The sequence below is a fragment of the Terriglobia bacterium genome, from assembly GCA_020073185.1.
GTDB lineage: Bacteria > Acidobacteriota > Terriglobia > Terriglobales > Acidobacteriaceae > JAIQGF01.
In genome coordinates this window covers 1-57,671 of record JAIQFT010000043.1, presented here as the reverse complement: position 1 = coordinate 57,671, position 57,671 = coordinate 1, and the positions used below count along the sequence as shown (strand labels likewise).

Below are 57,671 nucleotides of genomic sequence, written 5' to 3'. Positions count from 1 at the left end.
GGTAATAAGAGATGTTCTTGTTCAGTTGGGACACTCGAGCGTCGTCCCAGATATCGGTCATGCCGATTTCCAAAAATCGGCCATTGGTTGCCATGACGGAGAAGCTTTTCTCAATGAACTCGCCCGCCAGAGAATTCAGTACGAGATCCACCCCTTTTCCCTGCGTGAGCTGCATGATCTCGGAGGCGAAGTCCAGGGTCCGCGAGTCCATGACGTGAGCGACACCCAGGGATTTGAGGTAGGCTCGCTTCTGCGGACTCCCTGCGGTGGCAAAAACCTCTGCGCCTGCCCGTTGCGCCAGTTGCACCGCCGCCAACCCCACCCCTCCGGCAGCGGCGTGAATCAGTACCCGATCACCTGCGGCGATCTTGCCCAAGTTAGAGAGGGCATAATGCGCCGTAAGGAAAGCACTGGGAATGGTTGCGGCCTCATAGTCACTCAGAGAATTCGGGACCGGCATGACATGGTCAACCGGGAGAGTCATGTGAGAAGCGAAGCTTCCCGGTCCCATCACGAGCACTCTTTGTCCCAATTGGAAATGGCGTACTCCTGCACCCAGAGCCGCAATCTTTCCGGCGCATTCGTATCCAAAAACATCGGAGCCGCCCGGATACCGTCCCAGGGCCATCAGAACGTCTCGAAAATTCAAACCCGTCGCGAGGACTGCGACCTCCACTTCGCCCGCCCCGGGATGCCGGCGCGGCAAAGGTTGCAGCGCGAGACGGTCCAGCATACCGGGCGCGGAAGTCTGCAATTGATACGCCGGCAGGCTGCCGGGCGCTAGACTCTTGTCCGCAGGTGGCGAATCCGACACCCGACTCAGCCGGGCCACATGGCGACGTCCCTGGCGGAAAGCAAGCAGGGTTTCCTCCTCGTTGGACTGGACCTCTTGCAGTAAGTCGTCTGCTTCGCCCGGTGCCCCCGCGGGATCCAAGTCAATCCTGGCACAGCGGAGTTCGGGATACTCCAGCCCAATGGTACTTCCCATGGCTGAGACTGGAGCCTGCGACAAGGCAACCCGTTCCGCGGAAGAGTTCACGGATTGTGCTCCCCGGGTAACGATCCATAGGCTGTCCGCCTTGGAGTTGCCTTCTGAAACCAGTGCCTTGACCAAGTGGAGCAAACTTTCACATCCCCATTGAATCTTCCCGTTCAGGTCTTCCCAGGACGTAATCTCGGGGTTGGGAGTATCCAGAGGCCAGAGATACACCACTCCTTTGAGGGGAGATTCATTGGAGCCTCCCGCTGCTCGGAGCAATTCTTGGAAATCATCGGGGTTGTCGGCGTTAATTTGGTAACTGGCCTCGCCCAGGGTTTCATACTGACTTCCCGGGATGACTGTGCAGCAGCTCCCGGCTGCCGGCTTCAGCAACGCGCACAGGCTCTCTCCGAGACCGCTGCGATCGGAAAAAATCATCCAGCGTCCGCTCATCTCCGGGGCGGAGGTGGATGGCTTGGTCTCTTCGCCCGCAGGGCGGGGACCGCGGGCTAGGATTAAAGACTGATTGGCGAGAACACCGTCCGGTTCGACTTCTGGGCTGATAACCACATCGGTGAATCCACAGCTCGCAAGGAGCGCCTGCCATTTCCGATCTGAAATCAAGGCGTGGAAAGGACGCAGCTCTGTGTCCTTAAACCTCCACCAACCCTCCGTCAGACCTACGATGAGGTCGCCGAAACGAAGCGGCCGCGTCCCTTCTAGTAGCAGGAGCAGGCCTTGCGAAGCCAACAGCGTCTGGACGTTCTTGAGGGTCTGTTGCAGATCCTGTGTGGCATGCAGGACGTTGGCCGCAATCACGATGTCGTACGAGTGAGCGTCAAAGCCCTGGGCCAAAGGATCTTTCTCGATGTCCAGAACTCGATATTTCACGAATGGGAAGTTGCTGAACTTTTCCCGGGCCTTTGAAGTAAAGAGCGGGGTAACGTCGGTGCAAACATATTGCGTCTGCTGTGCCGGAAGTTTGGGCAGCACAGACGCGGTGGTACTCCCGGTCCCGGCGCCGATCTCGAGAACCCGGAGCGGCCGGTCCGAAGGCAAGCGTGTGACAAGAGCCTCAACCGCCTCTTCAATCATTCCATTGTAAAAACGAGAGAACGGTGAATCGCGGTAGAGTTTTTCGATGTCCTCCATGGAACCATCCGGGAAGAGCAGGTCCAGGGGTTCACAGTCGCCTTTCATCGCTTCGGCCAAGTGCTCGCCGCACCGGACCGTCATTCTCAATTCAGCCGAGCAATCAGGGTATTGTTCCAAGAGCCGGTCAGCCGACATCTCAGGTTCTAGCGCTGGAGGCAACTGGTTAACCTCCCACACCCCGTCCACTCGCTTGAGAATTCCATCCTGTTGCAGCATCTCCAGCATTCTTCCCAACAGCCGGAAATACTTTTCAGGCAATTGCAGTTCAGTTGCTTTCGATTCAGTGGTGAAACGTTCATGCTTCTGTATTGTCCAACCTAACTGACTCAGAGCCCGATAAACATAGTGCGTGCTTAAGGTTTCCAGGCGGGGAAAGAGGGACGCAAACTCCGCCAGCCCGGGCTCCGATCGGTGCCGATTGGTGTAAAGGCGGAGCTCCTCGATAATCTGAGGGGGACTGGGAATGCAAACAGAGGCCGTCCTGCCCATCTCATTCGGCAAGGGCGCCTCTTTCCAGCTCAATTGATAAAGCCAGTCCTGGAGAGGTTTTTCCTGGGACTTTGCGAGTGCCTTACGATCCACTCGCCGGAGCGAGAGTCCTCTCACTTCAGCTACCAAGGCTCCAGCGCAATCGAACACGAAAACGTCAAAATGGAGGGTGTTCTTCACTTCATTCTGATGCTTGCCTTGCGCGGCAACGACGTGGCTCCACAAGCCTTCACCGGGCTCTCGATAGACCCTGTAACTGTCCACCCCAACCGGCATGTAGATCACGCCACCCGACGCCAGATCCTCGGGACTCAATGCTGCAGCGGCGAAGGGTTGCAGGCAGGGATCAAGCATCCCGGGATGAATCTGATAAAGCGGCGCTTCCGAGGCGATCTCTGGCACAAGGCGCACTTGACCCAGGACTTCATTCTTGCCGCTCCAAAGCCTCTCCAATCCCTTGAAGCTGGGGCCTAGGTACATCCCCAGAGCCGCGAACTGTTGATGGTAGGGTTCCACGGGAATCTCTTGCTGACATCGCGATCTCGCCTCTTCCAACGAGGGCAATGCTGGGGCTTGAGAATCCGCCTCGGGTTCTTCAATCCGAATCTTTCCCGCCGCATGAACCTTCCATTTCGCTTCGGCGTTCGACTCGCTGGCAATGAGGCTGGCAAGCTGAAAAGACGCCTCCGGTCCCTCTGGAGGTGTTATCGCAATCTGAACCCTCCGGACCTCTCCCTCCTCAATGATCATTGCTTCCCGAATATCCATTTCCTTGATCGTGGGAATCCCGGGTCCAAAGGCCTCCTTTGCGGATGCCAAAATCATTTCCAGGTAGCCGGTGGCGGGGAACACGGCCAATCCGAAAGCCTGGTGATCCTTAAGCCAGGGGAGAGTGGCCGAGGAAATGTACGACTCAATCAAGACATCTTTGATGAAGGGCGAATCCAGGCGGTGGCTGAGCAGTGGATGTCCTAGGGTCTTGCGTGGGATGTTTCCATCCTTCTTTCCTGCGGCCCGGCCTTCGGGCACTTCAAACCAATACCGTTTCCGCTGGAAGGGATAGGTGGGAAGCACAACGCGACGTCGCTGGTAGTCGCCATCAAACCCCCTCCAATCCACCTCCGCCCCCTGAACGTACAGGGCCACCAGGCTCTCCAGCATCTGTTGCCACTCCTCGCGCCCCTTTCTCAACGACGGGAGCCAGGTCCCGAAACCCTCGGGCAAACACTTACTGGCCATTCCCAACAAAGTGGGATTCGGTCCCAGCTCCAGAAAAACCTGGTAACCCTTATCCTGGACCGTCTGCACGGAAGCGGAAAAATTCACCGCCTCACGGACCTGTCGTACCCAATAGTCTTTTGAGATTTCCTCCGGCGACACCATTTGTCCTGTGAGATTGGAAATAAGGGCGAGGCGGGGCGGGTAATGTTTCACCTTCGCCGCGACCTTTTCGAAAGCCTCCAGCATCGGCTCCATCAACGGAGAATGGAAGGCATGGGAAACCGTCAGCGGGGTGGCCTTCATGCCTGCCTCGACGAACTTCTTGATGAGCTCTTGCACCGTTTCGCGTCGTCCCGAAATCACCGTGTTCCCGGGACCGTTCAGTGCCGCGATGGCGACGTGGTTCCCATAGCCTTCAAGTTCTTTGGCCACGCGGGGTTCATCACCGGAAACTGCAGCCATCAGGCCACTTTCACACTTCTGTTGCATCAGCCGGCCGCGCGCTGCAATCAGCTTCAAGCCGTCTTCGAGACTGAAGACACCCGCCACGCAGGCCGCCACATATTCCCCCACGCTGTGGCCCATCACCACGGCCGGGAGGATTCCCCAGGAGCGCCACAACTGTGCCAGCGCATACTCCAGGCTGAACAAAGCCGGCTGCGTGTATGCCGTTTCATCGAGCGGGGAGCTCTGGCCAGGTTCTGGGTACAGGACTGAAAGCAAGGGTGGGTCAAGTTCGTCCTGGAGGATCTGGCTGCATTGATCAAGGACTCTCCTGAATGTCGGCTGGGTCTCATACAGCTCCCGCCCCATGCCCACATACTGGGATCCTTGGCCCGTGAAGAGGAACGCTACCTTCAATCCTTCTGAGGTTTTCGCTTGTCCCTTGAACACGCCGGCGGGCAGCGCGGCGGAAGTGAGTTTGCCGAGCTTTTCGCACATCTGCGCCGAGGAGTCGGCGAAGATGGCCATGCGGTGCGGCCAATGAGCCCGGCCTGAATTTGCCGTGTAACAAATGTTCTCGATCCCCTCGTCCGGATGGGTTGACAAATGCTGGTGGAACCTTCCCGCCAGTGCCGCCAGGGCCTCCTCGCTCATCGCCGAGAGAGCCAGCAGATGCCGTGGCCGTTCCACTTCGGCCCGCACGAGTTCTGGCGTGGGGGCTTCCTCAACCACGATGTGAGCATTGGTTCCGCTGAATCCAAAGGAGCTCAGGCCCGCCATACGGGTCTTGCCGGAAGGCTCCCAGGGGGTAAGTCGGGTCGTGACTTTGACGGACAACTCCTCCCAGGGGATAAAAGGATTGGGCTTTTTCACGTGCAGGCTGGGCGGGATCTCGCCGTGCTGCATCGCCATCACCAGCTTAATCAGGCCGGCAACGCCGGCTGCCCCTTCCAGATGGCCGATGTTACTCTTGACGGCGCCGATTAGTAGAGGGTGATCGGGCGGACGGCTTTCACAATAGGCGGCCCCCAGCGCCTGCACCTCGATAGGATCTCCCAGAGAAGTCCCGGTGCCATGCGTTTCTACATAGGTTACCTCCTCCGGCCGGACGCCCCCGTTCGCTAGCGCATCGCGGATCACCGACGTTTGAGAAGGTCCGTTGGGCGCCGTCAGCCCGCTGCTTGGTCCATCCTGGTTGATGGCGCTGCCCCGGACGAGTGCCAGGATCTGATCGCCCTCCGCACGGGCATCGGAGAGGCGTTTGAGCACGACCACGCCACAACCCTCTCCGCGTGCATACCCGTCAGCCGAAGCATCGAAGGTCTTGCATCGCCCGTCGGGAGCCAACATCGAAGCTTTGGACAATGCAATGAACATGTCGGGAGAAAGAATGACACCCACTCCCCCGGCCAGGGCCAGGTTGCACTCTCGCCCTCTCAAACTCTGGCAAGCCAGATGCACCGCCACCAGCGAGGAGGAACAGGCCGTGTCCAGGGTGACGCATGGACCTTGCAGGCCCAGCACATAGGAGAGTCTTCCCGAGGCGATGCTGTGGGCGATGCCGGAGGCATGGTAGGCATCGAGTTTCGTGACGTCGAGCGAGCGAAGCTGGAGGCCCGCGTAGTCACTGGTGCACAGGCCAACAAAAACACCCGTGCGGCTGCCCGATAACTTGTCGGGGTATAAGCCCGAACGCTCCAGGGCCTCCCATGTCACCTCCAGAAGCAGCCTTTGCTGCGGGTCCATCCCAATGGCTTCCCGGGGTGCTATGCCGAAGAACTGCGGGTCGAACAGGTCTACCCGGTCCAGAAAAGCGCCGCTGCGTGTGTACATTTTCCCGGCCGTTCCGGGATTAGGATCGTAGTAGGCTTCAATGTCCCATCGATCGGCAGGGATCTCGCGGACCGCGTCCTGACCCTCCCGCAGAAACCGCCAAAACGCCTCCGGATCGTGGCTCCCCCCAGGAAAACGGCAGGCGATTCCGACAATGGCAATAGGCTCTCGCTTCGCCTGCTCAACGGCATCGAGCCTGGACTGCAGTTCCTCCAGTTTGAGATAGGCTTGTTTCACTGGAGAAAGCGGATTCTTTCCTTTGGCTTCGCCGTTCACTGAAAATCTCCTCTTACCGGAAACTTGACATTCGTATACCGCCCAGCCCGCTGCGAGGTGGTTCCGGCCTACATCGTTTCCAGCTTCTTAAGCAGCATCTTTTCCACTTCGTCGTCTGACAAATCCTCGATGCTCAACGCCGCCGCCCTAGTCTCCGCGACGCTATCGATCCCCGCTTCCTGGCTAGGCCCGGGATGACTTCCTGAAGCCACCTGATCAAGAGTCAGAACCCGGGACGCCAGATACTCCGCAATGGCTTCCACGTTGGGATAGTCGAAGATGAGGGTGGCGGGAAGCGCGCGAGGCAAACCCAGGTCCGCGCTCAAGCTGTTTCTCAGTTCGACCGCCATAAGAGAATCAATGCCCAGATCCATCAGGCGGTGGCGACGATCGATGGGGTCAGAACGATCTCGCCGCAGCACCTTCATCGTGCGGCTCCGCACAAATTCCACCAGTTGTTCGTGCTGTTCACTGGGAGGAGATTGCCGGAGTGTGTCCAGGAAATCCTGCACGCGCCCTTTCGAAACCTCGGCACTGTCGGTTTCGATCAAAGCCGTTGAAGACTGCTCGCTCAAATCCTCCATCCACGCATCGCGTCCCTCGCTTTGGATGGAGTATGTGAACGACGGGGCCCGGGCAACCATGCAATGTTCTCCCAAGATTTCGGCGGGTGATCCGGACTCGGGAAAGGCCACAACCTCTTCGAAACCGTGTGAACGAAGCAACGTCGCCCACTGTTCCCGGGAAAGCAGGGGACTATCCTGGCGCAACCCGTCGTTAAAACGATGCCAATCTTCAATGAGGCCGTAGGAGAATTCGATCCACGACGGTGCATTGGTCACTTCACACAGGACTAACAGGCCTCCCGGACTCAGCAGGCTTAAAACATTCTCAATCGTTTCATCCAGGTTGCGGGTGGCATGCAGGACGTTGGCAGCCACCACGGCGTCGAAGGTATGTTCTCCAAAGCCCTGCTCCGCCGGTTTTTTCTCTATATCCAGCAGCCCGAAACGAAGAAACGGGTATTCCTTGTACTTGTCACGCGCACGATCAAAGAAGAACTTGGATACGTCCGTGAAGCAGTAAAGAGTGCGACCGGGCGGCAGCACCGGCAGCATCGCCGAAGTTGAACCCCCCGTGCCCGCGCCGATCTCCGCAATCCGCAGTTGCCGGCCCAGCGGCAGGGTTCTTACCAGCGATTCCAAGACCGATCTGGCGACACCGCTGAAATAGCGCGAGAGGGCCCAGTGTTCATAGATATCTTCCGCCAATGCGAGCGAGCCTCCCGGGAAAAGCGTATCGAGGGGTGAGACTTCGCCCGTCAGAATGGCAGGCGCCATTTCGCCACAACGGCGCATGTACTCCAGCACAAATGGAATGTCTGCCAGCTCCTTGCCAGCGAGGCTACTGTCGAGTTTGAGAAGGTCCTCGGGAAGGGACGCTGGATTGCTATATGCGTCCCCCACTTGCTGGAGCACTCCTTCGGCGGCCAGTTTGTTCAGCCAACGCGCAATGAGGATTCGGTAGGTAGGCAGGATTTTGAGCTCTTGAAGCAATGAATCGAGCGAGTATGTTTGATTCGGAGTTCGGAAGGCCCCCAGCTCGAAGAGCGTGTGAGACATATAGGCCGTGGCCATTCGGTCGAGGGTCTTCCACTTGGCTGGATAGCTGTCGAGGGACAGATCCATGGGAACCTGGCGACATTGCGCGAGTGCTGAGGTCACGACATTGTGCCATCGGGAGGTTTCCTGGGAGCTGGTTCCGCGTCGCCGTGCCTTGGCTGCCTCCGCCAAGAACTGCTTACGCTTCCAAGGGTACGTCGGCAGCATGACCTTCCTGCGACCGCGACCCCGGTCGAACTCTTTCCAGTCGATGTTCACGCCGTTCACGTACAGCGTGCCAAGATCTTCCAGCATTTGCTCCCAATCCCCGCGGTCCCGGCGGAGGGATGGCAACCAGACGCCCTGGCCTTGCGGTACGCACTGGCTGCCCATGCCGACCAGAATGGGGGAAGGACCGATTTCCAGGAACACGCGGTAGCCTTGCTCGTAGAGCGCGCCCATGGCCTGGGAAAAGCGCACCGTGTTCCGCAGGTTGTAGCGCCAGTAGGCGGCATCCAATAAGTTCTGTTCGCCCACCCACTGCAAGCGCATGCTGGAGAACTGGGCCACCTGCGGCGGGCGGTAAGTAGCCTGGGCCGCCGAATGTTCAAACTCTTCCAGCACCGGCTCCACCAGCGGAGAGTGGAAGGAGTTGGAGACCTTCAAAGGCTTGGTCTTGATTCCCTGCGCCTCCAAGCGGCGCAGGATTTCCTGCACGGCCGTGCGCTCCCCCGAAATCACAGTGCTCTCCGGCCCGTTCACCGCCGCGATCGCCACCCTGTCCCGATAAGGTTCCAGGACCGCGGCCACCTGCGCTTCTCCCGCCAGCAGCGAAGCCATCAGACCGGTGGGAGGAAGACTGTGCATCAAGCGGCCGCGCTCTCGCATGATCATCAACCCGTCCTCCAGGCTCATCATGCCGGCCACCGTGGCTGCCACGATTTCGCCCACGCTGTGGCCCATCACCGCCCCCGGCTCCACTCCCCAGGACCGCCACAACTGGGCCAGTCCGTATTGCACCGCAAACATCGCTACATGCGTGTACTGGGTTTGGTCCAGCGGCGTCGCCTCGCCCCCTGCCGGATACATCACCGAGCGCAACGGCTTCTCCAGATGCGGTCGCACCAACTCATCGCAGCGGTCCACCACCTCCCGGAAAACGGGCTCGCTGCCATACAACGCCCGTCCCATGTTGACGTATTGCCCGCCCTGCCCGGTGAAGAGGAACACGACTTCCGGTCGCTGGGTCAAGTCGACGTGACCCTGGAGCACTCCCACGGACTCCTGCCCGTCGGCACAAGCCAGGAGGCTTTGGCGCAGTTGCTCGCTGGAGGCGGCGACCGCCGCGAGACGATGCTCGAAATGCGATCGTCCGGCATTGGCGGTGTGACACACATCAGCCAGGGGGATCTCAGGATGCTCTCCGAGGTGTCGCGCGTACCGGCCCACCAGTTCCTTCAGCGACCCGGCACCCTTTGCTGAAAGAGTCAGAAGATGGCGAGATCGATCCGGATCCGCAGCAGCTGGTTTCGGCTCTGGCGCCTCGGCAACGATGATGTGAGTGTTGGTGCCGCTGAATCCAAAAGAGCTAACCGCAGCGATGCGTCGCGTGGAGTTCGATGGCCAAGGCGTGCGGGTCGAGGGCACTGTAATCGCGACTTCATTCCAGGGGATGTGCGGATTGGGCTCCTTGAAGTGCAGGTGAGGAGGGATTTCCCCGTGCATGAGAATGAGCACGACTTTGATAAGCCCGGCCACGCCCGCCGCTGTCTCCAGGTGTCCGACGTTCGTTTTGATCGATCCGAGGGCAAGAGAATGCTGCTTGGATCGACCTACTCCGTATACCGCATTCAGGGCATGAACCTCGATGGGGTCGCCTAGGGAAGTTCCCGTCCCGTGGGCTTCGACATATCCCACCTCGGATGGCTCCACGCCGGCATTCCTCAAGGCCTTCCGAATGACTTCCTGCTGGGAAGAGCCATTCGGGACAGTGAGACCGCTGCTGCGTCCATCCTGATTGATGGCAGTGCCCCGAATCACAGCCAGGATGTTGTCTCCGTCTGTGACCGCGTCGGCGAGACGTTTCAGCACCACCACCCCACATCCTTCACCACGCACAAACCCATCGGCCGAGGCATCAAAGGTCTTACAGCGGCCATCTGCGGCCATCATGTGGGACTTGGAGAAATTGATTAGAAGCTCTGGCGCCAAGATCACGTTCACGCCCCCGGCCAGGGCCATTCGGCAGTCCCCCAGGCGAAGACCCTGACACGCCAGATGCACCGCAACGAGCGAAGAAGAGCAAGCCGTGTCAAGAGCGATGGCGGAGCCCTGAAGGCCGAGGGTGTACGACAGCCGACCCGAGGCAACGCTGTGACACGTGCCGGTGGCCAAGTAGGCGTCGATCTGGGCGGGGTCTCCAAACTGCATTTGAAGCTGGGCGTAGTCGTTACTGGCAATTCCCAAAAACACGCTGGTGGAACTGCCCAACAGCTTTTCCGGGGACTGGCCGGCGTTTTCCAGAGCCTCCCAGCCAACCTCCAGAAACAGCCGCTGCTGCGGATCCAGGGTCACGGCTTCGCGCGGTGAGACGCCAAAGAAATCGGCGTCAAATTTGTCGACCTCGTCCAGAAATCCTGCCCAACGGGTCGACATCTTCCCGGGTGCATCGGGGTTCGGATCGAAGAACTCGTTGATGTCCCAACGGTCCGCCGGCACTTCGCGGATGGCATCGGTCCCATCGCACAACAGCCGCCAGAGTGAATCCGGATCGTCCGCTCCGCCGGGAAAGCGGCATCCCATTCCGATCACTGCGATGGGCTCGTCTCGAACGCGCTCAGCCTCTTTGAGTTTGGCTCGCAACATCCGAAGTTCCGCAATCGCTCGTTTCACCGGCGAGAGTTGATCCGCGCCTTGAGAGTAATCGTCCATTTGTTGTTCTCTACTCTTTGTCTGCCATGGCAAGCTTTCTTGGCTTGCCTCAAGAATGAACTCACCGGTCGTCCACCCATGGGCAATGCATACCCATGCGCGAGATCAGGGAGTACCGGACAATTCTTTGGCCAGTATTGCCTCTGCCTCCTCATCCGAAAGCTGCTTCAGTTCGGTCAGGGTCCTGGCTTCTTCATCATGGGCTTTCGCTGTCCTGCCTGCCTCTTTTGAATTTTCCCCAGCCATCAAAACATTCTGCTCAAGGTGCTCAGCCAGCGCCGCCACGGTGGGGTGATCAAACACGATCGTCGAGGATAATGGTTTTCCAACGCTGGCCTGGAGGCGGTTCTTCAACTCGATCGTCATCAGAGAGTCCATCCCGAACGTTGCCAGACCCTGATTCACGTCGAGCTTGAACGAAGGGTTGAGCCCAAGAACCTTGATGGCCAGTTCGCGAATATGCGCCTCGAGCAGCGGGCGACGCTTGTTCGGAGGCGCTTGCCTGAGTTGCTCCAGCAAGGCTGGTGGTTGTGGGGCTTTCCGTGGTTCGACCAGCGGATGGACGTCCGCCTTGGATAGCACTCTTGAAAACAGCATGGACTGGCACCCCGGAGGAAGCGAATCGACATACTGCCGCCAATCGACCGACATCACTCCGACCTGGGCCCGGTCCTGCCAGAGCAGGTGTTCAAAAACGCGCAGCCCTTGCTGCGGTTCAATTAGGTGAAACCCTTTCATTCGGAGGCGGTGGCTCACCCCGCCCTGGGTCGCAGCTCCAATCTCACCCCAGGGTCCCCAGTTGATACTCAGGGCGGGTAATCCGAGATCGTGCCGGTGATGTGCAAGCGCATCCTCAAAGGCGCAGGCGGCCACATGGTTCCCTTGACCCGCCGATCCCAGCATCGAGACTGCTGAGGAAAAGAGGACGAAGAAATCGAGGGGCCGATCCTGCGAAAGAGTATGTAGATGCCATGCCCCGTCCACCTTCGGCGCCATTACTCTCTCGAAGCGCTCCCAGGTCTGTTGGGCGAGGACTCCATCGTCGAGGGTTCCCGCCGAGTGGACAATCCCTCGCAAGGGCGGCAGCGAATGGCCAAACCTTGAGAACAGTTCCACCAAGAGGGCGCGGTCCGATACATCACCCTGGGCCACCACGACGCGGGTGCCTTTCTCCTCCATTGCGCGGATCGCGCTAACCGCTGACTCGGAAGCTCCACTGCGGCCAGTCAATACCAGATGCGTTGCACCCTGTTCCGACATCCACCCGGCCACCAGCAGCCCAAGTCCTCCTAGGCCCCCGGTGATCAGATAGCTCCCCTCGGGTTTCAGCGTTCTCTCTCGGCCGGGCTCCACACGGGCGGAACCCTCTCGCTGTCCGCGGAAACTCGGGTGAGACAACACCACCTTGCCGATGTGCCTGGCCTGCGCCATAAACCGGAAGGCAGGGATCAATTCATCAAGGGGGAATATCTTGAGCGGCAACGGCTTCAACTGGCCCGTCCTGAAATCCGGGATCAGTTCATCGAACAGGCTCCGAACCAGTTCAGGGCTCTTTTCGAAGGTCGAAGCCAGGTCGATGGGGAAGTACGAAAGATTCCTGTTCAATTGGGCCACTTGGGCCTGGTCCCAAATCCCGGTCCTGCCGATTTCTAAGAACCGTCCGTTGGTCGCTGTGATGGAAAAGCTCTTGGGAATGAATTCGCCGGCCAGGGAATTGAGTACGAGGTCCACACCGTGTCCGCCCGTGATTTCCATGATCTCGCCGGCGAAATCGAGAGATCGCGAGTCCATGACATGAGGTACCCCCAACGACTTCAAATAGGCCCGCTTCTCCGCACTCCCGGCCGTGGCAAAAATCTCTGCTCCGGCCCGCTGAGCCAGTTGCACCGCCGCCAGTCCTACCCCTCCCGCCGCCGCGTGAATCAGTACCTTTTCTCCGGCTGAGATCTTGCCCAGGCGACAGAGAGCATACTGCGCTGTCAAGAACGCACTCGGGAGAGTCGCGGCTTCATCTTCCTGGAGAGGCTCCGGGATAGCGACGATCCGGTCCGCCGAAATCGTCAGGAAGGCAGAAAAACTGCCCGGTCCCACCGCCATCACCCTTTGCCCCACGCGGAACTGCTCGACCCCTTCTCCCACGCTCACGATTTTTCCGGCGCATTCGTATCCGAAAACATGGGAGGTCCCGGGATATCGCCCCAACGCCATCAAAACGTCCCTGAAACCCATACCCGTAGCGTGGACCTCAATCTCTACTTCGCCTTGGCCCGGCGACCGGCGTTCCACGGGACACAGAGACAGATTGTCCAGGATGCCGGTTGAAGAGATCCTTAGCTGGTAGGGTTGGTTGATATCTGCCTTGGGGCTCTTATGCGCTGCGGGAGAATCGACTCTGCTTTGGACCAGTCGCGCCACCAAGCGACGCCCGTGACGAAAGACCACCAAGTTCTCGTCCTTCTCGTTCCTGACCTCTTCAAAAAGTGCCTCCACTTCGTCGGGGGAAGCAACGGGATCCAGATCAACCCTTCCACAGTGGAGTTCCGGGTACTCGAGGCCTATGGTGCTTCCCAAGGCTGCGGTCGGAGACTGCGACAACGATCTCAAAGCTGTTTCAGAATCCACGGATTGGGCCCCACGGGTCACAATCCACAGATTGTTGGTCAGGGAACTCCCGCCGGAAACAAGGGCCTTCACCAGGTGGAGCAAACTCCCACATCCCTTTTGAATTTCCCCTTTCAAAGTTTCCCAGTCCTGGAATGCACTGGAAGAATCGTTCAGTGGCCAGAGATATACAACTCCGTTCAGGGTGGACCCATTTGAGCATCCGGCCTCCTGTAAGAGCCTTTGGAAATCTTCCGGGCTGCTGGCATCGACCTGGAAGTGTCCTCGACCCCGGTTTTCGAATTTCTTTCCCGCGGAAACAAAGACGCAGCCTTCCCCGTGAGATTTCAGGGTCGTCTCCAGGCCTATTCCCATGGCGCCGTGATCGGCCAATATCAGCCAACTCCCCTTCCGCGCCGGGACACCCATTACCTGCCCCAGTTTCTTCGCCTCCTCTGCCGTGCGCGGGCCGCGAGCCAGGACCAAGGACTGATTGGATAGAACGCTGTCCCGCTCCTGTTCGGGGGACGTTGCCACCTCGGTGAATCCACTCCCGATGAGCAACTTCCGCCATTGGTCTTGAGAAAGCAGTGCGTGTGAGGGCCGGAGCTCCGTATCGGTAAACCTCCACCAACCCTCCGTCAGGCCCACGATGATGTCCGCGAATCGGAGTGGCCGAGTCGCTTCCAGCAGCACGAGCAAGCCTTCCGACGACAAGAGTGTTTGAATCTGTTGGAGGGTCTGACGCAAATCCGCCGTGGCATGCAGGACATTGGCCGCGATGATCAGGTCGAACGAATGACTACTGAAGCCCTGCTCCAATGGGTTCTTCTCGATATCGAGAACCCGATAACTTACGAAGGGGTAGGCGGCAAAGGTTTCCCGGGCCTTGGAGGTAAAAAGACTCGAGACGTCTGTGAATACATACTCCGTCCGTTGGGCCGAAAGTTTGGGCAACAGATAGGACGTGGTGCTTCCGGTTCCCGCGCCGATCTCCAGGATCCTTAAGGGTCGATCCTGGGGCGCTCCGCCAACCACCTCCATAACAGCCTGCTGAATGAGCCCGTTGTAGAAACGAAAGTACGGAGAGTCTCTGTAGAGTCTTTCCACGTCTCCTAAAGACCCATTGGGAAATAACAGCTCCAGCGGCTCGGATTCACCTCTCATGGCTCGGGCGAAGTGCTGACCGCACCGCCCGACCAGGATCAACTCCGCGGAAGAGGCTGGGTATTCCTTCAAAAGGGTCGATAGCTCCTCCTCGGGATTTTGCTCGGGAGGAACGCGGGAGACTTTCCACTCTTGGCCGTCTCGCAAGAGGCAGCCGTCCTGTTGCAACATCTCGAACATTCTGCCCAGGAGACGATGGTACCGTTCCGGGACGCGCAGTTCGCGCGCTTTCGACTCGGTGGTGAAGGTGTGATGTTCCTGAATCCTCCAGCCCAATTCCCGGAGCGCCTGCCATACATATTGAGTGCTCAACCCCTCCAGCCTTGGCAGCAGGGAGGCAAACTCCTCTAACCCTGGCTCCGAGCGGCTTCGCCGCGCATATGGCAGGAGTGCTTGCGCAATACGCAGGGGGGCGGGAATGAAGGCGGAACTCTCAGGCCTCTCGATTTGTCGCGGCTTTTCTTCCCATTTGAACTCATACAACCATTGGCTGAAATCCTCTTGCTCGAAGGGGATGATTGCCTCTCGTCCCGCCCGTCTAAGAACCAAACCCCGAACTTCGAAAACCCTTTGTCCCGCGGGATCAAAAACCTCGATGTCCGCAGTAATCTCGGTGCTGTCGATGGCGACACCTTTGCCAAGAGTGACATGACTCCATACTTGATCGCCAGGACGGCGGTACACCGTGAAGCTTTCCAGTCGCTGCGGCAAGTAAGTCTGCGTTTCAGCATTGGAAGTGGCAGGCGCCGACAACGCCGCGACGACGGGCTGCAAGCAAGCGTCCATGAAAGCCGGGTGAATGTGATACCGCTCTGTTTCGGCGGATAAGGAGGCAGGGAGCTTGATCAAACCAATGGCCTCTCCCTCATGTCTCCATAACCCTTCTATTCCTTTGAAGTCGGGTCCAAACTCCAGCCCTCGCGACCGCAGCGACTCATAGTGGGATTCGACCTCCACCTTGGTCTGGCAACGCCTTTGAATGTCGGTGAGGTTAACGAGTTCCTGCGACCCATCGCGGCTGCCCTCTTCTTCCGCGGATATATCGCCGGTGGTATGAAGCATCCATGCGGGGCTTCTCTTTTCTCCCTTTGGATCGAGGCTGAAGACTTTAAAAGTGGCGGAACCCGGCTCCGTCTCTGTCACCATCACCTGAATCGTTCTTTCTTCTTCGTCCGGGAGCAGGAGGGCCTGAGTAAGAACCACGTTTCTTACGGTGGTCTGCTTGCCTGCAAAAGTCTCGCCTGCTGCGGCCTGCACCAACTCCAGATAGGCGGTGGCTGGAAGAACTGCTTTGCCAAAAACGCAATGGTCTTTGAGAAAGGGAAGACGAGTAACACTGAGTTGCTGTTCGAAGAGGGGGATTGCGGAACGCAATCGACTACCCAGCAATGGATGGCTTGTACCAGAAGCCTTCGCGGCAAGGCCGGCTATGGGCTGCTCGGCGCGGGATGGGGAATCCACCCAGTACCGCTCGCGTTGGAAGGGATAGGTGGGCAGGGCGATCTTGCGGCCTCGACGATCCTGGTAGAACCCATCCCAGTTCACATCGACGCCATTCACGTAGAGCTGCCCCAGGCTTTCCAGTAATTGTTGCCAATCGTCCCGATCTTCCCGCAGCGAAGGCAGCCAGACCCCTTCACCGATCGGCACGCATTGGCTACCCATGCTGACCAGAATGGGAGTTGGCCCAATCTCCACAAACAAGCGATAGCCTTGTTCATAAAGCTTCTGCATGGCCTCGGAAAAACGCACCGTGTTCCGAAGATTCTGCCGCCAGTACGTCGCATCCAGCAGATTCTGTTCTCCCACCATTTCCAGGCGCATGCTGGAAAACAAAGCAACCTGCGGAGCGGCGTAATTCAGTTCTTTCGCAGTCTGTTCGAATTCCGCCAACACGGGCTCCACCAGCGGCGAATGAAAGGCATTGGACACCTTTAGTAATTTGACCTTGGTGCCCTCCCTCTCCAACTGCTTCACAATCGCCTGCACCGCCGCCTTTTCTCCGGAAATCACTGTGCTCTCCGGCCCGTTGACGGCGGCAATAGCCACTCGATCCCGGTAGGGGGCCAGGGCAGCGGCGGCCCGCTTTTCGTCGGCGAGCAGGGATGCCATCATCCCGGCGGCCGGAAGGCTTTGCATGAGACGTCCCCGCTCACGCATCAGTTTGAGTCCGTCCTCAAAGCTCATCTGCCCGGCCACCGTAGCGGCTACGATCTCCCCGACGCTGTGGCCCATGATCAGCGCGGGCTCTACCCCCCAGGAACGCCACAACGCGGCCAGCCCGTACTGGACTGCAAACATCGCCACGTGCGTGTACTGGGTCTCATCCAAGGGCGTGCTCGCCCCCGGCTGCGGGTACAACACCGACCGCAAGGACATTGGCAGATGCGGGCGCAGGCATTCATCACAGCGATCGACGACGCTTCGGAAGATCGGCTCGCCCTCGTACAGCCGGCGCCCCATATTCAAGTACTGCCCCCCCTGTCCCGTGAACAGGAAAACAACCTTGGGTGCCTGGATACCCGGAACCTCTCTGCACGACAGTCCTGCAGCCTCGTGGCCCGCTCTGTAATCAAGCAGCCGTTCCCGCAACTCCTCTGAAGTTGAGCTGACGACGGAGAGTCGATGATTGAAATGCGACCGTCCTGCATCGACCGTGTAACACACGTCAGCCAGTGATGCCGCCGCTGGGGTCGCGAGATAGCCTTCGTAGCGACCCGCCAGTTCATTCAAGGCGACTGGATTCTTTGCGGACAGACAGAACAAGTGTGAGGTTCGGGAGTTATCCTCAGGGGCAGAATGAAGTTCCGGGGCCTCCTCCACGATCATGTGGGCAACGGTCCCGCTTCCACCGAAAAAGCTCAGGCCAGCCACGTGCGCCTTGTCTCGGCTGGGCCAGGGCATTGCCTGGACGGGGATGAGTGCAGGAATATCGTCAAGCGTGATCGCGGGATTGAGCTTCTTGAAATGCAAGTGAGCTGGAATGGTGCGGTGCTGCAGCGAAAGGACCACTTTGATCAACCCGGCTACACCCGCGGCCGATTCCAAGTGGCCCACATTGGTCTTCACGGTCCCGATAATCAGCGGATGATTTGCAGATCGTCCCCGGCTGTAGACCGAGGCTAAACCCCGCACCTCAATCGGATCTCCTAAAGGGGTTCCAGTCCCGTGGGTCTCTACAAAATCCACCTGATCCGGTTCTAGCCCAGCTCTCTCCAGCGCCTGGCGCATCACTTCGGCCTGGGCCAGCTTGTTGGGAACCGTAATTCCACTGCTGGCGCCATCTTGATTCACCGCCGAGCCGCGAATGACGGCACGGATATTATCGCCGTCGGCCAGAGCGTCGGATAAGCGCTTCAGCACAACAACGCCACAACCTTCACCCCGAACATAACCGTTGGCCCTGGAGTCGAAAGTCCTGCAGTAGCCGTCGGGAGAAAGGGTCCTTGCCTTGGTCGAGGTAATGCTGATTTCAGGCGACAGGATCAGGTTGACTCCGCCCGCCAGGGCCAGGTTGCATTCCCGGTTGCGGAGGCTTTGGCAGGCAAGATGGATTGTGACCCCGGAGGTTGAGCAGGCTGTATCCACCGCCATCGCGGGTCCCTGCAATCCAAAAGAATACGAAATTCGCCCGGCCGCAAAGTTGAGGCAATTCCCGGTGAGGTGGTAGGCGTCAATGAACTCCAGGCCCGCGCGCTCTACAATCCGGGCATAATCGTAGTTTGTGATACCAATAAAAACGCCGGTCTGACTCCCCAGCAGGCTCTTGGGAGCAATGGCGGCGTCCTCCAGCGCCTCCCAGCTCACTTCCAGCACCAATCGCTGTTGGGGATCCGTCTTCCGAGTCTCGCGGGGAGAAATCCCGAAAAAATACGCGTCAAACTTGTCGACCTCGTCCAGGAATCCGCCCATCCGCGTGTACATCTTGCCCGGACAATCGGGATCGGGATCATAAAAAGCGTCGATGTCCCAGCGATCCGCAGGAACTTCGCGAATGGCATCCACCCCGTCGCGCAACAGATTCCAGTAAGCCTCCGGACTACTGGCATGGCCGGGAAACCGGCAGCCCATTCCAATGATCGCGATCGGTTCCCTCTTCTCACGCTCGAGAGCATCGAGCTTGGCCTGCATTTCCTCCATAGCCCGGAGCGCCCGTTGCAGCACGGCCCGCCGGTCCTTGGGTTCTGATAAGTGATTCATGGAATCGGTCCCTTTATCGTTTTCCAAAATCCTTATCTCCTTCCAAAAACCCGCCGCCACCGGCGGTTTCACCTGATCTGTTCCAATTTCTTCGCGAGCAACTCAACCAGTTCCTCTTCGGAAAAGGCTTCTTGCCGGACCTCCGGCGCCTCTTTCTTCTTTTCGGGTGACAGCGAGAGGACCGCAGCACTCGCGGGCTCTTCCAACTTAATCACGGTCTCAGCCAAGTATTTCGTCAAGGCCTCGACGGTCGGGTATTCAAAAGCAACGGTCGGCGGAAGAGAGCAGCCCAGGCTCACTTCCAGGCGCGTTCGCAATTGCACCGTCATGATGGAGTCCATGCCCATTTTGAAAAAGCCTTGCCTTGGATCGACGCCATCGGATGACCCAAACCCCAGAATCTCAGCCACCTGCGTGCGGATGTAGCTATGCAAGAGCGGCCTCTTATCGATCGGGGAGGCCTGCTGAATCCGCTGCAGCAGGCGCGACCTCTTGTTCTCTTCCACCTCCCCCGCCTCCACCTGGACTTGTGGTCGGGCTGTCAACTGTTCAAGAAATGGCCGCTTTTTCCTGGCCTCGTAGATGGGTCCAAAAACCTTCCAGTCCACATCCGCCACCGTCTTCTGGGTTGCGCCCGTTTCCAACAGGTATGCGAGGGCTGCGAGGGCCTGTTCGGGCGGAAGGCTCTTCAAGCCGATGCGTCCGAAAAGCGTGGCCAGTTCCTCTGAGACCAGCCCTGGACCCTCCCACCAGCCCCAATTAACGCTCAACGCCGGAAGTCCAAGACCAGCCCGATGGTGAGACAGGGCATCCAGGAAATGATTTGCCGCCGCATAATGACCCAGCCCCTGAGAGCCCCATACCGATGCTCCCGAGGAAAACAGGACAAAGAAATCCAGCGCCTCCGCGCCTTTCCTGGCTTGGGTGAATTGGTGGAGCAACCACGCCCCCGTCACCTTGGAGCGCAGGACTTCGTGAAATTCCTCCGGTTTGAGATCAACCAGGTCATGTGACCCCACGATTCCAGCGGCGTGAATAATTCCTCGAAGTGGGCTGCGGTGGCGGGCGAGTTCCTCCCACAGGCTCGACATCTGTGATTCGTCGCCGACATCGGCCTTGGCGACGAGAATCTTCGCCCCACGTTCCTCCAAGGTTCTGACGGCGGCAATCCGCTTTCCGAGCTCGGTCTCGGGAGGGACGGACGCCCATGTGGACCGCTCCGGCAGACCCGTCCGACTCGTCAGCACTAAATGTCGTGCCCCCTGTAACATCAGCCAACCGGCGAGACGGAGTCCCAGGCTTCCGAGACCTCCGGTTATCAAGTAGGTCGCATCAGGCAGGAGAGTGAGCGGTTTCCTTACGGCGGCGCCGGCATGAGATCTCACCAGGCGCACCACATAGCGCCGCCCCTCACGGCGCACCACCTGGTCCTCGCCGTCCGAGCCCAGGATCTCTTCCCGAAGCGTGGTTGCTACCTCCGCCGTAGTTGATGTCTTCTCGAAGCGAGGCAAATCCACCAATCCGCCCCACAGGTTCGGATGCTCAAGCGCAATAACCCGTCCCAGGCCCCACAAGGGAGCTTGCTCCACGGACAGTGACATCCCATCCGCCGGCTCGACTGCTTGCGCGCCCCGGGTGACCAACCATAGGCGAGGCGGTGTCTTCCATTCCATTTGGGCGAGCGACTGGATCAAATGCAACACGCCGTCACAACTGAGAGCTTGCGAATCCTGGAGGAAGCTCGCTGAACGGGTTGTCGTCGAATCCAAACTCCAGAGGTAGATGATGCCCCGGCAAGAGGGGTGTGCGGCGCCCAGCGCCTCATGAAGCAGTCGCTGCATGTCTTCCAATCGTCGCGGGTCGACGCAAAAGCGCCCGGGTCCTTGAACTTGAAAGGAGTCTCCGACAAACACTAGGACGCACTCCTCGCCGTGCGATTGCAGTAACTCCGCAACTGCTGAGCCGAGTCCTCCCCGCTCTGCAAATATCAGCCAGCGCCCAGTTTGGCCGGTCTGCACCTTCAAGGTATCGGGTGGAAGCGGTTTCTCCTTCCACTCCAGCTCGTACAGCCAGTCCGCCTCTGCTTGCCCCGCCTCGATCTTCCCGGAGACGTGCGCCTTCCATTCCTTCGTCGCGTCGGACTCACGGCTGAAGAGTTGGAATGATCCCAGCCCGGGCGCGCTCAAAGTCAGAATGAACTGCATTTTCGATTCCGTACCATCAGGCAAGGTCAGAGGCTGATGTATAGCCAAGTCGGAGATCCGATGCAGCCTTTCACCAAATGCCGCATCGCCGGCTGCTGCAGCCATCTCCAGATAGACTGTCTCCGGCAAGGGAGCTGAACTCTCGACATGATGTTCGCGTAGCAAGTCGCGGAAACGGGCGTCGAGCTTGTTCTGCCAAAGGAAGCTGCCTGGCAGATTTGCCACGTCCGGCAAACGAACCCCAAGCAGCGGATGATCCTGGACGCTTCCAATACCCTCACCGAAGCAACCAAGGCTGGTGCTCCCTTTCGAAGGTTGCGTCTCCATCCAGAAGTGTTGACGCTGCCACGGATAAGCGGGGAGGGAAACAACCTTACCTGCGGAAGGAAAAAGGCGCTCCCAATTCACCGGATATCCGATGGTATAGAGCCGGCCGATCGAGCCCAGTAAACTCGCCCGCTCATCCTTCTCCCTCTCCAGGGAAGGAATGGCATAGCCTTCCCGGCCCAGATCGTGAAGGGTGTCTTCGATAGATGGCATCAGAACGGGATGGGGGCTGAGCTCGATGAAAACTGTGTGATCATCCTCCGCTAGCCGTTGCACGGTTCTGGAAAAAAGCACGGGGCGCCGCAAGTTGCTCATCCAATAGCGAGCGTCCAAGGTTGATCCATCACTTCTCTGGGCAGTCACAGTGGAATAAACCGGTACTCTTGCCTGCCGAGGTTGGATTCCGTCCAGCGTGCGCAGCAAGTCGTCCGTGAGAAGATCCATCTGAGGGCTGTGCGACGCCACGTCCACCTTCACCAGGCGGCAAAAGACATCCCGGGCCTGCAACTCCCCGAGAATCTTTCCCATCGCGGCCGGATCCCCCGACAGCACGGTGGAGCGAGGGCTGTTACTCACCGCAACCGACACACGGTCCTCGAACCCGGCCAGGGCCTCCTTCGCCTCATCCAAGGGAAGCGCCACCACGGCCATCGCCCCCTTGCCGCTCACGCGTCGCAACAGGAAGCTGCGCGCGCAGATGATGTGCATGGCATCTTCCAGACTCAAGGCTTCCGCCACAAAGGCCGCCGCCACCTCGCCCATGCTGTGTCCCACCACGGCGTCCGGCTCCACCCCCCAGGAACGCCACAGCGCAGCCAGGGCGATTTCAATCGACACCAGGCTGGGCTGAATGACATCGATTTCGTTCATCCGATATCCGGGAGCACTGGGATCGAGATTCAATTGCTCCTGCAGCGACCAATCCACAAAGGGTCGCATCGCCTGCTCGCATCGCTCCAGTGATTCCCGGAAAACGGCTTCTCGGCTCATGAGTTGCCGGCCCATCCCAGGCCATTGGGACCCTTGTCCAGGACACACAAATACGACTTTCCGGGTTCGGTCCGGCTCCGCCTTTCCCGCGCACACTCCCGGCAGGTTCTCCCCCAGCAAAAAGGCCTTCAAGCGGTCACTCGCATCCGCGTGGCTTCCAGCCACCAGCGCCATACGATGTTCGTGATGAGTGCGGCGCACACTGGCGGTAAAACAGAGGTCGCGCAGGGGAGGCGCTTCTTCATCGTTCACCGCGGAAAGGTATGCGCGAGCCAGCGCTGCCAACGCTTCCGGTGAACGCGCGGAAAGAGGCAGCAAGCAAGTGGAATCGGGACGCGAGCGCGTGTCCTCAGCGGCCTGCTCTCCTGGGGCTTCCGCGAGGACCACGTGAGCGTTAGTGCCGGCGATTCCAAATGCACTGACGCCGGCCACGGCGGACTCGGAATCTTGCGGCCAGGGCGTCAACGCGCGGGGAATGACCAGTTGACAGTCCTTCCACGCAATGGTTGGGTTCAACTCCTTCAAATGGAGGCTTGCGGGGATCAAGCGATGTTTGAGGATAAGGGCCGTCTTGATGAGGCCGGCGATTCCTGCTGCCCCTTCGGTGTGACCGAAGTTAGTTTTGACGGACCCGACATAGCAAGGTCTGCCCGGGGGGCGATCGGGGGAAAGGACGCTCCCCAAAGCACCGAGTTCAACCGGGTCGCCCGCAAGCGTCCCGGTGCCATGAGCTTCCACGTACTGTATCTGGCCCGGAGAAACTCCTGCATCGCGGTACGCCCAACGCAATAAGTCTTCCTGGCCACCCCGCGCCGGGGTGGTCATGTATCCACTGCTCCGGCCGTCATTGTTTACGGCACTGCCTCGAATGAGGGCATAAATGGGGTCGCCGTCCCGCAAGGCGGAAGCGAGCGGCTTAAGCACCACAATGCCGGCTCCTTCACTGCGAACGTAGCCGTTGGCGCCGGCGTCTCCGAACTTGCATCGGCCATCGGGCGCCATCATTTTCGATTGCGAGTAGGCGATCGAGATGTGGGGCTGCAAGATCACATTGGCGCCCCCCGCCAATGCCATCGAACATTCGCTCCTCCACAGGCTCTGGCATGCCAAGTGGACCGCCACCAGCGACGAAGAGCAGGCCGTGTCGACCGTCAGACTGGGACCCTGCAACCCCAGAACATAGGACAGGCGGCCCGAGGCGGAATAACGGCCACTCCCCGTGGTCATGTAGAAATCGACGCCGCCGGGATTCGCAAAAAGACGGGCCTCATAGTCATTCAGCCACATTCCAATGAAGACGCCGGCATGGCTGCCGCCCAGACGATCGACCGCCTGCCCCGCATCCTCCAGCGCTTCCCATGCCACCTCCAATAGCAAGCGCTGTTGCGGATCCAGTCGGTCGGCTTCGCGTGGAGAGATGCCAAAAAAACTGGCATCAAACATATCGATTTGTTCCAGAAAGCCGCCCCAGCGAGTCATCATTTTTCCGGGCGTGGCGGGACGCGGATCGTAATAGGCGGCAACGTCCATGCGATCCGGGGGGATCTCCATGATGGCATCCACCCCGTCCCGCAAAAGGCGCCAGAAGGCTTTCGGGCCGGCCACGCCCCCCGGGTAACGGCAGCCGATGCCCACGATTGCAATCGGGGCACGAGACCCTGAATCCTGGGGGCTCAAGCTCGGCAAGCCCGCGCTCGACTCCGGCTTCGGTAGATCCGTCTGCGGACTATGCGAAGTGACATCGGCGGTTGACATCATTTCACTCCCATCCTGAGCTGACCCAACACGCCACCTTCCTCGCTCTCGACGGATAAGGAAAACTTGCGCTCCCCAGAAGTACGGCAAAGAATGGTCTGAACGGGTGGCCGGTGCGGCACAGCATCCACCGGCCATTCAGCGCACGTGAGATGGCAATCACAACCATCAACCACGACCGCCGCGGAATAATCTGCACGCGGTGCCAGCGATACCAGCGTCAATGCGGGTTCATTCTTGCTGCCGTCGGGAAGCATCAACGCTCGCCGGCCAGGTCCCGGCGCCAGCGACACCTCGAAGGACTGCAGAGAAAATGACAGCCCCTTGCCGGTCGCCTTCAAGTAAGCTTCTTTCCGGGTCCAGCCATCGAAAAATCCGCGCAGCCTCTCGTGCTCCGGCAACGCTTCCAATGCAGCCTTCTCGGCGATCGAAAAGCACGATTCCGCAAGATCGCGAAGGTCGCTGAGCGGGCGGATGAATTCTAGATCGACCCCAATCTCCCGCCCCTGCGCCACGCCGACGAGTGCGAGACGTTGAACCGGATCTCACTTTCCGCGAAAGTTCCCGCCAGTGTCGGCTTTCCGTAACGGCCATACTGGAACGACAGAGCTCGTGGTTCGCTCCCCAAATAACCGGCCAGAACCTCTCGCAGAAGCGCCCGCGCGACCATGTATCGATTCCGGCCCTGCGGGAACCGAAAGCGCATGGCCCGCTTGTATTCGTCGGAGGAGATGTTCTCTGCCAGCCTTTGCATGACTGCATCCGGATGATCGAGCCTCGCAAACCACACGTGCACGCTCCCCTGGGTCATGGCGGGGGTGCGGTTGGACATTTTCCATTCCTGAGCATCGGTCAGCATGGCGCGGCACCTTGACGATCGTCCAGAACCGCGAGAAAGTCCTCGCTCACCGCGCGCGCAACTTTCCGATACTGGCTCCGGATAAAGAAATGGTCACCCGGGAACATTCGCAGCCGGAAAAACCCATTGGTCAACTCTCCCCACGCCTGAAGGTCGTCGCGATCCACTCCCTTGTCGTTCTCCGCCCCAAACACCGAGATGGGGCTGTCGAGGCGCTCGCCGTTGGTGTAGGTGTAGGTTTCGATGACCGCCATATCCGCCCTCAGACTGGGCAAAACGAGTTGGAGAAGTTCGGGTTCGCGCAGTACGGCCGGCGGAATCCCATTCCAGCGTCGCCGCAATGCCGCCAGAAACTCAGCCTCGGGAAGATGGTGGATCCGGGCCAGCCGTTCGGGGCGGGGCGGCGCTCGCCGCGCCGACACAAATAGCTGCGCCGGGCCAGGGAAAGCTTCCGCGCGCAGATACCGGGTGACTTCGAATGCAATCAGAGCTCCCATGCTGTGACCGAAAAAGGCATACGGCCCCCTCACCAGCGGGCGAATGGCCTGGGCAGCTAAGGGCACGATGTCGCTCAGCCGGTTGAACGGCTTCTCCCGGATGCGGTCCTCCCTGCCGGGAAGCTGGACCGCCAGCAACTCGATGCTGGGAGCGAGTTCATGCGCCCAGGAAAAATAGGCGGAGGCTCCTACGCCAGCGTACGGGAAGCAGAACAGTTGCAATGCCGCTGACGGATTTGGACGGAATCGGAGAAGCCAAGGGCGGCACTCCTGCTGCCCTTGATTTTGTTTTGTATCCACGGACATACACTTCGCGTGAGTGCAAACAGGCGTTCTGGATCGGATTCGGCCAAGACGCTGCCCAGAGCAGCCCGAACATCATGTAGATAATCACTTTTCTTGCCTTTGTACGAGAAATTCGACAGTAACTTCCGTTACGTTGGTGTTGGCACTAATGAAGGGGGACAAGGAAGCCATGAGGTACCCTGATACCTAGTTGCTTAAGTTGGCGTATGATGCCCTGCGATGCTTCTGGAACTCGATCTGTTTCTTCCACTCGAACGGATGGGCGTTCTGGTTATAGGCGTCGACAAAAAGCTCGATATGGTGGCGAAATTGTTCCGTGCTGGCGAAGCTGGTCCCCGCCTGGGATTCCCGGCTGAGAATGCTGAACCAGATCTCCACCTGATTCAGCCAGGAAGCGTGGGTGGGGGTGTCGTGGAAGTGGACGTTCTTGTGCCGTTCGACCCAGCGGTCGCACGCGGGTTTGTCAGTGTTGAGATTGTCGAGGATGACGTGAATGGACTGGTGCGGATGAGCGGCCACGATGCCATTCATGAACTCGAGGAACTCCACCCGGCCGCGGCGCGCGTAGTGGCCCACTTTCACCAATCCGGTGGCCACTTCCAGAGCGGCGAACAAGCTGGTCCTGCTGTGCCGCGGATCGTCATGCGAGAACCCGCTGAGGGCCTTGCCATGCGGCAGCCGCAGCCAGCCCTGCGCGCGCTCCAGCGCTTGGTTGTGCGGTTTCTCGTCCACCGACAGCACCAGGGCGTTCTCCGGTGGGTCCAGATACAGCCCCACTACATCGGCGGCTTTCTGGGCAAAGCAGGGGTCCGTGCTCACACACCAACTGCGGCGCCGTTCCAGGCTGATGCCGTGCTTGCGCAGCACCCGCCAGATCTGATCGTCGGAAATGTCTCCCAGCGCCGCCGCCAGCAAGCTCCCGTTCCAGCGTGTATATCCAGAGGGAACCGGAGCGTCCAACTGCCGGAGAATCCGCTGCTCAGCGCCGGCATCGTAGCGCCGTGGCTTGCCGCTGCGCGGGGCATCGCCGAGTCCCTGCAGTCGCCGCGCCAGAAACCGGCTGCGCCACTTGCTCACCGTAGCCGGACGCGTCTTGCGCTGCGCGGCAATGGTTTCATTACTCAAGCCGTAGGCGGCATCCAAGATGAGTCGTGCCCGGAATTCATCCCGCCTGGTGCTGCTCGGACGGTGCACGATGCTCTCCAAATGTTCCCGCTCTGCGCTGCTCAGAATGGGTATCTGCGCCCGCATGTCGGACACTATACACCATCGACCATACGCTAACTGGTGCAACTTAATGCTCGTCACAACCTCCTGTGACATTCTCCCTTCAACTTCGCCATCGCAACGTTGCTGAAAGTGCCCTGAGGGAATCCGCACTTTGCTGACATGGTTCATGGCGAGATAGTTTCCAGATGGTCGGCCCTGGCGAACGATTTGGAACTCTTGTTACTAGCGGAGCCGCCGAACCGTTGCGTGTCGCGGTTCAACTCCGAAATCCTGTGCCCGCGCTTCGCCAAAGGCGGGCAAATTTATTTCCTGCTGGAGAGGGTGGGCCAGTTCCCTCGCAGCAAATGGTGGAAATTCCGGCATTGACACGCGCGCTACAATGCCGCTGCTGTGGTTGGCGGTTGCAGCGTCGTCAGCCCTTGTGGCCCGGTGCTGTCGAAGGCGGCGCAGTTCAAACCGGAAAACGTTCCGTCTAGCCCCGGTTTATCACAATGCAAGTAACGCTTTTCTGTGTTTACGGCAGGATGCACCGTGGCCCACAGGTCGCATTTGCCGCGGAGTACATGTCATGCATTCAAAAACCGTTCGCTGCCTCATATTCGCGGCAGCGCTTGCTGCCGTCACCGTGTCCGCGCAGGTCGGCCATCAAGGTTCGGCCGTCGTCGCGCCGCAGCTTTCCGCCGATAATCCGTTCGCCCGGCCGAGCACGCTGCCCTACCACCTTCCCCCTTTCGACCGCATTAAGGACGCGGACTTCCGGCCCGCCTTCGACGCCGGTATGGCTGAACAGCGCAAAGAGGTCGAGGCGATCGACCGCAACCCGGCGCCGCCGAGCTTCGAAAACACCGTCGTTGCTTTGGAAAAATCGGGCCAGTTGCTGGATCGGGTATCGTCGGCCTTCTCCAATCTCAACGGGTCCAACACCAATCCCGAGATCCTGAAAATTGCCTCCGAGATGGCTCCGAAGCGCTCCGCGCACCGGGACGCCATCCTGCTCGACGCGGCGTTGTTCGCGCGTTTCGACGCGGTTTACCAGAAGCGCGCCGCTCTCCAACTGGACCCCGAGTCGCTGCAATTGCTGGAGCGCACTTATACCGAGTTCGTGCGGGCCGGGGCGAAGCTCTCGGATGCAGACAAAAGTAGGCTGCGGCAGCTCAACGAGCAGATCGCGTCGCTGACCACCCGGTTCCAACAGAACGTGCTCAAGGCCACCAAGGATTCCGCGGTGGTCGTTGACAACGTCGGCGATCTGGACGGGCTTTCACGCGAACAGATCGGCGCCGCGGCGGAAGCAGCGAAGGCGCGCGGGCTCAACGGCAAGTGGGTGATCCCACTGCAGAACACCACCATCCAGCCGGTGCTGGAGCAACTCCGGAACCGAGCGCTGCGGGAGAAAATCTACCAAGCCTCGATCGGCCGCGCCGACGGCGGTACCTACGACAACACGGCGGTCGTCGCGCAAATCGTGAAGCTGCGCGCAGAAAAGGCCACCCTGCTGGGGTATCCCGATTATGCGGCGTATGGGCTGGCGGATGAGACTGCGGGCACGCCTGCGGCCGTCAACCAGATGCTCGCCCGGCTCGTGCCGCCTGCCCTCGCCAACGCCAAAAAAGAAGCGGCCGACAACCAGAAACTGATCGACGAACAGGCGAGCGCCGGCAACGGCACGCCATTCACACTGCAGCCCTGGGACTGGGCCTTCTACGCCGAACAGGTCCGCAAAGCCCGCTTCGGCTTCGACCAGTCCGAGGTGAAGCCTTACTTCGAGTTGAACCGCGTGATGCAGGACGGCCTGTTCTATGCCGCCCATCAGCTCTACGGTCTCGACTTCAAGGAGCGCCACGACCTCCCGGTGTACCAGACGGACGTACGAGTGTTCGAGGTTTTCAATGCCGATGGCTCTCCGGTGGGCCTGTTCCTGGCCGACTATTTCGCGCGCGACAACAAGCGCGGTGGCGCCTGGATGAGCAATTACGTTGGCCAGTCCAGGCTGCTCGGGTTGAAGCCCGTCGTCGTCAACAACCTCAACATCCCCAAGCCGCCGCAGGGCCAGCCCACCTTGCTGACCTTCGATGAGGTCAGCACCATGTTCCACGAGTTCGGGCACGCGCTGCATGGCCTGTTCTCGGACGTGAACTATCCCTCGCTCTCCGGCACCAGGGTGCCGCGTGATTTTGTCGAGTTTCCGTCGCAGTACAACGAGATGTGGGCGCGCGAGCCGATTGTGTTCACCCACTATGCAAAGCACTACCAGACCGGCGCACCGATGCCCCAGGCGCTGCTCGACAAGGTGCTCGCGGCCGAGAAATTCGGCCAGGGTTACGCGACCACCGAATACATAGCGGCCGCGCTGCTCGACCAAGCCTGGCATCAGATCAATTCGGCACAGGCGCCCTCAGCCGATAAGGTGATGGCGTTTGAGGCTGCCGCTTTGAAAAAGGACGGCGTGGAATACGCGCCGGTTCCGCCCCGCTACCACACTCCGTATTTCGCGCACGCCTTCGCCGGCGGCTATGCGGCCGGCTATTACGCTTACATCTGGAGCGAGGTGCTGGCGCGGGATACCGAACAGTGGTTCCATACCCACGGCGGTCTGCAGCGCGCCAATGGCGACTTTCTGCGGGCCAAGGTGCTCGCGCGCGGACGCAGCGCGAATCCGGAGGTCCTGTTCGAGCAGTTTTACGGAGGGCCGCCGGATATTGGGCCCCTGCTCGAACATCGCGGGCTCAAATAGCCGCCAGAACAGCATCACCGGTTTCCACACGAGAAGTTCATTGAGGGAATCGGTGTGCTCGTCCGACCTGAAAAGCAAACCCCCAAAAGAGATTGGTCGGCCCTAGCAGACGATTTTAGAACCGCCGTGTTCGGAGCGGAATTTTCGACCTCACAATTTCAGGAGCTTACGACCGAATTTTGAGGATTGGTCGGGGAGAGAGGATTTGAACCTCCGACCCCCTGGTCCCGAACCAGGTGCTCTACCAGGCTGAGCCACTCCCCGACGCATTGCGGACACTGCTTGTTGGCTGTCTTCAGGACTGCGGGCGCGGACCTTGCCGCATCGTCGTTATTATAGCAGCAAACGCTCTCGGCCCCATCACCTTCGCGGCTCAATTCGCGTTGCTGCGCATTCCGAACCCCGCCCGGGGAGGAGATGGCTATCTATCGCCCACCGTGCCGTTTCGCTTGTTGCAGTGGCAATGAGGCTGTCGGACGTCCGGCTGCATGCACCCGCACTCCATCGCGCCGCGCCCGCTTCACTTAATTACTCCCCGGTCCGACGACTCGATGAACCGGACCAGCAGCTCGACGTCTTCGCCCAGGTTGCCCTCGCGGCGCAGCTTCTCGATCGCCTGCGAGGTGTTCAGCTTGGACGCCAGCAGGATCTTGTATGCGTGATGCAGTTTGCGTAGCCGCTCGTCGCTAAATCCACGCCGCTTCAATCCCACGCTGTTCAGCCCGTACGCCCGATTCTCGCGCGCCGCACTGGTCTTGGAAAACGGCAGTACGTCCTGCGTGATTGTGGTCCCGCCGCCAATGTAGCTATGCGCGCCGATGCGCACGAATTGGTGCACCGGACACAGCGCGCCCACCACCGCCCATTCTTCCACCGTGACGTGCCCCGCAAGCGTGGCCGCGTTGATCAGCATGGCGTGGTCGCCAATCACGCAATCGTGCCCGATATGCGTGTACGCCATGATAAGAATGCCGCTGCCGATGCGCGTAACCCCACCGCCTTTCATTGTGCCGCGGTTGATCGTGACGTACTCGCGGATGGTATTGTCGTCGCCGATCTCCAGCCCCGTTGCCTCGCCGCGGTAGCTGATGTCCTGGGGATCAATGCCCACCGCCGCGAACGGATAGATGCGGTTGTTCCGGCCCATGCGTGTCGGCCCATGCAGCACGACGTGCGCCACCAGCTCGCAATTTCCCCCCATCTCCACCTTCGCTCCGACAACGCAGTACGGTCCGATACGGCAGGACTCCGGAATCCTGGCTGTGGGATCGATGATGGCGGTGGGATGGATCAACGAGTTTCAGTTTCGAATTCCAGGTTCGGCGCCGGAGCGGTTGCCCCGCCCTTGTCGCTCCCGGTTTTGGAGCGACAAGGTGGGGTTGTTCACGACTCGCCCTGACTGTCGCCGCCGGGTGACTCGGCGTTCGCTGCGGCGGAACGCGGCACCAGCCGGCAGCTCACGATGGCTTCACACACCCGGTTGTCGCCGACAAAAATCTTTCCCTCCATGCGCACCGCGTGCATCCGCCATGCCAGCACCGTCACCTCGATGCGCAACTGGTCACCCGGCACCACCGGACGGCGGAAGCGCGCGCGCTCGATGCCGGAGAAAACCATCAGATGCCGGTCGTGGTCCTCGATTTCGGTCAGCAGCAGCGCGCCTCCTGCCTGCGCGATCGCTTCCACCATCAACACCCCAGGCATGATGGGAAATCCGGGAAAATGGCCCTGGAAGTACGGCTCGTTCACGGTTACGTTCTTGAGCGCAACAATGCGCTGCCGCCGCGTCAGTTCCACCACGCGGTCAATCAGCAGGAACGGATAGCGGTGTGGCAGGATCCGCTGGATTTCCGTGATGTCCAGTGTCGTTTTCTGTTCCGTCGTCGCTTCTGTGTCCATGATTGCGGGTAAGTCAGGCATTATAGCGAAAGCATGAGTGTCGCCAACATAGTTCCGTCGCAACTGCTCGCCTTGCTCAACGCGCGCCGCCGGGAGATGGTCGAATTCATCCGCCAACTGGTCGTGCAGGAATCGCCCAGCTTCAACAAGCGCGCGGTGGATTCGTTCGCCCAATCACTCGCGAAAACGCTGCAACGCAAGGGCGCTCGTGTCCGCGTGCATCCGGTCAAGGAATTCGGCAACCATTTGCAGGCGGACTTCGCTGCCGCCAGCCGTCAAAAACCAGTCCTGCTGCTCGGTCACATGGACACCGTGTGGGACGTTGGCGCCTTGAAGACCATGCCGTTGTGCGAGAAAAATGGCCGTCTCTTCGGGCCCGGCGTTTACGACATGAAGACGGGTATCGCGCAGATGATCTTCGCGGTTGACGCGCTACGCGAGCTCCACGGCGCGCTGCCGCGGCCCGTCACCATCCTGTTGGTGAGCGACGAGGAGGTCAAGAGTGCCACCTCGCGCGCCATCCTGGAAAAGCTGGCGAGGCAATCCGCGGCGGTCTTCGTGCTGGAGCCGTCGGCGGGATTGAAGGGCGCGTTGAAGACGGCGCGCAAAGGCGTCGGCGAATACCAGGTCAGGGTCACCGGCTGCGCCGCGCACGCTGGGCTCGATCCGCAGAACGGCCACAGCGCCATCATCGAACTGGCGCGCCAGATCGAGCGCATCGCTGCCTTCAACGGCGCCAGGCGCGGCATCACCGTGAACCCGGGCATCATTCGCGGCGGCACGCGCACCAACGTTGTCGCCGCCGAAGCCGAGGTCGAGGTCGACGCGCGCATTGCCCGCCTGCTCGACGCGCCGCTGCTCGACCGCAAATTCCGGTCCCTGCGGCCCTTCGACAAGGTCTGTCGCCTCCAGGTCAGTGGCGGCATCAACCGCCCGCCCCTGGAGCGCACGCCTGCGGTGGTCGCCTTGTTCCGCAAGGCGCAGGCTGCGGCGCGCGAGCTTGGATTTGAAGTTGACGAGGCCTCGGTTGGCGGCGGCTCCGATGGCAACTTTACCGCCGCGCTCGGCATTCCCACGCTGGACGGCCTGGGTGCCGTCGGCGAAGGCGCACACGCCCGCAATGAATCCATCGTGGTCGCGGAAATCCCGCGCCGCACTGCACTGCTGGCGCGGTTGGTTGAATCGGTGTAGGTCGCTGGGCGGCACTAACCGCAGCGTGTCTTGGTAAGTTTCAGCGCTAGGGAGGGTCTGATCAACTCCGGTTTTTGAAGGGGACGGCCTTCAGGCCGCCCGTAAATGCCGCAGAAATAGCACGGCTTTAGACTAGCTGCTGAGGGACTGACGACGTGCTTGATCAGAGTTTCCCTAGTACTGCCGTGTCATGACACCCGTCAATACCCGAGCGTTGTCGTTTTCCAGAATGAGCGCTTTGTCGGCATCCAGAATGTACAGGATGAAGCTGGCATTGCTTAGGACGGATGAGCTTGGCAGCGCCGTAGCCACGCCGCGTCCACTATTGACATCGACCGTGAAGACCCCAACCTGGAAGGCCCCCCCCTGTGTGGTCGCGCCGTTCTCATCAATATCTAATGCGCCGGAAAACGCCGCGCCGCCTGGCAGCACAAATTGCCCCGTTATGCTTTCATTGGCAAGGCTGCTGGGCGGTTCGCCTCCGGTTAGCGTGACCGCGAAGTTCCCCGTCTGTGAAAAAGTGCTCGGGCTGGACAGAGTCTGGGGAAGGACAATGCCCTCGGCGGCGGCGGTTCCATCGATTTCCAACATCGCAAATCCACCGTCGCTACGCGGGTACAGCACGTATTGCAACACGGCTCCGTTGTTGACGGTCCAGTTTACGGTGGTGCGCCCCAACGTGGAATCCGTGACGGAGTATCCTCCTTGCGAATCGAACACGGTCTGATTTACCCCATCGAGTAGCCGGTTGGTAATCTCGCCCAGGTTCATGGTGAACAGGCCGCCCATCCCGAATGTGCTTCCACCCTTCACTCCGGCCATCGCCAAGGCGTACCGGCCATTGAAACTCGCGTTGGTGAACGGGCCAGGCGGCTGTTTTGACACTTCGCCGGCCAAGGCGCTGGCCCCGTCGATTTCAACCAGCTTCAGACGCGTATCGTCAACCTGGTAATAGGCAAACGTCTGCGTGCCCAAGGCGCTGGTGAGCGTGAAGGTTCCACGGCCCGACGATGATGGGGAACTATATGTGCCGGTGGCGCTGAGGTTCGTGCTTATGCTGGAGTTGTTGTTGACGTCAAGAATGCCGCGAGTGAAATGTCCGGCCCCGTCGGCGGCCAGGCTGCCAATCATGGCGATGAAGACTGGCGAACTACCTGCACTGACGCCCACCAGGCTTGCCGCATAGTTTCCCTGGATCGAGGCCAGGCCGAACTTGTCTGGATGTTGTAGTTCAAGGGTTCCGCTGGCAGTCGCACCGTTGGCATCGAAGCGCACCACGTAGCCCAGCGGTTGATTCGTCAGGACGAACTGCCACCCAACCGGCCCTTGGTCCGTATCCACCACGGCAGTGCCGCGTCCGTCGTCGCCAATCTGGTATGTGCCCCCCGTGATCGCGATCGGCGTTCCGCCATCATCGCTGCGATCGATCGTGCCGCCGGTAATATTGCCGTTGCCATCGCAGGCGATCGTTCCCGCCTCAGCGGACAGTTTCTGGCTGGTGCGAATGCTGAACGCGTACGCGTACGATCCCGCCAGCGAAGCATTGGAAAACTGCACCGAGACGTTGGTGCTTGCCGGGACCGCACTGCCATCCGCCATCTTTGCCGTGACGGTGACGCTCCCGCCAGGGGGTGGCGACGACGGAGCGACATAAACGCCGCCCGACGAAATGCTCCCACAGCCGGCCGCCAACTGACTCTTGCAAGCGACGCTCCACACCGGGGTGACGCTCGCCCCATTCACGGTGGCGGTAAACGTCTGCTGCGCGCCGGCCGCCATGGTCAGCCCGGTTGGAGTGATCACTAGTGGAGGAGGATTGATCGTTACCGTTGCTGACGCGGTTTGCGTCGTGTCGGCCTGCGCGACGGCGGTAATCGTCACGATATTGGGGTTCGGGATGCTCGCCGGGGCGGTATACAGACCGCTGGAGCTGATGGTGCCGATGCTTGCATTGCCGCCACTGGTGCCATTCACCTCCCAAGTCACCGTCGTATTGCTGGAAAAAGTCACCGTGGCGGTAAATTGCACTGTGCCGCTGAGATTGATCGCGGCAGTGGTGGGCGTAATCGAAATCGGCAGCGCCACCGTTACCGTGGCGGAGGCGGCTTGTGTTGTGTTGGCCACGGAAACGGCGGTGACCGTGACCGTGGTGGGACTTAAGGGGGCCGTGTACAACCCGCTCGAGGTGATCGTGCCCGTGTTGGAGTTTCCGCCCACGACCCCATTCACCTGCCAGGTGACCCCGTTGTTGCCCGCGTTGTTTACGGTGGCGGTGAATTGCTGTGTGCGACCGATTGGAACCGTGGCGCTGGTCGGAGAAATAGTAACTGACACCCCGGCACTGTTTCCGCTGCTGCACCCGATCATCATGCCGGCGAATACGATCGCCATGGCCGCGGCTGCCTGCTTCATGAGGTCTCCCAAGGTTCCCACCAACTTGCCTATGGCGCAGTCACCGTCAGCGTGGCCGCCGGGCTGGTTACCGTGCCGACCGAGGCGGTTATCACTGTCATGCCGGGCGTGATGCCGGTCGCAAGTCCATTGCCGTCGACAATCGCAACCCCGGCGGCGCTGTTGCGCCACGTGAAGGTCACCGGACTCACCTTGTTTCCGTTTGTATCCAACGCAGTCGCCGTGAACTGTTGGGTTTCTCCGACCTTGATCGTGGCGCCGCTGGGCGTCAGCGTCACCGAGGCGATCGGTGTGCTCGAACTCACTACGTTGAGGGTTGCCGCCGGGCTGGTTATCCCCGATGACGATGCGGTGATTTGAGCTGTCCCGACGTGGTGGCCGGTCGCAACGCCTGCGCTGTCTATGCTGGCCGTGTCGGGCGCACTGCTGGTCCAGGTGAACGTGGTTCCAGAGATAGTTCTTCCCCTGGAGTCCTGGGCGGTTGCCGTGTACACCTGCTGGGCATTGACGGCGACAAAACTGCTCGCAGGGCTTATTGCGATTGCGGCCAGCGTCCCCGTGGACGAGCCGCCGCATCCCGACAACAATGCGGCAACGGCCAGCAATGAGCACAATCGATGCATGCTGAAACGAGGATTGGGCGGCGTCGCGTAAGAACGCGTTCGCATTCGCGCGTTGACTCCTGGGTATCCGAGCTTCGCCGCATCTTAAACACCTGGCGGCGGGCAAAGTTGCTGGTTGTTAGCGCCGACGATTCGAATCTTTACAGGAACCTCGCATTCCGTCAACCGGACGGCGCTCCCGATCGCGCCGGGCCACGCCGTGCACCCGGGAAAAACTTTCTGCGGGACACGGGGTTGAAACGCGAATACCATCAGACGTGCCGGCCTTCTGGGGTGCGCGTACCTGCGGCAGCCCCAAGGCGCTCTCAATTGATCATGCGACTGAAATTGCTACATAGCAGCGGCAAGCGCGCTGGTGTATTGGGCGGATTGTTGTTGATCGGCTTCTGGCTTTCGGGTTGTGGGGGCGGATCCTCGTCCAGTTCAAGTCCACCCACGACAATCAACGTTACGCCTAAATCGGCATCCATCTCGCCTAACCGAGCGCAAGCGTTTTCGGCAACCGCGCAAGACTCGAAGGGAAATACGCTCACCGGTGTCGTGTTTGCCTGGGTCAGTAGTGCGCCCAATGTGGCCAGCATTGACAGTAACGGCGTTGCTCTGGGCCGCACGAGCGGAAGCACTCAGATCACAGCTTCCGCATCGGGTGTGACCAGTGCCCCTGCGACGCTCAACGTGACTCAACCCATAGCATCCATCACCATCTCGCCGCCAACAGCGACGATCGCGGTCAATGCAACCCAGCAGTTTACGGCCGCGGCGGTGGACGCCAATGGCAACGCCGTAACCGGCGTGACCTTTACCTGGGCTAACAATTCCTCCGTGATTGCAACCATCGACGGCAACGGACTGGCTACGGGCCATGCACCCGGAACTGTCTTCATTTCTGCGAGTGCTTCCGGGGTGACCAGCCCGCTGGCCACGCTAACGGTCACGCCATAATTCTCCCAATAACGGAACTAGAAATTGCTGGCGATCGCCGTGGGACTTGCCACAACGGTGGCAAAAGGCGAACCGCTCACGGCGCTCAAGGCCCCGCCGCTGCCGATCTGGAACTCCGAGATGTTGTTTGATCCCTGATTGCCAACAAACAACAGCTTGCCCGAGTTTCCTGATGCGATATACACGGGATTGGCGCTGGCGCTGAATGGGGAGCCGCTGACCGTCGCCAGTGCTCCTGAGCCGCTGATCGCGTAAGCCGATACATTCCCTGACCCGGTGTTGGCAACGTAAACAGAACTTCCGACAACTCTCACATTCACCGGCGTCGTTCCCGCCGGAAACGGCGAGCCCGCAATCGACGAAAGCTGGCCTGAACTCCCCGCGATGCTGAACCCGTAAACAGTATTGAACGCTTGATCCGCGACATAAAGGAATTTGCCGCCAGAATCCACGTCCAGGGCGGTTGGGCTGGTCCCCGCTGCAAATGGCGAGCCGCTCACCTGCGTCAGGCTACCGCTCGTCTGATCGAAGGTATAGACCGACACCGTTCCCGCACCCTGATTGGCGACGAAAAGCGTATTTCCAGTGATTGCCAGGCCGCTCGGCCCGGCGGCGGTAGAGAAAGGCGATCCTGTCACTTCAGTCAGAAGACCGGTGCCGCCGTCCACGGTGAACACGGAGATGGAATTTGACCCCTGGTTGGCCACGAACGCGAACTTACCGTTGGAATCCATGACCATCGCGAGCGGGTTCAAACCCGTTTTGGGTGGCGTGGCGGTGACCGTGGTGGTACTGAGAGCTAAGGCGGTGCGTGCCGCCGAGAGCGTGCCCGAACTTCCGATCGTATACTCCGATATCCCGCCGGGCTGAACGCCGCCGGTGGAATCGAGCACGTAGGCGAAGTGACGAGTCAGGATGATCGCGTTCGGCCGCGAGCCGGTGCCCACCAAGTTTGTCGTGTCCGCGGTCAGCGCGCCCGAGCTCGAGACCGCGAAGATTTGCACGTTCGGCGTGCCCAGGCCGACAACGTAGATCTTCTTGCCGTTGCTACTCCCGCCGCAAGCGGTCAGGGCCGCCGTCAGCAAGACAACTGCGGCTCTCGAAAATGTCCACGCCATCCGCCGAATTGTGCACGGCGATTCAACTGTGAGGCTACGGGCACGCATGGTTCGACTCCGTTGTATATGTTGGGACTTCTGTGGACAGCGAGAATTGGGAAAGGAGGCCCACCGCACAAACTGCGTTGCACAACTTGGTCACCTTTCGCGGAAGCTAAACCCGTACGAGTTACAGAAGTTGTGGCGCCGCCCTGTCTCGCCCAATCTACTTTCTCTACGGCTTGCTTTGAAGGGGCGCGGCTTCAGCCGCGCCGAACAAGTCCTATATTGTCATTCCGAGCGGGCTCGCTAGGTCAAAAGTTTCAGCCGTGACCGAGGCGCGAAGCGCCGAAAGCCCGCGAAAAATCGAGGTCTCGGATTTTTTCAGCAGCCTTCTAGTCCTCCATCTCCTCGATGCCGCCAAGGAGACGATCAAAGTGTACTATGAGGTCGCCCAGGTCGTCTGTGCCGCGCAAGGAGCGAATCATGATTGCCTTTAATCGCGATGTCTGCGGCCATCTCGATCAGGCGCTGAGCCGCGAGTGGCTGGAAACCAACGGCCTCGGCGGTTTCGCCTCGTCGAGTATCGCCGGCGCCAACACACGCCGGTACCACGGGCTGCTCATGGCGGCGACCAACCCTCCCGTGGGAAGAGTGTTGTTGCTGTCGAAGCTGGAGGAGACTCTCCTCATCGCCGAGCGCCGCGTCGATCTCGCAACCAACGAGTACGCCGGTGCTGTGCACCCGCGTGGATTGGACTTTCTCGTCGGTTTCCGCCTGGATCCATTCCCCGTTTTTACTTTCGAATGTGAAGGCGTGCTGTTGGAGAAGGCTGTCTTCATGCCGCACGGCCAGAACACGACCGTCATCGCATATCGCCTGCTTCGGGCGCCGGCGAAGGCAAATGTGGAACTCGAACTGCGCCCGCTCATCGCATTCCGCGACTACCACAGCACGACGCACGAGAATGGCGCGCTCAATCCTGCGCTGCAACAGGAACCCGGCCTCGTGAGTGTCGCGCCGTATCCGGGATTGCCGCGCCTCTACCTGGCGCATAACGCGGCGGAAGTGGGGATGCCCGGATCCTGGTATCGCAACTTTTTTTACCGCCTTGAGCAGGAGCGCGGGCTCGACGCGGTCGAAGATCTGTTTAACCCGATGATGCTCCGGTTCGTGTTGTCGCAGGCGTCGGATGCGATCGTGATTGCATCCACCGAGCGGCAGGACGCCAACCATGCCGCCGCCTATCGCGAGGCGGAATTGCGGCGCCGGAAAGCCATCCAGCAAGCCGCTGCGGCGGACGACTTCGCGCGCTCGCTGGCCTTGGCGGCCGACCAGTTCCTCGTCAGCCGCGGAGACGGATCGACCGTCATCGCCGGATATCCCTGGTTCACCGATTGGGGCCGCGACACCATGATCGCGTTGCCTGGTCTCACACTGTTGACTGGCAATGCTCACCTCGCTAAGAACGTTTTGCGGACGTTTGCCGTGCATGTGGATCGGGGCATGCTGCCCAACCGATTTCCCGATCACGGTGAGGCGGCCGAGTTCAACACCGTCGACGCAACCCTCTGGTATTTCGAGGCCATCCGCGCCTACGGGGCGGCGACCGGCGATTACTCGCTGATCAAAAACGAGCTTTATCCGGTGCTCACCTCCGTCCTCGACTGGCATATCAAAGGCACTCGCTATGGCATTCGCATGTTGGATGACGGTCTGCTGCATGCCGGCGAGCCAGGCGTGCAGCTAACCTGGATGGACGCAAAAATCGGCGATTGGGTGGTGACACCCCGCAGCGGCAAACCAGTGGAGATTCAGGCCCTGTGGTACAACGCGCTGAACATCATGGAAGAGTTTGCCGGCCGCTTTGGCGATGCCCCGAACCAGCGGCGCTGTAAGACGGTTTCTGCGTTGCTGCACTCGACCTTCAACCGCCTGTTCTGGAACCAGAGCGCGGGCTGTCTTTACGACCTTGTGGATGGCGGTGCACCGGATGCATCCATTCGCCCCAACCAGATCTTTGCCGTGAGTCTGCCCCATTCCATGCTCGCTCCGGATCGTGCGCGGCAAGTGGTCGAGGTCGTCGAGCGCGAGTTGCTCACCCCGGTCGGCCTGCGCACCCTGAACCACAACAGCGGTGCTTACCGTCCGCGCTATCAGGGGAGTCCGCTCGAACGCGATGCGGCCTATCACCAGGGCACGGTCTGGCCGTGGCTGCTCGGACCATTTGTCACCGCCTACGTCAAAGTCAACGGCGGCGACGTTGACGCCAGGCGCCGCGCGGAGCAGATGATGTCCGGTTTGCGTGAACATCTGAGCCAGGCTGGATTGGGGCAGATTTCGGAAATCTTCGACGCTGACGCTCCGCACCTGCCGCGCGGTTGCTTCGCGCAAGCTTGGAGTGTCGCTGAAATCCTGCGCGCCTGGTGTGAGGACGTGCTCCAGGTGCGGCCGGCGTCGCCTGACTGGCGGCCGCGGACGGCGCGCCGGCAGCCGCCCAACCTCGCGACCGGTGCTGGCGAAACATGACGGTCGGCATCCCCGCTCTTCCAAGAATTATGGCCTTCCGTGTGATTGGAGCTTCATCTTTTCTGTAGCCGATGTCATCCCGCGCGAGGGAGGGCTCCCGCGCCTTGTTCCGGCGTGAAACCCCGAGTCGAGGGATCTCGGTGTTTCCTCTCTCGGCTCCAGCATTTCTGAAGCTGCTCTGGCGACATTGGCTTCGCACTCGAAAGATGAATCGCTGGCATCGCAATTTCGATTTCACCGTAGCTTTCAAAGCACGCTGTTGACCGGCGTCGGTGCGCTTCGATGCTCGTTCTATTCATGCCTCGCCACTCGAGGCCCTTCGCCCCACAACGACGGGAAGTCGGCCTTTGGAATTGCGCTCAGTGCTGAAAAACCCGCGAAATCCGATGTTCCCAAGCCGCTGCTGGCGACAGAGCCGCCCGCCAGTGGACGCTTCTGCGGTCTGATTCATGTCGCTATGCGATATACCAACGCAAGCCCGCCGTCGTTCTGCCGATAAATCTCCTTTATCCCGCCCATAAATTTAACTTTTCAAAATATTTCCGATTGCGCGAACAGAAAGTATGCGTTGGACCATGTCGATGCGCCCCAGCTACTCTTCGCTTGCTGGTTGTGAAGGTCGCGTTGCGATGGATCGTTTCGACGCGCCTGTGGGGAGAAAGCAAGTAAGCCGTGAAAAGTTCTCGATTAGCCTGCCTGACTTTGGCCTTGTGTCTTGCCTGGGTGGCTCCAACCGAGCTCAACGCGCAAGCGGATGCCGCCGCCGATGCGGGCAAAATGGCTCCCACGGAATTGATCCGCCGGATGCAGGATCTGGAGAAGGAAGTCGGGACTCTGCGCGCCCAGGTTGCGGAACTGAAACAGCAAGCTGGCGCGGCCACCACGCCAGCGGCAACGACAACGTCGTCGTCGTCGGCCTCCACTCCCGCAGCGCCTGCGGCGCCTCCCAGCGTGCTGACCCAAGTCTTAGGGAGCACCACGCTGAGCGGCTTTGTTGACACCTACTACGGTTACAACTTCAATCAGCCGGCGTCGCGAACCAACAGCTTCCGCGCCTTCGACGGTCCCTCCAACCAGTTCGCGCTCAACCTGATCGAACTCAATATCGACAAGCCACCCGAAGCGACCAACAGCCGGCTGGGGTTCCACCTCGGTCTGGGCTTCGGCCAGGCGATGAACGTCGTGAACTCCACTGACCCCGCCGGGCTGGGCTTCGCGCAGTATTTGAAGGAAGCCTACATTTCCTATCTCGCCCCGGTGGGCAAAGGCTTGCAGGTGGACGTAGGCAAGTTTGTTACCCCGCATGGGTTTGAGGTCATCGAGACCAAGGACAACTGGAACTACTCGCGCGGCCTGCTGTTCGCGTATGCCATCCCGTACTACCACTACGGCGCGCGCGCCAAGTACTCGTTCAGCGACAAGTACTCCATCACCGGCTTCTTGGTGAACGGCTGGAACGATATCTACGACAACAACACCGGCAAGACGATGGGCGTCTCCTTCGGCTGGAACCCGACCAAGAAGCTCAGCATTGCGCAAAACTACATGGCGGGACCGGAGGCCGCCGGCACCAACGCGCATTGGCGGCAGTTGAGCGATACCGTCGTGACCTACTCTCCGACCGCCCGCCTCTCGACCACCGTGAACTTCGACTACGGCCGCGGCGATCGCATCGCCGGCGTCGTCCAACCGGTGTACTGGACCGGAGTAGCGGGCTATGTGCGCTACGCCTTCGGTTCAAGCTCCGCGGTCGTGACCCGCTACGAGTACTTCAACGACCACTACGGATTTACCACCGGTACCCCGCAGCACATGCAGGAGTTCACCGGGACGTTCGAGCGGATCATGGCGCACCACCTGATTAGCCGCTTGGAATATCGCCACGATTTCTCCAACCGTCCGGTCTTCACCAAGGGCACCGACCCGGTGCTGGGCCAGGACACCTTGACCGCCGGCGTGGTCTACACATTCGACACGCGCGAGACCAAGTGGTGAGCCCCCACGACGTTGTGTTGCGCTTGGTTCTCTGCGTGCTCGGAGCGGGAATGTTTTCTGCCGGGCTGATCGGAACCGTGAAGCAGGGTTTGTGGAAACAGAAGTAGTAGGTGGGCCAAGCGGCTGTCTTGGGGGCAGCCATTTATCCGGGGGGCGCGGTGCGGGAAATCCAAACCCCATGACCAGCACCCACGCCGCGTACCCGGACCAGATTTTCAAGGAGAACTCGACATGGCTGCGAATCGCCAACAAGCAAGTTATTTGGGTCTGTTCCTGATCGGATTCACGCTGCTGCCGGCTGGGCTGGTGACGCGCCCCAGCCATCCCGCTATCGGCATCGCGGTCGCGGTGATCGCGGTGGGTCTGATCATCCAGGCCCTCGCCGGTACCTACCGCATCAAGCGGCTCGAATTCACCGATCAGGGCTAAACAACACCAAGGAGAGGGCAATGAAATTACTCGCGATCGTCGTCGCGCTTCTCGGATGGCTGCTCCCGCTTGCAGGCCTTGTGCTGACAGCGTCCAACACCATCCGCTTGGCGCTTTGTCTGCTCGGCATCGGCATGTGTACCTTCGCCATACTCGGCATGCTTAACCGGGCGTACATGAAACATGCCATCTGGAAGCAGTAAAGCCGAGAAAGACATCTTCAGGAGAACGAGAATGAAATTGGCACGCCTCACACTGATTTTTGCAGCGGCCGTGCTGCTGTCCGGCATCGCTGTCGGGGCAGACACGCCGCCATCTGCGACGGCCAACGCCCCCGCTGCTCCCGCTGCGGTTCTGCGCGGATCCACCGTGATCAAAGACGCAGCCGCTCCTACCACCGACGAACTTGCCAAGGGCGATCCCGCCGGCGACAAAACCGGCACCGTCTCCGACGTCGCCGTCGCCGATCCCAAGACCGGCCTCACCCTCACCGACCTTGCCAACCAGGCCGGCCAGAACAAGGTCGCCATTAACTTCACCTGGACGCTCATCGCCGGCTTCCTGGTCATGTTTATGCAGGCCGGGTTCGCCTTGGTGGAGACCGGCCTGTGCCGCGCCAAGAACGCCAACCACACCATGATGATGAACTTCATGGTCTACGGCTTCGGCCTGTTCGCCTACTGGGTGTGCGGCTTCGCCATCCAGATGGGCGGCGTCGGTGGCGTGCTCAACCTGGGTGGTGCGGCGCCGCTCACCCATGAATTCACGATCACCGTCCTCGGAAAGACTTGGGGTCTCTTCGGGACCAGCGGCTTCTTCCTCAGCGGCGCCACTTACGACGTCGGCGTGATGGTTCTGTTCCTCTTCCAGATGGTGTTCATGGACACGGCGCTGACCATCGTCACCGGTTCGGCCGCCGAACGCTGGAAGTTTGCCGCTTTCGCGTTTTGCTCGGTGCTGATGGGCGCCATCACCTACCCGCTGTTCGCCAATTGGGCCTGGGGAGGCGGCTGGCTCTCCCAGTTGGGCGCTAACTTCGGCTTGGGCCACGGCTACGTTGACTTTGCCGGATCCGGCGTGGTGCACGCCGTCGGTGGCATCACCGCCCTGGCTGCCGCCATGCTCATCGGCCCGCGCATCGGCAAGTACAACCGCGACGGCTCTCCCAATGCCATGCCCGGTCACGACATGGTCATCGTGCTCGCCGGCTGCTTCATCCTCGCCTTCGGCTGGTTCGGATTCAATCCGGGCAGCACGCTGGGCGCCTCCGGCAACGGCAACCTGCGCATCGCCACCATTGCCGTCAACACCATGCTGGCCGGTTGCACCGGCTCCTTCGGCGCCATCTTTTATATGTGGCGGCGCTATGGCAAGCCCGACGCTTCCATGGTGGGCAATGGCCTGCTCGCCGGTTTGGTGGCCATCACCGCACCCTCCGGATTTGTGAGCACCGTTGGCGCCGCCATCATCGGCCTCATCGCCGGCGTGCTGGTTTGCTTGAGCTGCGAGTTCTTCGAGCGTGTCGCCAAGGTGGACGATCCGGTCGGCGCCATCTCCGTCCACGGCGTCAACGGAATCTGGGGCGTCATTTCCGTCGGACTCTTCGCCGACGGCACCGCCAACTACGGCGGAGGCTGGAACGGCGTCAACGGGCCGGTCCGCGGCCTCTTCCATGGCGACCCCTCCCAGCTCATTGCCCAGCTCATTGGCGTCGTCACCCTGATCGGCTTCGTCTTCAGCCTCTCGTTTGCCTTCAACGCCCTGGTGGACTGGCTTGTCGGACAGCGCGTTTCGCCGGAATCCGAACTGGAAGGTCTCGACATTCCGGAGATGGGTTCCCTCGGCTATCCCGAATTCGTCTTGAAGATGCAGCGCACGGCGGTTGCGCCCAAGGAAGCAACTCCGGCGTTTGGAGCAGTCTCGGTTCCCGCTCCTTCATTCGGTAGCGGCGACTAGGATCGCGGAGTGCCGGGGCGCATGCGGCGCTCCGGCAGTTTCATCACACCAACCAGAACAATCCGGAGGAAGTGAAATGGTGAAAGTCGAAGCGATCGTCCAGATGAACAAATTCGAGTTCGTGAAGGACGCCCTTCATCAACTGGGCGTCGAAGGCATGACCGTCTCCGAGGTCCGCGGCCACGGCCGTCAGAAAGGGCACACCGAGAATTACCGCGGTCGCGAGTACAGCGTGGACCTCATACCCAAAATCAAAATCGAATTGGTCTTGCCGGATAACCTGGTTGATTCTGCCGTGGAGACCATCATCCAGACCGCCCGTAGCGGCAAGATCGGTGATGGCAAGATTTTTCTCTCCAAGGTGGATGAGGTCATCCGCATCCGCAACGAGGAACGCGGCGTTGCCGCTCTTTAGGAAAGAGGGACCCGGTGAACACGATGAACACTTCCGCCACCGACGACAGTTCCATGGAGCTGGCTCCACGCTGCCCTGGCGCAGTTTCTGTTCCAGCGTTGCGGCATTTTCAGGAAGGCCTGGAGCAACTCAGCCTGGGCGAGCCCGCCGCGGCCGTGGTGTCGCTGACCTCCGCGCTGGAAAACGCCCCGAATCTTCCCGACGTCCACGTCGCTCTCGGGGTGGCCTACGCGATGACCAGCCGGATTTACCCTGCGATTGATCACCTGACGCGCGCCTCCGATCTTGAGCCGGAGAATTTTCACGCGCAATTCAAGCTGGCGCAGCTTTACTTCACTCTGCGCGTCCCGGCCAAAGGATATGAATTAGCGCGCCGTGCGCTGGAATGCGCCCGCACGCTCGACGAGCGCCGTCTGATCGCGCAACTGCTCCGACACGAACGCCAGCGCGCGCGCGACGGCATCGCTCGGCCCTGGTTTCACAAAACGTTCAACCGTTCCATGCTGTGGCTCGGTGCAACCGGAATGGCTGCCGTGCTGTTTGCGCTTCTGCTGCACATGCACTGAGCGGTACTGCACATGCACTGAGCGTTTCAGGATTTTCTGTATCGGTCCCCGTGGGTGGGTGGCGCAGGCCTTTAGAGTGTGCGTGAGAACTAGCCTGGCATGGTTGCCTGTGGTACGAAGTCGCGATTTTGAAGCCACAGCGGGGCGATTGATAGTAGCCCGCCGCTTCAGCGGCGGGGCAAAGTGGGGAAAATATTTAGTGCCGTAGGCACGACTGAAGTTCTCGCGGACACACTTCAGGCCTGCGAAAAGGCGTTGCTATCGTTCCGGCTTCAGCCGCTGAGGTACCTGAAACGGTGGCTGCAGTAATTGCAAAACCGCTCGAAAGCGTGTGGCGGGTTTCTGACCCGCGACTGCGCTTCGGCTCACGTAGTTAGGCGCCGCGCGGTAGGTCATGACTTCAGTCGTGACCGAGGCGCGCAGCGCCGAAACCCCGTAGGGGCGAACGCTGGTAGCCCAGGGCGCAGCCCTGGGTAGGCGTGACTTTTTTCAACGTGAGTCCGTAGGGACGGCACAATGAGCACTCCAAGGGAGCAGATGCTGAACTTTCTCACCATCCTGAAAAATGACCGCGTGACGCTGGCCTTTGCCGTGTTGATCGGGGGCGTTCTGACTCTGCGTTTCGGCGCACCGCCGCTACCGGTACTCGTCGGCTGCATTGCCGCGGTGTTGGCAACTTCAGGCCTGAAGGCAATGCGCGGCAAGCGCTGAACGGGGACTCGATGGACACTTCGCTGCAATGCCTGTTGTTCATCGCCGTGCTGATCCTGTTTGCCAAGGCAATGGCCCACATGGGTTCGCGCATCAGCCTGCCGCTGGTTCTCGGCGAACTCGCCGCCGGTGTCGTGCTCGGCCCCACCGTTCTGAACATCTGGCGCTTCTCCTGGTTCTCTTCTCCCAACCCAAACGCTGCTTCGCTGCCGGCGGTATTTCAGGTGCTGGCGCAATTGGGTGTGGTCGCGCTCATGTTCCTCGCCGGGCTCGAAACCGACATTCGTCTTCTGCGCGCCAGCGTCGCTCCCGCATTCTGGGCGGCCACCGGCGGCGTTCTACTGCCCATGGCCGGAGGCGCCCTGGTGTCGCGCATCGCCGGTTTCGGATGGCCGGAAGCCATCTTCATCGGCACCGTCTTGACCGCCACCAGCGTCACCATCACCGCACAGACGCTGCTCGATCTTGGCAAGATGCGCTCCCGTGCCGGCGCAACCATCCTCGGCGCGGCGGTGATTGATGATGTCCTTGGCTTGATTGTGCTTTCGATAGTCATAGCGATGTCCGCGCACCCCGCTCAGGCGTCTTCCGGGCTGGCCGGCGCCGCGTTCCCCATCGCGCGCATGACGCTGTTTCTGGTCATCGCCTTTGCCCTCGGCCCGCGACTGGTGCGCTTCGTTCTCAATCGCACGGAACCATCCAGCGGCAATCACTCCACGGCCTCGGCGGCGCTGGCGCTGGCTTTCCTTTTTGCCTTTGCTGCCGCCTACCTGGGCGGAATGGCCGCGATTACCGGGGCGTACCTGGCGGGCGTGTTTGCGGCCGCCACTCCGGCGCGCAAAACCATCGTCGGACCGCTTCGTTCTCTGTGCAACGCCTTCTTTGGCCCCGTGTTCTTCGTCTCCATCGGCCTGCAGATCGACGCCCGCGACTTGGGCGGCCACCTCGGGTTCTTCCTCGCGCTGTTGCTGGTGGCGGTCGCCGGCAAGATCGTTGGTTGCGCCGCCGGCGCCTTCGCCACCGGATTCGGCGCGCGCAATTCCATCGTCGTCGGCGTGGGCATGATCCCGCGCGGTGAGGTGGGCCTCATCACCGCCAGCATCGGTTTCGCTGCCGGCCTGATTTCACGCGGTGTTTACGTGCAGGTCATCGTTCTGGTGCTTGCGACTACGCTCATCACCCCGGCGTTACTGAGGTTTGCATTTGCACGCCACGAGGCCGTCGCCGAACCGGTTCTCGCTCCACTCACCGTCGAATCGGCGGCCGGTAAAGAATTTGTCTCGCCGGTTTAAGGGGTTGCACCCGGCGACGCATAAACCGCCCGTCCCATGCTGGACCTGCCGGAACCGTTCGCCATCGCTTCGCCGCCGCCCAACAACGCCATTGCTTCCATCACCGCCGGCACATAGTTGCGCGTTTCCCGTGGCAGATGAAGCTGCACGCGCGCAAAGTCTCTTTGCCCGGCGCGTGCCACTGCTTGCGCCACCGCCTGTTCGCCCGCGTTGTACGCGGCAAAGGCCAATCGCCAGTCGCCAAACTGGCCGTACAGTGCGCGCAAATACCGCGCCGCGGCGCGCGTGGACTTCGCCACATCCAGCCGCTCGTCTTTTGACGCGCTGACCGTCAGCCCATAGCGCCGCGCCGTCTCCGGCATGAATTGCCACACTCCGCGTGCGCCCTTCGGCGACAGCGCCGCCGGCCTCCCGCCGCTCTCCACCAGCACCAACGCGGCGACCTCCTTCGGCACGCCCTCTTCTCCGAGGACCGCATCCAACGTCGCCCTGAGCTGCGTCACGCGTTCCATCGCTCGCCGCACATTCTGTTCTTCACCATTCCAGTATTGCCGCGCAAACCGCTGCACCGCACGCTCGTCGACCGGAACTCCGCTCGCCGCCTCCGCGGACCTCGCCTCGCTCGTCCGGCCTAGCTCCGCCGCGGCCAGCACTTCATCCGCGGCATTGCTCAACTCCCGCTGATACGCCGAAAACTGCTCCTCCACCGACGCCGCCGGCACCGCGTACCGCGCCTCCTGCGACCATGCAACGTTCACGGCCGCACACAGCAGCAGCATCACCGTCAGTTGTCGCACCCTAGGCATGCACCGGCTCCTCGATCTCCGCACGCTCAACCGGCTTCGGCCCTTGCTTCGTCAGCGTCGGCTTTACCTCGAAGTTCCACTTCCAGATGGCGAAAATCGGCGGGTAGATCACCAGTTCCATGAGGAACGACGTGATGATGCCGCCGATCATCGGGGCTGCGATGCGCTTCATCACATCGCCACCGGCGCCCACCGACCACATGATCGGCAGCAGGCCGAAGAGCATGCAGGCAACGGTCATCACCTTGGGCCGCAAGCGCTTGACCGCACCGTTAACGATCGCTTCTTTCAAATTGTCCCAACTGTTCATCTGACCCTTGTTGATCGCGTCGTGGTACGCGAGATCGAGGTACAGCAGCATGAAGACCGCTGTCTCTGCATCCACGCCAAGCAGGGCGATGAGGCCGACCCAGACGGCAATGCTCATGTTGTAGTTCAGCAAGTAGAGGAACCAAATGGCGCCGATGGCGGAGAACGGCACCGCGAGCAGAATGATCCCCGTCTTCACCGCCGAACCGGTATTGAAGTAGAGCAGCAGGAAAACGATGAAGAGCGTCACTGGCAACACGATCTTCAGCCGCTCCTTCACGCGCTCCATCGATTCGTATTGCCCGCTCCAAACCAGTTGATAACCGGCAGGAACGCTGACCTTCTGCCGAACAGCGTTCTTCGCATCCGTGATGTAGCTGCCGATATCACGACCGCTCACGTCCACGTATACATAGCCGCTCAGCCGCCCATTCTCGTCGCGGATCATGCCGGGGCCGGTCTTCAGCGAGATGTCGGCGAGCTGCGCCAGCGGAACCTGCGCGCCCGATGGTGTGTTGACCAGCACTCGCTGGAGCGCATCCAGGTCGGAGCGGTAATCGCGAAGGTAACGGACATTGACGCTATAGCGCTCGCGCCCTTCCACCGTGGTCGTGACCGATTCGCCGCCGATGGCCGACATCAGCACGTCATTGGCATCATCAATCTTCAGTCCATACCTTGCTAGCTGATCGCGCTTGAGGTCGAAGTCGAGGAAATAGCCGCCGGTGGTGCGTTCCGCAAACACGCTGGTTGTTCCCGGGATGTCCTTCAGCGCTGCCTCGACTTGCTCGCCAATCTTTTCGATCTCGCCCAGATCGGAACCGAGGACCTTGATGCCGACCGGTGTGCGCACCCCCGTGGTCAGCATGTCAATGCGGGCCTTGATCGGCATCGTCCAGGCGTTGGCGACTCCCGGGATGGTGAGCGCCTCGTTCAGCCCACCAGGGCCGTAGATCAGCTCCTGCGTGGTTTTATGGTCGGGCCAGAACCGGCGAAGGATGTCCTGTGCCCAGTTGGGCGCCCACTTGGAGTAAAACCGCTCGCGCTTGGGCCACTCCATGTGTGGCTTGAGCACGACAACGGTTTCCATCATCGAGTAAGGCGCCGGGTCGGTGGCGCTCTCAACGCGACCGGCTTTGCCGAAAACACGGTCAACTTCGGGAAAACTCTTGATGATCTTGTCTTGCACTTGCAGCAGATTGGTGGCTTCGGTCACCGACATTCCGGGCAGGGTCGTCGGCATGTAGAGCAGCGTGCCTTCGTCGAGCGGCGGCATGAATTCGGAGCCGAGCTTGAAGAACACCGGTACGGTAAGCGCCATCGCCAGGACGGCCACTGCAATCGTCTTCCACTTGTGTTCCAGGACGAACTCACAGACGGGATAGTAGACTTTCATCAATGGCCGGCTGATGGGGTGGTTCTCTTCCTTGTGTATCTTTCCTATGGCCACAGCACTCACCATGCGGGCCAGCCATCTCGGCCGGAAGCCGAAGGGCCGTGTGCGCCCGAACAGTAGACCAACCGTCGCCGGCACTAAGGTGACGGCAAGCGCGGCAGCAATCGCCATGGCGAAGTTCTTGGTGAACGCAAGCGGTTTGAACAGCCGTCCTTCCTGAGCCTCAAGGGTGAACACCGGCAGAAAGGCAACCGCGATCACCAGCAACGCGAAGAAACTCGGGCCACCCACCTCCTTGATGGCTGCGAGCAGTACGGCGGAGCGACTCCCCGGCTGGCCTTCCGCCTGCCAGTGCTCGAGCTTCTTATGAATCTGCTCCACCATCACGACGGAGGCGTCGACCATGGCGCCAATCGCCACCGCAATGCCACCGAGCGACATGATGTTGGCGGTCATGCCGGATAGCTGTATTGGAATGAACGCCAAGATCACAGTGATCGGAATCATCGTGATGGGGATAATCGCGCTGGGGAAGTGCCACAGGAAAATCATGATCACCAGGCTTACGATGATCAACTCTTCCAACAGCGTGTGCTTCAGGTTGTCCACTGACCGATCAATCAGATCGGAGCGGTCGTAGGTGGGCACAATCTTCAACCCTTTGGGCAACGTCGGCTCAAGTTCGGAAATCTTCGCCTTGACGCGCTCAATTACCTTCTGGGCGTTCTCGCCGAAGCGCATGATCACCACGCCGCCGACCGCTTCGCCCCGTCCATCCAGTTCCGACACGCCCCGCCGCATGTCGGGGCCGTAGGTCACCGTCGCCACATCGCGCACCAGTACCGGGGTGCCGGTCTGCTGGTTCACCATCAGCGGGATACTCGCAATATCAGCGAGCGATTTGATGTAGCCGCGTCCCCGCACCATGTACTCGCGGCCGCTCTGCTCCACCAGCCGTGCTCCCACATCATTGTTCGACTTCTGTACGGCATCCACGACCATGTTGATCGGGATCTTGTAAGCGAGCAGTTTGTTGGGATCGACGTTGATCTGGTATTGCCGCACGAAGCCACCAATTGGCGCAACCTCGGCTACACCCGGCACTGCCTGCAGCGCATAGCGTAAGTACCAGTCCTGGTAGCTGCGCATCTGGTCAAGTGAGTACTGGCCTGTTTCATCCACCAGCGCGTATTGATAGACCCAGCCGACAGCGGTGGCGTCCTTCGCCAGTTCGACATTCACTCCCTTCGGCAGCCGCGGCGTCACCGAATTCAAGTACTCCAGCGTCCGCGAGCGCGCCCAGTAAATGTCCGTGCCTTCTTCGAAGATGATGTAAATGTAGGAATAGCCAAAATCGCTGAACGCGCGGATATCCTTCACCTTCGGCATGCCCAGCAGCGCCGACGTGACCGGATAACTCACCTGGTCTTCCATGATGTCGGGGCTGCGGTCCCACTTCGCGTACACGATCACCTGCGTGTCCGACAGGTCGGGAATCGCATCCAGCTTCGTGTTTTTCAGCGATTGCCAGCCGAACAACACTGCGACTCCGGCGAACAGGAAAACCAGGAACCTGTTCTTGGCGCAAATTTCAATGATCCGGTTGATCATGGCCGCGCCTCCCCGCCACCGCTTACCCCAACCTTGCCGGCGCCGGTTTTCTTGCCCTGATCGCCGCCCGTCGGTGGCCCACCCTGATCGCCGCCCGCTTTTGGCGGCGACAGGGTGGGATTGTTGGAATTGTCGGGGTTGTCGGGATTGTTCACCACCGCCAGCAACTCATCTATGCCGCGCACCGCGCCCCCATTCTTCGCCACGAACGCCTCCGCTTCCGCCCTGATGGCGAACGCGAACGTTCCCGGCGAGCAGCGGTCGAACGCGGCCTTCTCGACCTGCTTCATTTCATTCATCCGAGTCATGTCGTGCGCGCACGCCTCAATCCGGCTGCCGTCCACATACCACGCGCCGCGCGGATCCAGCTTGCGCCCGCTGCTGTAGTCGGTGACCTCGATCAGCCGCACCCGCTTGTGCTCCTGCAAGCCTTCGGTCACCACGCAGTGCGCGCAGCAAACGCGTTCGCGGCGATCTCCGATTTCGGCAATCACTCCCGCCTGCGGGTTGATCCGCCGCGAGCAGATGTTGCATACCTCATAAGACTGCCGGTGCAGGCTCCACTGTCCGGCGATCAGCACTCCCGCCACGATCACCAGCAGCCCGATTCCGGCCATGGACAATTTCCTTGCCATGAGTCGCTCCTTAGAGCCTTTCCATAAAATCTGTCCGTTCGTATCAGGGCACGACTTCAGTCGTGCCACTCAGGGCCGTTTTCAAACGAGGGCTTTAGCCCCTGGAGACAGCAACTCGGGAAACGGTTTACTGCATCCCGTCCGTTGCGCTCTTCAGCTTGCTTTCCGAATCCAGCAGGAAGTTGCCCGAGGTCACCACCGTCTCGCCCGCCTTCAATCCCGACAACACCGCTACCTTCCCATCCAGTTTCGCGCCCGTGGTGATCCTGCGCGGCTCGAAGTGCCCGCCCTCATGCGCTACGAACACCGTCTGCTCCTTCCCCGAATCCAACACCGCCTCCTGCGCCACCACGATCTGGTTGCCGTAATTCACCTTCAACTGCACCTCGGCAAACATCTGCGGCTTCAACTCGAAGTTGGGATTGGCAAACTCCAACCGCACTTTCACCGTGCGAGTCGTCGGGTCTACCGTCGGATAAATGAACGACACCCGTCCGTGCCACGTCCTTCCCGGGTAGTAGCTGAGCTGCATCTCCGCCTGCTGCCCGACCTTCACGTACGGAACCTCGTACTCGTACACGTCTGCGTTCACCCACACCGACGACAGATCCGCCACCGTGTACAGCTCCGTATCCGGGTTCACCGAGGTGTTCGGAAACGCCTTGCGGTCGGTCACGAACCCCGCGATCGGCGAGTAGAACGTCAGCGTGCGCTGTACCTTGCCCGTCTCGTCCAGCGTCGCGATCTGATCGTCGCTGATGTCCCACAACTTCAGCCGCTCGCGCGCCGACCGCAGCAGCGACTGCGACCCTTGCGCAACCTCCGCAAACGCCGACCCGCCCAGCGTCTTCTCGCCCCGCTTCGCAATCAGGTATTCGTTTTGCGTCGCCACCAGGTCCGCGCTGTACAGTGTGAACAGCGGCTGGCCCTTCTTGACGAGCTGGCCGATGGAGTCGACAAACACCTTGTCGATGAATCCGTTCACCTTCACGTGCACGTGTGCGATCCTGCTTTCGTCGGTGGTGATCTGGCCCGTCGTACGTACCTCGCGCACCAGGCTCTCCCGCCTCACCTCCGCCGTGCGCACCCCGATCAACTGCTGCTTGTCCGCCGCGATCGTCACGGTACCGGGCGCCATCGTCGCCGCTTCTTCATCGGCGTACTTCGGCGCCAGGTCCATGCCGCAATCCGGCGCCTTGCCCGGCTTGTCTGCCTTGTACTGCGGGTGCATCGGGTCGTACCAGTAGAGAATCTTGCGTTCGCCCTTGGACGCCGTTGGGTTTTGAGCAGGCGCCATCCCTTGATCCGCATACATCGGCGCCAGGTCCATGCCGTCCGGCGCCTTGCCCGGCTTGTCGTAATGGTGCTGTGGGTTCATCGCGTCGTACCAGTAGAGGACCTTGCGCTCTCCACTGGTGGCGCTCCCCTGCTGATGGTCGGAGTGATCGTGCTGCCACGCCGCCAGAACCCGTCCGCCGTACAGAATTCCACCCATGACCGCGAGTGCCACGATCAGTGCAGACATTCGGAGAAACTTATTAATGCGAGCCATTTTTGCGCTCCTTCATTTCATCGCTCGTGCCCGGAATCGGTTGCTCGTTGCTGAAATCCGTGCCGGTCAGCGCTTCCATGCGCGCCAGTGCCGTCTGGTAGTTCGCCAGCTCGCGGAAATAATCCGTCTGGTAATTGAGCACGGTGGTGAAGTTTCCCAGCACCGTCAGGAAATCCACGTTCCCCACCTGGTACGCCGCCATCGACGATTCCAGCGCCAGCGACGACTGCGGCACCACGCCCTGCGCATAAAGTTTCAGCAGGGTTTCACTCGCCTTGGCCGCCAGGTAGTTCTGCTTCAGCTCGAAATAGAGTTCGTTCTGCCGGTTGTCGCGCGCGCTCGCCGCGCTCAGCCCTTCCTCGGTCGCCTGCTTCACTTCCTCGCGCTGCTTGCTCTTGTAGAAAATCGGCAGGTTCACCGTGAATGTCAGCCCGTGCATGTCCGGCATCATCGGCCGCTGCTGGTACATGTAGCCGACGCTCAAATCGGGCAGGGAATCCTTCTGCGCCAGGCTCGCCGCGAGCTGGTTGCGCTCCACCATCTTCTGCATCCGCTGATACTCGGGATCGTTCGCTCGCCCCAGCTTGTACAGCTCATCCAGCGAGTAGCTCAGCGCCGTCTGCGTCGCAATGTCGGCGGCCGGCGGCAAGGGGGCATCGGGCTCGCGCGCCATCAGCGCGTTCAGCCTCGCCTGCGCCGTCGCTCGCTGCTGCTCCAGCGTCGTCAGCTTCTGCAGCAGCATGGAAATCTCTACCTGCGAGCGCAGCACGTCGGTCTGGATGGCCTTGCCCACCCGATACCTTGCCTCGGCGATCTGCGACAGCTTCACCAGCAGCTCGCGGTTCTGCTGCGCCGTGCGGATCGCCTTGTCGAAGTACCAGTAGTCGTAATAAGCGGCTTTCACATCCGCTGTTACCCGCCGCCGCACCGCCTCCAGGTCCCATTGCGTGGCATCGGCCTCTTTCGTCGCCATCTGTCCGCGCAGGCTGCGCTTGCCCGGAAACGGCAGCATCTGCATCGCGCTCACGCTGCGGTAGCTCGACGGATCTCCCGTCTGCACGCTGAATGGCTGCGCATTTCCCATCCAGCCGATCCCGAAGCTCGGGTCCGGCAGCGCCTTCGCCTGCGGGACCTTCGCGCGTTGCGCGGCGACTGCGTGGGCTCCGGCGCGGATCGCCGGATTCTTCGCCAGCGCTTCCTGCACCGCCTCCTGCAGCGTTAATACCGTGTCAGCCGCATAAACATTGGCCGCGAAAAGTCCTGCAAACGCAAAAAGTCCCGCAAGTATGAAAACTGTTGTCCTGAAGACGACCCTTGTCCTGAACATGAAAATCTCTCTTCCGCTGAACGACCTTCAAGAATCTGTTTTTCAAGAATCTGTTTTGAAGGGGTGCGGCTTCAGCCGCGCCGTGACAAGCTCTTTATTTCTTGTCATTCCGAGCGGGCTTCAGCCCGCGAGGAATCTAGGCTTTAGAGAGAAAAAATCAGATCAGAAACGTGCAGAGCGCTGCCTGAGAAGGGGAAAGAACCTTGAGGGGTACTGCGTCTCGCAATTCGCTGTATACCGGCGCTATCGCCATTGCCTTCGTTGCAACCGGATTCACCATCGTCGGCGCACTGCTCGGCGTCTGTAACTTTGCCGCCGGTGCCGGCTTACCCGACGACAGGTTGCAGCACGATCCGCCCCCGGCGGCGGCCTCAATCGCCGGTACCGCCTGCTGCGTTGCCATCATCATCGCGCAGCAGCCGCGGGACATATTCCTGCAGTCCGTCCGGCCACTCGCCAGCCCCGCCGCCGGGATCGCCAGCAGCGCCATCGCCAGCACCACCGCCACCGCCACGAATTTGGAACCAACGCTCATGTTTGCTTCCCAGGGATAGTACGTCAGCGATGAACCCGTGCCTGTGACGGTGGTCACGTCCGCGAGTGACCGCTGAACTCGCGGTTGCGCCTGTCAGGCCGACGTCCGCCGGGAACCCCGGTTCCACGGCGGACGCACCGGTCATGGCCCCTGCAGGTCGCTTCAGAACAGGTGCACGGCTTTCTCGCCACGGATTTCCAATTGTGCCATTGTGCTGGCGGATTGGGGCAGCAGTTCGGTGCGAGCGACCACCGTATTCAGCGGTTCGCGCGTGCAATTCACTCGCGCCACGACCTGTTCCTGATAGGGCGACATGCCTTCAGGTACTGAATCGTTCTCGACGATCCGCGAGAACTCGACGTAATGTCCCGTGGACGTATCCATATGGCGGACCTCGTAAACCCCAGGCTGGAGGACACTACCGCCGAGTCTAATGGCAGCACGCAGTTTCACGTTGCCGGTCTTCCCGGCATGCTGGTGAAAAGCCGGCGTGGAGTCGAACTTGAAGGGCGCCGGAAGACGCTGGATGCCCGAATCCGTGTAATACACGTCTGAGTCGAACACAGAGTTTGTATCGGCTACCGGCTCGACGGACACCGAATTGGACGAGTGGTAGCCAGAGTCGTCGTACCACTCATCTTGCGCGAAGCTCAGCCCGGCAAGTGCCAGGATGAGGACAGCTAGAACGGGAAGGTAATAGCGGTTTTTCATTTTAGTGCACCTCTTCTCTTTATTGTTTTCACATCGTGTGCGATGCTCGTTTCTCCTAAGGGCACGCTGAATGCCAAGCATGCAAAAACGCGAACGGCTGGCGTTTTCATCGAGTTAAGAGTAGGCGCCGGATCGCAACCGTGCTCGCAGATTGGACGCTTTCGGGCCACGACTGGACGAGATGAGGCAGCGCACTCCACCTTCATGGCAGCAGCGAAGCCAATCCAGCAAATGGTTTAAGCAGGAATTTCCGTGCGGCAGGCTGCGTGCATAAGCAAGATCGAATCGGGCGCCAGAGAAAAACGGCCCGACATAGTAATGAAGGAGATTAGTTATGAAAAACAAAAAGTCCTTAGTCGCCCTCGTCGTCGTACTCTTGGCGCTCGGCAGCGTAGCCTACGCGCAATCTGACCAGCCCAAGGTGGGCAAGAAGGGACATCTCACGCTGAAACAGAAAACCAGGGTCGGAGATGCAGTTCTGCCGGCCGGCGATTATGTGGTGCGGCATCGCCGTACAGCAAGCGGGCACTTCTTGGAGTTCAAACAGGGGGTTTATCATTTCGACAACGACCAAGGCGAAGGCGGGCTCCTCCCACCTTATGAATCGAAAGTCGTGGCGAAGGTGCCTTGCGACATGCAGTCCCTGAGCGAACCGGTTGCAAAGACGGCTACAGAAATTTCCAAAGATACAGGTGCATATCCTTATAGCCTGAGGATCCGTGGAGAAACCGTTATGCACGTCTTCCACAGGGGGCAGGAGGCATCTGCATCGCAGAAACGGATCGAGTGCGGCTGCGAGAGTGTCCCGCTTTTAGTTGGAGGTTGAAGAGCGGCGCTCGGGATCATGTTACGCGACCTCCTGCTTAGTCGCAGCTTTTTCTGTTTCTCCTCTTCCTAGGATTGCTCTCAGTTGCCAGATGTCCTTCCAGCCCA

The 57,671-nt window shown here is 60.4% G+C and carries 34 protein-coding genes and 1 tRNA gene (1 of these 35 running past the window's edge); 14 read left to right on the top strand and 21 right to left on the bottom strand.

Features of this window, described 5'->3' with window-relative positions; translation table 11 throughout:
• The 8 genes from LAN64_15000 to LAN64_14965 all read right to left on the bottom strand — a co-directional run.
• Positions 1 to 6,397, bottom strand: partial view of an SDR family NAD(P)-dependent oxidoreductase gene (locus tag LAN64_15000; GenBank protein MBZ5569144.1) — the 5' portion only. It extends 1,478 nt beyond the left edge of the window; 6,397 of the gene's 7,875 nt are visible here — the first part of the coding sequence; the start codon lies at positions 6,395 to 6,397; its stop codon lies beyond the left edge, outside the window.
• A 68-nt stretch (positions 6,398 to 6,465) separates the two neighbouring features.
• Positions 6,466 to 10,929 carry an acyltransferase domain-containing protein gene (locus LAN64_14995; GenBank protein MBZ5569143.1) on the bottom strand — a complete coding sequence of 1,488 codons (4,464 nt, stop codon included), beginning with the start codon at positions 10,927 to 10,929 and terminating at the stop codon, positions 6,466 to 6,468.
• A 105-nt stretch (positions 10,930 to 11,034) separates the two neighbouring features.
• The gene (locus LAN64_14990) at positions 11,035 to 18,969 is read right to left on the bottom strand and encodes an SDR family NAD(P)-dependent oxidoreductase (GenBank protein ID MBZ5569142.1); all 7,935 of its coding nucleotides are present in this window, start codon (positions 18,967 to 18,969) and stop codon (positions 11,035 to 11,037) included.
• Positions 18,966 to 24,053: a type I polyketide synthase gene (locus tag LAN64_14985; GenBank protein MBZ5569141.1), complete on the bottom strand. Its 5,088-nt coding sequence runs from the start codon at positions 24,051 to 24,053 to the stop codon at positions 18,966 to 18,968. Before LAN64_14985 ends, LAN64_14990 begins: the two co-directional genes overlap by 4 nt.
• 119 nt (positions 24,054 to 24,172) lie before the next feature.
• Positions 24,173 to 24,688, bottom strand: coding sequence for a 4'-phosphopantetheinyl transferase superfamily protein (locus LAN64_14980; GenBank protein ID MBZ5569140.1), 516 nt, complete (start codon positions 24,686 to 24,688; stop codon positions 24,173 to 24,175).
• Entirely contained in the window at positions 24,655 to 25,032 is a 378-nt protein-coding gene (locus LAN64_14975) for a hypothetical protein (protein MBZ5569139.1), read from the bottom strand. Before LAN64_14975 ends, LAN64_14980 begins: the two co-directional genes overlap by 34 nt.
• Positions 25,026 to 25,835: an alpha/beta fold hydrolase gene (locus LAN64_14970; protein ID MBZ5569138.1), complete on the bottom strand. Its 810-nt coding sequence runs from the start codon at positions 25,833 to 25,835 to the stop codon at positions 25,026 to 25,028. The genes LAN64_14975 and LAN64_14970 overlap by 7 nt, the downstream gene beginning before the upstream one ends.
• Positions 25,836 to 26,021: 186 nt before the next feature.
• Positions 26,022 to 27,086 carry an IS630 family transposase gene (locus LAN64_14965; protein ID MBZ5569137.1) on the bottom strand — a complete coding sequence of 355 codons (1,065 nt, stop codon included), beginning with the start codon at positions 27,084 to 27,086 and terminating at the stop codon, positions 26,022 to 26,024.
• 547 nt (positions 27,087 to 27,633) lie between these two features.
• On the opposite strand from LAN64_14965, the gene LAN64_14960 reads away from it, so the two are divergent.
• Positions 27,634 to 29,799: a M3 family metallopeptidase gene (locus LAN64_14960; protein ID MBZ5569136.1), complete on the top strand. Its 2,166-nt coding sequence runs from the start codon at positions 27,634 to 27,636 to the stop codon at positions 29,797 to 29,799.
• A 187-nt stretch (positions 29,800 to 29,986) separates the two neighbouring features.
• Here LAN64_14960 and LAN64_14955 read toward each other — a convergent pair.
• The 3 genes from LAN64_14955 to fabZ all read right to left on the bottom strand — a co-directional run bounded on the left by LAN64_14955 (position 29,987) and on the right by fabZ (position 31,698).
• A tRNA-Pro gene (locus LAN64_14955) sits at positions 29,987 to 30,063 on the bottom strand.
• Positions 30,064 to 30,319: 256 nt separating this feature from the next.
• Positions 30,320 to 31,093 carry an acyl-ACP--UDP-N-acetylglucosamine O-acyltransferase gene (lpxA, locus tag LAN64_14950; protein MBZ5569135.1) on the bottom strand — a complete coding sequence of 258 codons (774 nt, stop codon included), beginning with the start codon at positions 31,091 to 31,093 and terminating at the stop codon, positions 30,320 to 30,322.
• A gap of 89 nt (positions 31,094 to 31,182) precedes the next feature.
• On the bottom strand, positions 31,183 to 31,698 hold the full coding sequence (gene fabZ / locus LAN64_14945; GenBank protein MBZ5569134.1) for a 3-hydroxyacyl-ACP dehydratase FabZ: 516 nt from the start codon (positions 31,696 to 31,698) through the stop codon (positions 31,183 to 31,185).
• 96 nt (positions 31,699 to 31,794) lie between these two features.
• Here fabZ and LAN64_14940 point away from each other — a divergent pair, with 96 nt between their 5' ends.
• A complete protein-coding gene (locus LAN64_14940) occupies positions 31,795 to 32,889 on the top strand; it encodes a M20 family metallopeptidase (protein MBZ5569133.1) in 1,095 nt (364 codons plus the stop codon).
• Positions 32,890 to 33,063: 174 nt separating this feature from the next.
• Here the strand turns inward: LAN64_14940 and LAN64_14935 are convergent, their stop codons facing one another.
• From LAN64_14935 to LAN64_14925, 3 genes are all read right to left on the bottom strand, one after another.
• Entirely contained in the window at positions 33,064 to 35,301 is a 2,238-nt protein-coding gene (locus LAN64_14935) for an Ig-like domain-containing protein (GenBank protein MBZ5569132.1), read from the bottom strand.
• A gap of 29 nt (positions 35,302 to 35,330) precedes the next feature.
• Positions 35,331 to 35,969, bottom strand: a complete 639-nt coding sequence (locus tag LAN64_14930) for an Ig-like domain-containing protein (GenBank protein MBZ5569131.1) — start codon at positions 35,967 to 35,969, stop codon at positions 35,331 to 35,333.
• A gap of 260 nt (positions 35,970 to 36,229) precedes the next feature.
• Positions 36,230 to 36,505: a hypothetical protein gene (locus LAN64_14925; GenBank protein ID MBZ5569130.1), complete on the bottom strand. Its 276-nt coding sequence runs from the start codon at positions 36,503 to 36,505 to the stop codon at positions 36,230 to 36,232.
• A 94-nt stretch (positions 36,506 to 36,599) separates the two neighbouring features.
• Here LAN64_14925 and LAN64_14920 point away from each other — a divergent pair, with 94 nt between their 5' ends.
• The gene (locus LAN64_14920; GenBank protein ID MBZ5569129.1) at positions 36,600 to 36,866 is read left to right on the top strand and encodes an Ig-like domain-containing protein; all 267 of its coding nucleotides are present in this window, start codon (positions 36,600 to 36,602) and stop codon (positions 36,864 to 36,866) included.
• Positions 36,867 to 36,883: 17 nt separating this feature from the next.
• Here LAN64_14920 and LAN64_14915 read toward each other — a convergent pair whose 3' ends face one another.
• Positions 36,884 to 37,951: a lactonase family protein gene (locus tag LAN64_14915; GenBank protein MBZ5569128.1), complete on the bottom strand. Its 1,068-nt coding sequence runs from the start codon at positions 37,949 to 37,951 to the stop codon at positions 36,884 to 36,886.
• Between the two features lie 495 nt (positions 37,952 to 38,446).
• Between LAN64_14915 and LAN64_14910 the strand changes: the two genes are divergently transcribed.
• The 9 genes from LAN64_14910 to LAN64_14870 all read left to right on the top strand — a co-directional run bounded on the left by LAN64_14910 (position 38,447) and on the right by LAN64_14870 (position 47,856).
• Positions 38,447 to 40,492: an amylo-alpha-1,6-glucosidase gene (locus LAN64_14910; GenBank protein MBZ5569127.1), complete on the top strand. Its 2,046-nt coding sequence runs from the start codon at positions 38,447 to 38,449 to the stop codon at positions 40,490 to 40,492.
• A 672-nt stretch (positions 40,493 to 41,164) separates the two neighbouring features.
• Positions 41,165 to 42,487, top strand: coding sequence for a porin (locus LAN64_14905; GenBank protein MBZ5569126.1), 1,323 nt, complete (start codon positions 41,165 to 41,167; stop codon positions 42,485 to 42,487).
• A gap of 231 nt (positions 42,488 to 42,718) precedes the next feature.
• Entirely contained in the window at positions 42,719 to 42,916 is a 198-nt protein-coding gene (locus tag LAN64_14900; GenBank protein MBZ5569125.1) for a hypothetical protein, read from the top strand.
• Positions 42,917 to 42,936: 20 nt separating this feature from the next.
• A complete protein-coding gene (locus LAN64_14895) occupies positions 42,937 to 43,119 on the top strand; it encodes a hypothetical protein (GenBank protein ID MBZ5569124.1) in 183 nt (60 codons plus the stop codon).
• Between the two features lie 31 nt (positions 43,120 to 43,150).
• Positions 43,151 to 44,872, top strand: a complete 1,722-nt coding sequence (locus LAN64_14890; GenBank protein ID MBZ5569123.1) for an ammonium transporter — start codon at positions 43,151 to 43,153, stop codon at positions 44,870 to 44,872.
• Between the two features lie 76 nt (positions 44,873 to 44,948).
• Complete coding sequence (locus LAN64_14885) at positions 44,949 to 45,287, top strand: P-II family nitrogen regulator (protein ID MBZ5569122.1); 339 nt, start codon at positions 44,949 to 44,951, stop codon at positions 45,285 to 45,287.
• A 23-nt stretch (positions 45,288 to 45,310) separates the two neighbouring features.
• On the top strand, positions 45,311 to 45,853 hold the full coding sequence (locus tag LAN64_14880) for a hypothetical protein (protein ID MBZ5569121.1): 543 nt from the start codon (positions 45,311 to 45,313) through the stop codon (positions 45,851 to 45,853).
• A gap of 516 nt (positions 45,854 to 46,369) precedes the next feature.
• Positions 46,370 to 46,564, top strand: a complete 195-nt coding sequence (locus LAN64_14875; protein MBZ5569120.1) for a hypothetical protein — start codon at positions 46,370 to 46,372, stop codon at positions 46,562 to 46,564.
• 11 nt (positions 46,565 to 46,575) lie between these two features.
• Positions 46,576 to 47,856: a cation:proton antiporter gene (locus tag LAN64_14870; GenBank protein ID MBZ5569119.1), complete on the top strand. Its 1,281-nt coding sequence runs from the start codon at positions 46,576 to 46,578 to the stop codon at positions 47,854 to 47,856.
• Here the strand turns inward: LAN64_14870 and LAN64_14865 are convergent.
• From LAN64_14865 to LAN64_14845, 5 genes are all read right to left on the bottom strand, one after another.
• Positions 47,853 to 48,662 carry a lytic transglycosylase domain-containing protein gene (locus tag LAN64_14865; protein ID MBZ5569118.1) on the bottom strand — a complete coding sequence of 270 codons (810 nt, stop codon included), beginning with the start codon at positions 48,660 to 48,662 and terminating at the stop codon, positions 47,853 to 47,855. The genes LAN64_14870 and LAN64_14865 overlap by 4 nt on opposite strands.
• Positions 48,655 to 51,978, bottom strand: a complete 3,324-nt coding sequence (locus LAN64_14860; protein ID MBZ5569117.1) for an efflux RND transporter permease subunit — start codon at positions 51,976 to 51,978, stop codon at positions 48,655 to 48,657. Before LAN64_14860 ends, LAN64_14865 begins: the two co-directional genes overlap by 8 nt.
• Complete coding sequence (locus tag LAN64_14855) at positions 51,975 to 52,613, bottom strand: nitrous oxide reductase accessory protein NosL (GenBank protein MBZ5569116.1); 639 nt, start codon at positions 52,611 to 52,613, stop codon at positions 51,975 to 51,977. Before LAN64_14855 ends, LAN64_14860 begins: the two co-directional genes overlap by 4 nt.
• A 127-nt stretch (positions 52,614 to 52,740) precedes the next feature.
• The gene (locus LAN64_14850) at positions 52,741 to 54,138 is read right to left on the bottom strand and encodes an efflux RND transporter periplasmic adaptor subunit (protein ID MBZ5569115.1); all 1,398 of its coding nucleotides are present in this window, start codon (positions 54,136 to 54,138) and stop codon (positions 52,741 to 52,743) included.
• Between the two features lie 13 nt (positions 54,139 to 54,151).
• Positions 54,152 to 55,492, bottom strand: coding sequence for a TolC family protein (locus LAN64_14845; GenBank protein MBZ5569114.1), 1,341 nt, complete (start codon positions 55,490 to 55,492; stop codon positions 54,152 to 54,154).
• Positions 55,493 to 55,695: 203 nt separating this feature from the next.
• Here LAN64_14845 and LAN64_14840 point away from each other — a divergent pair, with 203 nt between their 5' ends.
• Positions 55,696 to 56,046 (top strand): hypothetical protein, encoded by a 351-nt coding sequence (locus LAN64_14840; protein ID MBZ5569113.1) that lies wholly within the window; start codon positions 55,696 to 55,698, stop codon positions 56,044 to 56,046.
• Between the two features lie 143 nt (positions 56,047 to 56,189).
• On the opposite strand, the gene LAN64_14835 is transcribed toward LAN64_14840, so the two are convergent.
• Complete coding sequence (locus tag LAN64_14835; GenBank protein MBZ5569112.1) at positions 56,190 to 56,738, bottom strand: hypothetical protein; 549 nt, start codon at positions 56,736 to 56,738, stop codon at positions 56,190 to 56,192.
• A gap of 334 nt (positions 56,739 to 57,072) precedes the next feature.
• On the opposite strand from LAN64_14835, the gene LAN64_14830 reads away from it, so the two are divergent.
• Positions 57,073 to 57,564, top strand: a complete 492-nt coding sequence (locus LAN64_14830) for a hypothetical protein (protein MBZ5569111.1) — start codon at positions 57,073 to 57,075, stop codon at positions 57,562 to 57,564.
• Positions 57,565 to 57,671: the final 107 nt, after the last annotated feature.

Bases quoted from the DNA above. Each gene is read 5' to 3' on its own strand.
- LAN64_14995 (MBZ5569143.1), bottom strand. From the start codon at position 10,929: ATGGACGATTACTCTCAAGGCGCGGATCAACTCTCGCCGGTGAAACGA.
- LAN64_14975 (MBZ5569139.1), bottom strand. From the start codon at position 25,032: ATGCTGACCGATGCTCAGGAATGGAAAATGTCCAACCGCACCCCCGCC.
- LAN64_14970 (MBZ5569138.1), bottom strand. From the start codon at position 25,835: ATGTCCGTGGATACAAAACAAAATCAAGGGCAGCAGGAGTGCCGCCCT.
- LAN64_14965 (MBZ5569137.1), bottom strand. From the start codon at position 27,086: ATGCGGGCGCAGATACCCATTCTGAGCAGCGCAGAGCGGGAACATTTG.
- LAN64_14960 (MBZ5569136.1), top strand. From the start codon at position 27,634: ATGCATTCAAAAACCGTTCGCTGCCTCATATTCGCGGCAGCGCTTGCT.
- fabZ (MBZ5569134.1), bottom strand. From the start codon at position 31,698: ATGGACACAGAAGCGACGACGGAACAGAAAACGACACTGGACATCACG.
- LAN64_14940 (MBZ5569133.1), top strand. From the start codon at position 31,795: ATGGTCGAATTCATCCGCCAACTGGTCGTGCAGGAATCGCCCAGCTTC.
- LAN64_14935 (MBZ5569132.1), bottom strand. From the start codon at position 35,301: ATGAAGCAGGCAGCCGCGGCCATGGCGATCGTATTCGCCGGCATGATG.
- LAN64_14930 (MBZ5569131.1), bottom strand. From the start codon at position 35,969: ATGCGAACGCGTTCTTACGCGACGCCGCCCAATCCTCGTTTCAGCATG.
- LAN64_14925 (MBZ5569130.1), bottom strand. From the start codon at position 36,505: ATGCTGGCCACATTGGGCGCACTACTGACCCAGGCAAACACGACACCG.
- LAN64_14900 (MBZ5569125.1), top strand. From the start codon at position 42,719: ATGGCTGCGAATCGCCAACAAGCAAGTTATTTGGGTCTGTTCCTGATC.
- LAN64_14895 (MBZ5569124.1), top strand. From the start codon at position 42,937: ATGAAATTACTCGCGATCGTCGTCGCGCTTCTCGGATGGCTGCTCCCG.
- LAN64_14890 (MBZ5569123.1), top strand. From the start codon at position 43,151: ATGAAATTGGCACGCCTCACACTGATTTTTGCAGCGGCCGTGCTGCTG.
- LAN64_14885 (MBZ5569122.1), top strand. From the start codon at position 44,949: ATGGTGAAAGTCGAAGCGATCGTCCAGATGAACAAATTCGAGTTCGTG.
- LAN64_14880 (MBZ5569121.1), top strand. From the start codon at position 45,311: ATGAACACTTCCGCCACCGACGACAGTTCCATGGAGCTGGCTCCACGC.
- LAN64_14875 (MBZ5569120.1), top strand. From the start codon at position 46,370: ATGAGCACTCCAAGGGAGCAGATGCTGAACTTTCTCACCATCCTGAAA.
- LAN64_14870 (MBZ5569119.1), top strand. From the start codon at position 46,576: ATGGACACTTCGCTGCAATGCCTGTTGTTCATCGCCGTGCTGATCCTG.
- LAN64_14865 (MBZ5569118.1), bottom strand. From the start codon at position 48,662: ATGCCTAGGGTGCGACAACTGACGGTGATGCTGCTGCTGTGTGCGGCC.
- LAN64_14860 (MBZ5569117.1), bottom strand. From the start codon at position 51,978: ATGATCAACCGGATCATTGAAATTTGCGCCAAGAACAGGTTCCTGGTT.
- LAN64_14855 (MBZ5569116.1), bottom strand. From the start codon at position 52,613: ATGGCAAGGAAATTGTCCATGGCCGGAATCGGGCTGCTGGTGATCGTG.
- LAN64_14850 (MBZ5569115.1), bottom strand. From the start codon at position 54,138: ATGTCTGCACTGATCGTGGCACTCGCGGTCATGGGTGGAATTCTGTAC.
- LAN64_14845 (MBZ5569114.1), bottom strand. From the start codon at position 55,492: ATGTTCAGGACAAGGGTCGTCTTCAGGACAACAGTTTTCATACTTGCG.
- LAN64_14835 (MBZ5569112.1), bottom strand. From the start codon at position 56,738: ATGAAAAACCGCTATTACCTTCCCGTTCTAGCTGTCCTCATCCTGGCA.
- LAN64_14830 (MBZ5569111.1), top strand. From the start codon at position 57,073: ATGAAAAACAAAAAGTCCTTAGTCGCCCTCGTCGTCGTACTCTTGGCG.